The sequence below is a fragment of the Actinomycetospora sp. C-140 genome (assembly GCF_054796175.1).
The window spans coordinates 167,586-224,854 of sequence record NZ_JBTWNF010000008.1 but is presented as its reverse complement, the minus strand read 5'-3'; the positions used below and the strand labels follow the sequence as shown (position 1 = coordinate 224,854).

The 57,269-nt window shown below is 75.0% G+C and carries 54 protein-coding genes and 1 pseudogene (2 of these 55 cut by a window edge); 43 read left to right on the top strand and 12 right to left on the bottom strand.

The window, feature by feature from the left end; genetic code table 11:
• From ACR9E3_RS15690 to ACR9E3_RS15675, 4 genes are all read left to right on the top strand, one after another.
• Positions 1-545: the end of a YifB family Mg chelatase-like AAA ATPase gene (locus ACR9E3_RS15690; RefSeq protein WP_460381218.1), read on the top strand. 1,033 nt of this gene lie to the left of the window's left edge; 545 of the gene's 1,578 nt are visible here — the last part of the coding sequence; the start codon falls outside the window, past its left edge; it ends in the stop codon at positions 543-545.
• Positions 542-1,756, top strand: a complete 1,215-nt coding sequence (locus ACR9E3_RS15685; RefSeq protein WP_460381217.1) for a DNA-processing protein DprA — start codon at positions 542-544, stop codon at positions 1,754-1,756. Before ACR9E3_RS15690 ends, ACR9E3_RS15685 begins: the two co-directional genes overlap by 4 nt.
• A 390-nt stretch (positions 1,757-2,146) precedes the next feature.
• A complete protein-coding gene (locus tag ACR9E3_RS15680; RefSeq protein WP_460381216.1) occupies positions 2,147-3,115 on the top strand; it encodes a tyrosine-type recombinase/integrase in 969 nt (322 codons plus the stop codon).
• Between the two features lie 274 nt (positions 3,116-3,389).
• A complete protein-coding gene (locus tag ACR9E3_RS15675) occupies positions 3,390-4,226 on the top strand; it encodes a FliA/WhiG family RNA polymerase sigma factor (RefSeq protein ID WP_460381291.1) in 837 nt (278 codons plus the stop codon).
• Between the two features lie 5 nt (positions 4,227-4,231).
• Here the strand turns inward: ACR9E3_RS15675 and ACR9E3_RS15670 are convergent, their stop codons facing one another.
• Positions 4,232-4,780 (bottom strand): murein hydrolase activator EnvC family protein, encoded by a 549-nt coding sequence (locus tag ACR9E3_RS15670; protein ID WP_460381215.1) that lies wholly within the window; start codon positions 4,778-4,780, stop codon positions 4,232-4,234.
• 770 nt (positions 4,781-5,550) lie between these two features.
• Between ACR9E3_RS15670 and rpsB the strand changes: the two are divergent.
• The 15 genes and pseudogenes from rpsB to ACR9E3_RS15595 form a co-directional block, all read left to right on the top strand.
• Positions 5,551-6,411, top strand: a pseudogene (gene rpsB / locus ACR9E3_RS15665) (30S ribosomal protein S2); the annotation flags it as partial.
• A 221-nt stretch (positions 6,412-6,632) separates the two neighbouring features.
• The gene (gene tsf / locus ACR9E3_RS15660; RefSeq protein WP_460381214.1) at positions 6,633-7,457 is read left to right on the top strand and encodes a translation elongation factor Ts; all 825 of its coding nucleotides are present in this window, start codon (positions 6,633-6,635) and stop codon (positions 7,455-7,457) included.
• Positions 7,458-7,562: 105 nt separating this feature from the next.
• Entirely contained in the window at positions 7,563-8,309 is a 747-nt protein-coding gene (pyrH, locus tag ACR9E3_RS15655) for a UMP kinase (protein WP_460381290.1), read from the top strand.
• Between the two features lie 12 nt (positions 8,310-8,321).
• Entirely contained in the window at positions 8,322-8,879 is a 558-nt protein-coding gene (gene frr / locus ACR9E3_RS15650; protein ID WP_460381213.1) for a ribosome recycling factor, read from the top strand.
• Between the two features lie 15 nt (positions 8,880-8,894).
• Positions 8,895-9,860 carry a phosphatidate cytidylyltransferase gene (locus ACR9E3_RS15645; RefSeq protein ID WP_460381212.1) on the top strand — a complete coding sequence of 322 codons (966 nt, stop codon included), beginning with the start codon at positions 8,895-8,897 and terminating at the stop codon, positions 9,858-9,860.
• Positions 9,857-10,579: a class I SAM-dependent methyltransferase gene (locus ACR9E3_RS15640; RefSeq protein ID WP_460381211.1), complete on the top strand. Its 723-nt coding sequence runs from the start codon at positions 9,857-9,859 to the stop codon at positions 10,577-10,579. The genes ACR9E3_RS15645 and ACR9E3_RS15640 overlap by 4 nt, the downstream gene beginning before the upstream one ends.
• A gap of 161 nt (positions 10,580-10,740) precedes the next feature.
• Complete coding sequence (locus ACR9E3_RS15635) at positions 10,741-11,967, top strand: glycine cleavage T C-terminal barrel domain-containing protein (RefSeq protein WP_460381210.1); 1,227 nt, start codon at positions 10,741-10,743, stop codon at positions 11,965-11,967.
• Positions 11,968-11,973: 6 nt separating this feature from the next.
• Positions 11,974-12,822: a methylenetetrahydrofolate reductase gene (locus tag ACR9E3_RS15630; RefSeq protein ID WP_460381209.1), complete on the top strand. Its 849-nt coding sequence runs from the start codon at positions 11,974-11,976 to the stop codon at positions 12,820-12,822.
• Between the two features lie 19 nt (positions 12,823-12,841).
• Entirely contained in the window at positions 12,842-15,352 is a 2,511-nt protein-coding gene (locus ACR9E3_RS15625; RefSeq protein ID WP_460381208.1) for a GcvT family protein, read from the top strand.
• A gap of 1 nt (position 15,353) precedes the next feature.
• Positions 15,354-16,109 (top strand): electron transfer flavoprotein subunit beta/FixA family protein, encoded by a 756-nt coding sequence (locus tag ACR9E3_RS15620; protein ID WP_460381207.1) that lies wholly within the window; start codon positions 15,354-15,356, stop codon positions 16,107-16,109.
• A gap of 11 nt (positions 16,110-16,120) precedes the next feature.
• Positions 16,121-17,095 (top strand): electron transfer flavoprotein subunit alpha/FixB family protein, encoded by a 975-nt coding sequence (locus tag ACR9E3_RS15615; RefSeq protein WP_460381206.1) that lies wholly within the window; start codon positions 16,121-16,123, stop codon positions 17,093-17,095.
• A gap of 66 nt (positions 17,096-17,161) precedes the next feature.
• Positions 17,162-17,758 (top strand): hypothetical protein, encoded by a 597-nt coding sequence (locus ACR9E3_RS15610; RefSeq protein ID WP_460381205.1) that lies wholly within the window; start codon positions 17,162-17,164, stop codon positions 17,756-17,758.
• A complete protein-coding gene (rlmN, locus tag ACR9E3_RS15605) occupies positions 17,755-18,900 on the top strand; it encodes a dual-specificity RNA methyltransferase RlmN (RefSeq protein WP_460381204.1) in 1,146 nt (381 codons plus the stop codon). The genes ACR9E3_RS15610 and rlmN overlap by 4 nt, the downstream gene beginning before the upstream one ends.
• Positions 18,901-18,904: 4 nt before the next feature.
• Positions 18,905-20,158 carry a GNAT family N-acetyltransferase gene (locus tag ACR9E3_RS15600; protein ID WP_460381203.1) on the top strand — a complete coding sequence of 418 codons (1,254 nt, stop codon included), beginning with the start codon at positions 18,905-18,907 and terminating at the stop codon, positions 20,156-20,158.
• Positions 20,159-20,231: 73 nt separating this feature from the next.
• Positions 20,232-21,830: a serine/threonine-protein kinase gene (locus ACR9E3_RS15595; RefSeq protein ID WP_460381202.1), complete on the top strand. Its 1,599-nt coding sequence runs from the start codon at positions 20,232-20,234 to the stop codon at positions 21,828-21,830.
• A gap of 18 nt (positions 21,831-21,848) precedes the next feature.
• On the opposite strand, the gene ligD is transcribed toward ACR9E3_RS15595, so the two are convergent.
• Positions 21,849-22,793, bottom strand: a complete 945-nt coding sequence (gene ligD, locus ACR9E3_RS15590; RefSeq protein ID WP_460381201.1) for a non-homologous end-joining DNA ligase — start codon at positions 22,791-22,793, stop codon at positions 21,849-21,851.
• Between the two features lie 35 nt (positions 22,794-22,828).
• On the opposite strand from ligD, the gene ACR9E3_RS15585 reads away from it, so the two are divergent.
• The gene (locus ACR9E3_RS15585) at positions 22,829-24,211 is read left to right on the top strand and encodes an FAD-dependent oxidoreductase (protein ID WP_460381200.1); all 1,383 of its coding nucleotides are present in this window, start codon (positions 22,829-22,831) and stop codon (positions 24,209-24,211) included.
• Between the two features lie 57 nt (positions 24,212-24,268).
• Here ACR9E3_RS15585 and ACR9E3_RS15580 read toward each other — a convergent pair whose 3' ends face one another.
• Together ACR9E3_RS15580 and ACR9E3_RS15575 are read right to left on the bottom strand one after the other, a co-directional pair.
• Entirely contained in the window at positions 24,269-26,245 is a 1,977-nt protein-coding gene (locus ACR9E3_RS15580; protein WP_460381199.1) for an APC family permease, read from the bottom strand.
• On the bottom strand, positions 26,242-26,553 hold the full coding sequence (locus ACR9E3_RS15575) for a DUF2631 domain-containing protein (RefSeq protein WP_460381198.1): 312 nt from the start codon (positions 26,551-26,553) through the stop codon (positions 26,242-26,244). The genes ACR9E3_RS15580 and ACR9E3_RS15575 overlap by 4 nt, the downstream gene beginning before the upstream one ends.
• 95 nt (positions 26,554-26,648) lie before the next feature.
• On the opposite strand from ACR9E3_RS15575, the gene dxr reads away from it, so the two are divergent.
• The 3 genes from dxr to ispG all read left to right on the top strand — a co-directional run bounded on the left by dxr (position 26,649) and on the right by ispG (position 30,418).
• Entirely contained in the window at positions 26,649-27,815 is a 1,167-nt protein-coding gene (gene dxr / locus ACR9E3_RS15570) for a 1-deoxy-D-xylulose-5-phosphate reductoisomerase (protein ID WP_460381197.1), read from the top strand.
• Positions 27,816-27,879: 64 nt separating this feature from the next.
• On the top strand, positions 27,880-29,172 hold the full coding sequence (locus tag ACR9E3_RS15565) for a M50 family metallopeptidase (protein WP_460381289.1): 1,293 nt from the start codon (positions 27,880-27,882) through the stop codon (positions 29,170-29,172).
• Positions 29,173-29,254: 82 nt separating this feature from the next.
• A complete protein-coding gene (gene ispG, locus ACR9E3_RS15560) occupies positions 29,255-30,418 on the top strand; it encodes a flavodoxin-dependent (E)-4-hydroxy-3-methylbut-2-enyl-diphosphate synthase (protein ID WP_460381196.1) in 1,164 nt (387 codons plus the stop codon).
• Positions 30,419-30,488: 70 nt separating this feature from the next.
• On the opposite strand, the gene ACR9E3_RS15555 is transcribed toward ispG, so the two are convergent.
• Entirely contained in the window at positions 30,489-31,205 is a 717-nt protein-coding gene (locus ACR9E3_RS15555) for an SDR family oxidoreductase (protein WP_460381195.1), read from the bottom strand.
• A gap of 71 nt (positions 31,206-31,276) precedes the next feature.
• Between ACR9E3_RS15555 and ACR9E3_RS15550 the strand changes: the two genes are divergently transcribed.
• The 4 genes from ACR9E3_RS15550 to ACR9E3_RS15535 all read left to right on the top strand — a co-directional run bounded on the left by ACR9E3_RS15550 (position 31,277) and on the right by ACR9E3_RS15535 (position 35,213).
• The gene (locus ACR9E3_RS15550) at positions 31,277-31,870 is read left to right on the top strand and encodes a TetR/AcrR family transcriptional regulator (RefSeq protein WP_460381194.1); all 594 of its coding nucleotides are present in this window, start codon (positions 31,277-31,279) and stop codon (positions 31,868-31,870) included.
• A 52-nt stretch (positions 31,871-31,922) separates the two neighbouring features.
• The gene (locus ACR9E3_RS15545; protein WP_460381288.1) at positions 31,923-33,935 is read left to right on the top strand and encodes an alpha/beta fold hydrolase; all 2,013 of its coding nucleotides are present in this window, start codon (positions 31,923-31,925) and stop codon (positions 33,933-33,935) included.
• 79 nt (positions 33,936-34,014) lie between these two features.
• Positions 34,015-34,848, top strand: coding sequence for a GNAT family N-acetyltransferase (locus ACR9E3_RS15540; protein ID WP_460381193.1), 834 nt, complete (start codon positions 34,015-34,017; stop codon positions 34,846-34,848).
• A complete protein-coding gene (locus tag ACR9E3_RS15535; protein WP_460381192.1) occupies positions 34,848-35,213 on the top strand; it encodes a DUF3054 domain-containing protein in 366 nt (121 codons plus the stop codon). The genes ACR9E3_RS15540 and ACR9E3_RS15535 overlap by 1 nt, the downstream gene beginning before the upstream one ends.
• A gap of 92 nt (positions 35,214-35,305) precedes the next feature.
• Here ACR9E3_RS15535 and ACR9E3_RS15530 read toward each other — a convergent pair whose 3' ends face one another.
• Positions 35,306-35,740, bottom strand: a complete 435-nt coding sequence (locus tag ACR9E3_RS15530) for a L,D-transpeptidase (protein ID WP_460381191.1) — start codon at positions 35,738-35,740, stop codon at positions 35,306-35,308.
• A 153-nt stretch (positions 35,741-35,893) separates the two neighbouring features.
• Positions 35,894-36,790 carry a hypothetical protein gene (locus ACR9E3_RS15525; RefSeq protein WP_460381190.1) on the bottom strand — a complete coding sequence of 299 codons (897 nt, stop codon included), beginning with the start codon at positions 36,788-36,790 and terminating at the stop codon, positions 35,894-35,896.
• A 343-nt stretch (positions 36,791-37,133) separates the two neighbouring features.
• On the opposite strand from ACR9E3_RS15525, the gene map reads away from it, so the two are divergent.
• The 5 genes from map to ACR9E3_RS15500 all read left to right on the top strand — a co-directional run bounded on the left by map (position 37,134) and on the right by ACR9E3_RS15500 (position 41,835).
• Positions 37,134-37,991, top strand: coding sequence for a type I methionyl aminopeptidase (gene map / locus ACR9E3_RS15520; protein WP_460381189.1), 858 nt, complete (start codon positions 37,134-37,136; stop codon positions 37,989-37,991).
• A gap of 93 nt (positions 37,992-38,084) precedes the next feature.
• On the top strand, positions 38,085-39,095 hold the full coding sequence (locus tag ACR9E3_RS15515) for a dihydrofolate reductase family protein (protein ID WP_460381188.1): 1,011 nt from the start codon (positions 38,085-38,087) through the stop codon (positions 39,093-39,095).
• A 43-nt stretch (positions 39,096-39,138) separates the two neighbouring features.
• Positions 39,139-39,663: a hypothetical protein gene (locus ACR9E3_RS15510; protein ID WP_460381187.1), complete on the top strand. Its 525-nt coding sequence runs from the start codon at positions 39,139-39,141 to the stop codon at positions 39,661-39,663.
• Positions 39,664-39,706: 43 nt separating this feature from the next.
• Positions 39,707-40,282, top strand: coding sequence for a pyridoxamine 5'-phosphate oxidase family protein (locus ACR9E3_RS15505; protein ID WP_460381186.1), 576 nt, complete (start codon positions 39,707-39,709; stop codon positions 40,280-40,282).
• A gap of 32 nt (positions 40,283-40,314) precedes the next feature.
• Complete coding sequence (locus ACR9E3_RS15500) at positions 40,315-41,835, top strand: cobyric acid synthase (RefSeq protein ID WP_460381287.1); 1,521 nt, start codon at positions 40,315-40,317, stop codon at positions 41,833-41,835.
• Here ACR9E3_RS15500 and ACR9E3_RS15495 read toward each other — a convergent pair.
• On the bottom strand, positions 41,832-42,308 hold the full coding sequence (locus ACR9E3_RS15495; RefSeq protein WP_460381185.1) for a MarR family winged helix-turn-helix transcriptional regulator: 477 nt from the start codon (positions 42,306-42,308) through the stop codon (positions 41,832-41,834). The genes ACR9E3_RS15500 and ACR9E3_RS15495 overlap by 4 nt on opposite strands.
• Before the next feature lie 103 nt (positions 42,309-42,411).
• On the opposite strand from ACR9E3_RS15495, the gene ACR9E3_RS15490 reads away from it, so the two are divergent.
• Positions 42,412-42,840, top strand: coding sequence for a hypothetical protein (locus ACR9E3_RS15490; RefSeq protein ID WP_460381184.1), 429 nt, complete (start codon positions 42,412-42,414; stop codon positions 42,838-42,840).
• 3 nt (positions 42,841-42,843) lie between these two features.
• Here ACR9E3_RS15490 and ACR9E3_RS15485 read toward each other — a convergent pair whose 3' ends face one another.
• Together ACR9E3_RS15485 and ACR9E3_RS15480 are read right to left on the bottom strand one after the other, a co-directional pair.
• Positions 42,844-44,067 (bottom strand): saccharopine dehydrogenase family protein, encoded by a 1,224-nt coding sequence (locus tag ACR9E3_RS15485; RefSeq protein ID WP_460381183.1) that lies wholly within the window; start codon positions 44,065-44,067, stop codon positions 42,844-42,846.
• A 123-nt stretch (positions 44,068-44,190) separates the two neighbouring features.
• Entirely contained in the window at positions 44,191-44,640 is a 450-nt protein-coding gene (locus ACR9E3_RS15480) for a nitroreductase family deazaflavin-dependent oxidoreductase (protein ID WP_460381182.1), read from the bottom strand.
• 112 nt (positions 44,641-44,752) lie between these two features.
• On the opposite strand from ACR9E3_RS15480, the gene ACR9E3_RS15475 reads away from it, so the two are divergent.
• Positions 44,753-45,409, top strand: a complete 657-nt coding sequence (locus tag ACR9E3_RS15475; RefSeq protein WP_460381181.1) for a TetR/AcrR family transcriptional regulator — start codon at positions 44,753-44,755, stop codon at positions 45,407-45,409.
• An 84-nt stretch (positions 45,410-45,493) separates the two neighbouring features.
• Entirely contained in the window at positions 45,494-45,769 is a 276-nt protein-coding gene (locus ACR9E3_RS15470; RefSeq protein WP_460381180.1) for a hypothetical protein, read from the top strand.
• 3 nt (positions 45,770-45,772) lie between these two features.
• Here ACR9E3_RS15470 and ACR9E3_RS15465 read toward each other — a convergent pair whose 3' ends face one another.
• Positions 45,773-46,414: a TetR/AcrR family transcriptional regulator C-terminal domain-containing protein gene (locus ACR9E3_RS15465; protein WP_460381179.1), complete on the bottom strand. Its 642-nt coding sequence runs from the start codon at positions 46,412-46,414 to the stop codon at positions 45,773-45,775.
• A 69-nt stretch (positions 46,415-46,483) separates the two neighbouring features.
• Between ACR9E3_RS15465 and ACR9E3_RS15460 the strand changes: the two genes are divergently transcribed.
• From ACR9E3_RS15460 to ACR9E3_RS15450, 3 genes are all read left to right on the top strand, one after another.
• A complete protein-coding gene (locus tag ACR9E3_RS15460; RefSeq protein WP_460381178.1) occupies positions 46,484-47,488 on the top strand; it encodes an ATP-binding cassette domain-containing protein in 1,005 nt (334 codons plus the stop codon).
• Entirely contained in the window at positions 47,488-48,351 is an 864-nt protein-coding gene (locus ACR9E3_RS15455) for an ABC transporter permease (RefSeq protein ID WP_460381177.1), read from the top strand. Before ACR9E3_RS15460 ends, ACR9E3_RS15455 begins: the two co-directional genes overlap by 1 nt.
• Before the next feature lie 83 nt (positions 48,352-48,434).
• Entirely contained in the window at positions 48,435-50,051 is a 1,617-nt protein-coding gene (locus ACR9E3_RS15450) for an alpha/beta hydrolase (protein ID WP_460381176.1), read from the top strand.
• A gap of 9 nt (positions 50,052-50,060) precedes the next feature.
• Here the strand turns inward: ACR9E3_RS15450 and ACR9E3_RS15445 are convergent, their stop codons facing one another.
• On the bottom strand, positions 50,061-51,449 hold the full coding sequence (locus ACR9E3_RS15445; RefSeq protein ID WP_460381175.1) for a mycothione reductase: 1,389 nt from the start codon (positions 51,447-51,449) through the stop codon (positions 50,061-50,063).
• A 334-nt stretch (positions 51,450-51,783) separates the two neighbouring features.
• Here ACR9E3_RS15445 and ACR9E3_RS15440 point away from each other — a divergent pair, with 334 nt between their 5' ends.
• The 5 genes from ACR9E3_RS15440 to ACR9E3_RS15420 form a co-directional block, all read left to right on the top strand.
• Positions 51,784-52,644, top strand: a complete 861-nt coding sequence (locus tag ACR9E3_RS15440) for a S1 family peptidase (RefSeq protein WP_460381174.1) — start codon at positions 51,784-51,786, stop codon at positions 52,642-52,644.
• A 124-nt stretch (positions 52,645-52,768) separates the two neighbouring features.
• Positions 52,769-54,907, top strand: coding sequence for a VWA domain-containing protein (locus tag ACR9E3_RS15435; RefSeq protein WP_460381173.1), 2,139 nt, complete (start codon positions 52,769-52,771; stop codon positions 54,905-54,907).
• Positions 54,908-54,964: 57 nt separating this feature from the next.
• Entirely contained in the window at positions 54,965-55,579 is a 615-nt protein-coding gene (gene cobO / locus ACR9E3_RS15430; RefSeq protein WP_460381172.1) for a cob(I)yrinic acid a,c-diamide adenosyltransferase, read from the top strand.
• 13 nt (positions 55,580-55,592) lie between these two features.
• Entirely contained in the window at positions 55,593-56,975 is a 1,383-nt protein-coding gene (locus ACR9E3_RS15425; protein ID WP_460381286.1) for a cobyrinate a,c-diamide synthase, read from the top strand.
• Positions 56,972-57,269: the 5' portion of an alpha/beta fold hydrolase gene (locus ACR9E3_RS15420; protein WP_460381171.1), read on the top strand. It continues 569 nt past the right edge of the window; the window shows 298 of its 867 coding nt (coding positions 1-298); its start codon is at positions 56,972-56,974; the stop codon falls past the right edge of the window. Before ACR9E3_RS15425 ends, ACR9E3_RS15420 begins: the two co-directional genes overlap by 4 nt.

Below are 57,269 nucleotides of genomic sequence, written 5' to 3'. Positions count from 1 at the left end.
TGGTGATGGCGGCGAACCCCTGCCCCTGCGCCCCGCCGCGGCCCACCGACTGCGCCTGTTCGAGCCTCGAGAAGCGGCGCTACACGAACCGGCTGTCGGGGCCGATGCTCGACCGCGTCGACCTGCAGGTGTCGCTGCAGGCGGTCGAGGCGCTCTCGTGGGACGCCGGATCCGGCGAGAGCGTCGAGGAGGTCCCGGAGGACACGGCGTCGGTCCGGGCGCGTGTCCTCGCGGCGCGGGCGGCGGCGCGGGACCGCTGGCGCGAGGCGGGGTGGCGCACCAACGCCGAGGTCCCGGGCCCGGAGCTGCGCCGCCGGGGTCGCCTTCCCCGCGACGCCAGGGAGGTGCTCGAGCGCCAGCTGCGCACCGGGGCGATGACGGCCCGGGGTGCCGACCGCGCGCTGCGCGTCGCGTGGACCATCGCCGACCTCCGGGGCGCGGTCGGGCCCGAACGCGCCGACATCGTCGAGGCCGTCGGGTTCAAGGGATTCGTGTCCGCCGATGACCCCGACGGCTCCGGCGGTCCCGACGAGGAGGCGGCGTGAGCGCGGTCCGCCCACCCGTGGACGACTCGCCGGTCGACCCCGAGGTCCTGCTGGCCCGCGCCTACCTGTCGCGGGTCGCCGAGCCGCCCGCCGCGGCCCTCGCGGCCTGGGTCGCCGAGGTCGGGCCGGTCACCGCGGCACGGCGGGTGCGGGCGGGCGTGACGGCCGGGCCGGGTGCCCTCCCGCCGGCGGTCGCTCGCGAGACCGCGGCCCGGCGCGACACCGACCGCGCCGAGGCCGACCTGACGCTCCTCGGGGCCCGCGGCGGGCGGCTGATCGTCCCCGAAGGCCCGGAATGGCCCGTCGTCGCGCTCGCGGGCCTGGGGCTCGTCGCGGGGCCGGACGACGGGGGCGGGATGGAGGGCGCGCCGGCGCGTGAGGGCCCCGCCGAGCCGCTGGCGCTGTGGGCGCGCGGGCCGTTGCGGCTCGACGACGCCCCGCGCGGCCGGGTCGCGCTCGTCGGGGCCCGCGCGGCGAGCGAGTACGGGCTGTGGGTCGCCCGCGACTGGGCCGCGGACTTCGCCGACCGGGGACGGACGGTGGTGTCCGGCGCGGCGCTCGGGATCGACGGGGCCGCGCACCGGGGCGCGCTGGCGGTCGGCGGAGCCACCGTGGCCGTCCTGGCGTGCGGGATCGACCGTGCCTACCCGCCCACCCACGCGACGCTGCTCGACCACATCGCCCACCGGGGTCTCGTCGTCACCGAGTACCCGCCGGGCTCGACGCCCGCCCGCCACCGGTTCCTCGTCCGGAACCGGCTCATCGCCGCGCTCACCGCGGGCACGGTGGTGGTCGAGGCGGCCGCGCGCTCCGGGGCCATGCGCACGGCGCTGGTCGCGGGCGGTCTCGGGCGGGCGGTGATGGTGGTGCCCGGGCCGGTCACCTCGGCGCTCTCACTGGGCTGCCACGAGCTCGCCCGCCGCCCGTGGGTGTCGGTGGTCGGGCGGGTGGCGCACGTCCTCGAGGAGGTGGCACCTGTGGGGGACGACATCGCCACCCCACCGGGGACCCCGGACCGTCCGACGGACGGTCTTGACCCCGGGGCGCTCCGTGTGTTCGACGCCCTGCCCCTCCACGCGGCGCGCACAGAGGTACGTCTGGCCCACGACGCAGGTGTCGACCCGGCCGACCTGGCCACCCACCTGGGTGGACTCGAAGCGCGCGGGCTGGTCGAAGGCGCCGACGGGCGGTGGCGTCGCCGACCCGGGTGAACAGGCACAGAGCGACGAACGGTTGCAGAGCGCGACGAGTGGAACCGCTCCCCGACGGTGGCCCACGGTCACCGCACGAGTCGTGGCGGTGCTTGACCGAGGCCGGTCTGCCCGAGAGTCTTCACGGCGATGACCGGCACGTTTCCTACCGACGGGTCGACCGGACGCCCTCACGGGGCCTCCCGGTCACCCGGTCGAGGGCGCTCTCGTGAGTTCCCCTTCGACCCGGTCACGTCGTCACGCTCCGCGTTCACCGGGACGGACGATGCGAGCGGCCCCACCGCTGCTCACCAGCGGGTTCCGGCGGTCCCGACGCCCCGCGCGCCCCGGAGCGGGACGACGCCGGCGGAGGCCTCCTCGCCGGTCGTGGGGCCCGCCGGTCCGGCCTCCGTGGCGGCGCACCTCGACGCCTTCGCCGCCCACCTGCGCTACGAGCGGGCGCTTTCTCCGCACACGGTCCGCGCCTACCTCGGCGACGTCGCGTCGCTGCTCGACCACGTGCGCGGACGCGATGCCGATTCCGGCGCGGCAGCCGGCACCGACCCCGACGCGGCCACCGGCCCCGACGCGCGGAGCGAGGTGCCCGTCGACCTCGCCGATCTCGATCTCGCGGGCCTGCGCTCCTGGCTGGCCGAGGGCCGCGCGCGCGGCGCGAGCCGCACCACGCTGGCGCGCCGGGCCGCGGCCGCGCGCACGTTCACCGCGTGGGCGGCCCGCACCGGACGTGCCCCGACCGACGCGGGCGCCCGTCTCGCGTCGCCGAAGGCGCACCGGCGCCTGCCGGAGGTCCTGCGGGCCGACCAGGCCGCGGCCGCGCTGCAGGCGGCGGCCGCGGGCGCCGCCGAGGGCGACCCGGTGGCGCTGCGCGACCACCTGCTGCTCGAACTGCTCTACGCCACCGGCGTCCGGGTCTCGGAGCTCTGCGGCCTGGACGTCGACGACGTGGACGACGGCCGGCGCACCCTGCGGGTGCTCGGCAAGGGCGCCAAGGAGCGCACCGTCGTCTACGGACAGCCGGCGGCCGCGGCACTCGAGGCCTGGCGGCGTGAGGGCCGCCCGGCGCTCGCCGTCGCGACCTCGCCTCCGGCCCTGTTGCTCGGCGCCCGCGGCGGGCGCCTGGACCCCCGGATCGCCCGCGCGGTGGTGCACGACGCCGCCGGCGCCGTTCCGGGGGCGCCCGACATCGCGCCGCACGGCCTCCGACACTCGGCGGCCACACATTTGCTCGAGGGGGGAGCGGATCTGAGGAGCGTCCAGGAACTGCTGGGGCACGCGTCACCGGCGACGACCCAGCTGTACACGCACGTGTCCGCCGAGCGCCTGAGGGCCATCCATGACACCGCCCACCCCCGCGCCTGACCCGCGGCGCGAGGGCCCGCCGGTGGCCACCGTGTCACCGGACGCCCCGCCGACCGGTCCGCTGCCCGCCCTGCCGGGGCCCAACTCGGAGTCCGCCGTGCGCGCGGCCGGGGCCGCCGGTGCCGCCGACCGCGCCGCGCGCCGCCCGTCACCGACCCGCCGTGAGCCGTCGGGTCCGGCCACCGAGGGCGCCACCGCGCTCGCGGCCGTGCCGGCACCCACCGACGGGTCACGCGACACCGCGGCCCTCGGGGCCGAGGCCGGCACCCACGCCCTGCCGGCCACGCTCGGCGGGGCCGCGCCGGGCACCGTCGACGAGGAAGGTCTCGTCGAGGCCGGCATCGCCGAGCTCTGGGCCGCGTACACCGAGGACCCGCGCAAGTCCCGCAAGGACCGGCTGGTGCTGCACTACGCGCCGCTGGTCAAGTACGTGGCCGGCCGGGTGGGCACGGGCCTGCCCTCGCACGTCGACGTCGCCGACCTCATCCAGTGCGGCATCTTCGGGCTGGTCGACGCCATCGAGCGGTTCGAGCCCGACCGCGGGCGCAAGTTCGAGGTCTACGCGATGCAGCGCATCCGCGGGGCGATCCTCGACGAGCTGCGGTCTCAGGACTGGGTGCCGCGGTCGGTGCGTTCACGGGCCCGCGAGATCGAGCGTGCGATCGAGCGGCTCGAAGGGCGTGAGCAGCGCTCCTGCAGCGACGCCGAGCTGGCCAGCGAGCTCGACACCTCGACCGAGGACCTGCGCTCGACGTTCGGGCAGATCGCCATGACGAGCGTCGCCGCGCTCGACGAGCTCGTCGCCGCCGGGCGCGGCGGGGGTGCGGGCGACGGGGCGGCGGCGCCGTCGCTGGCGGACTCGCTGCCCGACACCGGCGCGGAGGACCCGCTCGCGGCCATGGAGGACCGCGAGACGCGGCGCCTGTTGGCCGAGGCGGTGGGTCAGCTCGCGGAGAGGGACCGCACGGTCGTCGGCCTGTACTACTTCGAGAACCTGACGCTCGCCGAGATCGGCCGGGTCCTCGGGGTCACGGAGTCGCGCGTGTGCCAGCTGCACACCCGTGCGGTCATGCGCCTGCGGGCGCGGCTGGCCGAGCTCCAGCACGCCTGAGGGGTTCACGGGTCGGTCGGCAGCAGCCGCACCGACCCCAGCCCCAGGAGCAGCAGCGGGTCGAGGTACTCGAGGCCGCCTGCGCCGGTCGCGGTCGCCGGCCGGCGCAGGCCCCAGTGCAGGCACGCCGCCACGGGACACCCGCGGTGCCCGGACGCGAGGGTGCCGAGGGCGTCGCCGCGGCGGACCCGCGCACCGGGTGCCACGCCGACCACCAGTGGCTCGTAGGTCGTGCGCAGCCCGCCCGCGTGCTCGACGGACACCACCCCGCGCCCGGCCAGCGCGCCCGCGAACACCACGACCCCGTCGCCGGCGGTCACGACCGCCAGGCCCGGCCGGCCCGCGAGGTCGGCGCCCCGGTGCCCGCGCCCGTAGAAGTGCGGCGGCGGGTCGAACGGTCGCGTCACCGCCCCGGGCTGGCCGGATCGCGCGGGTGCGCCGGCGGGGTCCACCCCGGCCAACGGCCACCCGTACGCCCCCACCGGGACCACCGGCGGGGGAGCGGGCGCCGTGCTCGCGGGAGCGGGGACGGCGAGCAGCACAGCGGCCAGCACGGCGGCCAGCACAGCGGTCAGGGCCGCGATCGGTCCGGAACACCTCACACCCGGTTGGACGCAGCAGGACCCCCGCCGGATCCATCGGCCGCCCACACAGAGATCAGGAGTGCACCACGCACCTCCGCAGCCCGCCGCGGGTGCGTGGTGCACTCCTGATCTCCACGACCGGCCCCGCGGCTCCGCCGTGTCGCTGCACTCCGCGAACGCGCGGGCGGCGCAGCCGTCCGACGCCGCCGCGCACCGCCGACGGGCGCCGTCGCCGCCCTGCCGACGTCGCTGCACTCCACGAGCTGGTGGCTTTCCTGTCGTCGAACGCCAGCCTGGACGCCAGGCTGACACACCCCGTGCCTCGCCAGGCCACCATCGGCGTGTCGCGAGGCGAGGCTGTGGCGATCCTGGCGTCACACGCCAGGAAAGCCGCATTGCTCGCACACCCCGTGTGCGCCACTCGCACTCCCGTGTGCGCCGCCCGTGTGCGCCGGGCGCCGGACCCCGAGGGCGCGGGGGAGGGCGCGGGGGTGCGCGGGTACACTCGTGACCAGCGGTCCGCCGTGTCCTCGCGCCGTCGGGGTCGGGCGGGCCGACTTCGCGTGCCCTCTCAAGCGCCGCCACGCGCAGCGCTGCCAGAGCCGCATCCGGGCGGTCCCGCGAGAGCGGGTTCCGGATCGGCCACGAGGGCACCAGGGCGGCGGCCCGACCGGGACCGTCGCGACAACCGCCAGGTCCGGCGCACGCGCCGGGCCGCAGAGAGAAGGTAGTTCCACCGCATGGCCGTCGTCACGATGCGCCAGCTGCTGGACTCCGGTGTCCACTTCGGCCACCAGACCCGCCGCTGGAACCCCAAGATGCGCCGCTTCATCTTCACCGAGCGCAACGGCATCTACATCATCGACCTGCAGCAGACGCTGTCCTACGTCGATCGCGCCTACGAGTTCGTCAAGCAGACCGTCGCCCACGGCGGCACGGTGCTCTTCGTCGGCACGAAGAAGCAGGCCCAGGAGGCCATCGACGAGCAGGCGCGCCGCGTCGGCATGCCGTTCGTGAACCAGCGCTGGCTGGGCGGCATGCTCACCAACTTCACCACCGTGCACAAGCGCCTCCAGCGCCTCAAGGAGCTGGAGGCCATGGAGCAGAGCGGGGGTTTCGAGGGTCGCACCAAGAAGGAGATCCTCATGCTCACCCGCGAGCACGACAAGCTCGAGAAGACGCTCGGCGGTATCCGCGACATGGGCCGCGTGCCCAGCGCGGTGTGGGTGGTCGACACCAAGAAGGAGCACATCGCGGTCGGCGAGGCCCGGAAGCTCAACATCCCGGTCGTCGCCATCCTCGACACCAACTGCGACCCGGACGAGGTCGACTACCCGATCCCGGGCAACGACGACGCGATCCGCTCCGCGGCCCTGCTGACCCGCGTGGTCGCGCAGGCGTGCGCCGACGGCCTGCAGGCCCGCGGCCAGCGCGGCGACGGCGAGCGCGGCGAGGACGAGCCGCTGGCCGAGTGGGAGCAGGAGCTCATGGCCCAGGGCGGGGACGGCGCGAGCGCGCCGACCGGCCTGGAGCAGGGCAGCACCAGCTCCGCCGTCGACGCGCCCGGCGACGCGCCGGTCGCGACGCCCGCGGCCGAGGAGACGACCAACGCGATCGGCGACGACACCACGCCGGTCAGCCGCCCGGAGCGCACCGGCGGCACCGTCGACACCGACTCGGAGGGCGACGACAACGCGATCGCCGCCGCGCCCGAGGCCGGCCAGAACAACGGTGCCCCGACCCCGCAGGGCGGGGCCGGCTGACGGTCGGTCACCCGACCGCCAGCACCGAAACGACGACGAGGACGGACGAGAGCCGCACCATGGCGAACTACACCGCTGCGGACGTGAAGAAGCTCCGGGACCTCACCGGGTCCGGGATGATGGACTGCAAGAAGGCCCTCGAGCAGAACGAGGGCGACATGGACAAGGCCGTCGAGGCCCTGCGCATCAAGGGTGCGAAGGACGTCGGCAAGCGGGCCGGCCGCACCACCGCCAACGGCGTGGTGGCCGCCCGCGACGGCGCGATGATCGAGCTCAACTCCGAGACCGACTTCGTCGCCAAGAACGCCGACTTCGTCCAGCTCGCCGAGGACATCCTCGGCGTCGCGCTGAGCAGCGGCACCAAGGACCTCGAGTCGCTCAAGGCCGCGACCCTCGGCGAGGGCACGGTCGAGGACAAGGTGCAGGAGCTCTCGGCGCGCATCGGCGAGAAGCTCGAGCTGCGCCGCGTCGCGCTGCTCGACGGCCCGACGGCGACGTACCTGCACCGTCGGTCCTCGGACCTGCCGCCGGCCATCGGCGTCGTCGTCGCCTACACCGGTGACGGCGACGACGCGGCGGACGCGGCGCGCGGCGCGGCCATGCAGGTCGCGGCGGCGCGCCCGCTGTACACGACGCGCGACGAGGTCCCCGCCGACGTGGTGGAGAACGAGAAGCGCATCGCCGAGGCCACCGCCCGCGAGGAGGGCAAGCCCGAGAAGATCCTCGAGAAGATCGTCGAGGGCCGCCTCAACGGCTACTACAAGGACACCGTGCTCGTCGAGCAGGACTCGGTGTCGGTCGACAAGAAGACGGTCGGCAAGGTGCTGGAGGAGGCGGGCGTCGGCGTCCGCACCTTCGCGCGCTTCGAGGTCGGCCAGCCCTGACCCCGAACCCGTGAGGCCGGGGCCCGATCCGGGCCCCGGCCCCACGGGCCGGACGTCGAGCACCCCGCCGAGCAGCTGGAGGAGAGCGTGGCCAGTCCCCAGACCGTGACCGACGCCGGTGCGGACACGCGGTCCGGCCACAAGCGGGTCCTGCTCAAGCTCGGCGGCGAGATGTTCGGCGGCGGCGGCGTCGGTGTCGACCCCGTGGTCGTCCAGACCGTCGCGCGCCAGATCGCCGACGTCGTCAACTCCGGCATCCAGATCGCCGTCGTCATCGGCGGCGGCAACTTCTTCCGCGGCGAGGAGCTGCACCGCTACGGCATGCAGCGCCAGCGGGCGGACTACATGGGGATGCTCGGCACGGTCATGAACTGCCTGGCCCTGCAGGACTTCCTCGAGCGCGAGCACCACATCGACACCCGGGTGCAGACCGCGATCACCATGGGCCAGGTCGCCGAGTCGTACATCCCGCGCCGCGCCATGCGCCACCTCGAGAAGGGCCGCGTGGTCATCTTCGGCGCGGGCGTCGGCATGCCGTACTTCTCCACCGACACCACCGCCGCACAGCGCGCGCTGGAGATCGAGTGCGAGGTCGTGCTGCTCGCGAAGGGCGTCGACGGCGTCTACACCGCCGATCCCAAGCTCGACCCGACGGCGACCATGTACCACGAGATCTCCCACCGCGAGGTGCTGGAGAAGGGCCTCAAGGTCGCCGACGCGACGGCGTTCAGCCTCTGTATGGACAACAAGATGCCGATCATGGTGTTCAACCTGCTCGTCGAGGGGAACATCGCCCGCGCGGTGCGGGGTGAGAGGATCGGCACGCTGGTCCACACCCCTTCCGGCCCCTGAGGAGAGGCGACCATGATCGACGAAACGCTCCTCGACGCCGAGGAGAAGATGGAGAAGGCCGTCAGCGTCGCCAAGGAGGATCTCGGCGGCGTGCGCACCGGCCGTGCCAGCCCGGCGATGTTCAACCGCATCCAGGTCGAGTACTACGGCGCCTGGACCCCGCTCAACCAGCTCGCCGCCGTGCAGGTGCCCGAGGCCCGCATGGCCGTCATCAAGCCCTACGACGCGAGCCAGCTCCAGAGCATGGAGCGCGCGATCCGCGACTCCGACCTCGGCGTCAACCCCAGCAACGACGGCCAGATCATCCGCGTCGTGTTCCCGCAGCTCTCCGAGGAGCGCCGCAAGGACATGGTCAAGGTCGCGCGCGGCAAGGGCGAGGACGCCAAGGTGTCCATCCGCAGCGTGCGCCGCGGCGCGATGTCCGAGCTGCAGCGCATCGTCAAGGACGGTGAGGCCGGCGAGGACGAGACCGGGCGCGCCGAGAAGGAGCTCGAGAGCGTCACGGCCAGGTACGTGGCCCAGGTCGAGGAGCTCGTGAAGAACAAGGAAGCCGAGCTCCTCGAGGTCTGAGGCAGCCCACGTCCCATGCCCTCCTCCGCGTCGCGGCCCCGGCGGCCCGCCCCGACCGAGTCCCCGGCGTCCGCGCCGGGGGCGAACGCCGGCACGGGCGGGGGCACGAGCGAGGGCACGGAGGAGACCGCGGAGCCCGGCGCGGACCCGCCGAAGCGCACCTCCCGCGCCGGCCGCAACCTGCCGGTCGCCATCGGCGTCGGGCTCGCGATGGGCGCGGTCATCCTCGTCGCGCTGCTGACCGTCCGGCAGGCCTGGATCGGCATCGTGGCGATCTCCGCGGTGATCGGGACGTGGGAGCTGTTCGGCGCGCTGCACCGCGGCGCCGGCATCCGCCTGTCGCGTGTCCCGGTGCTGGTGGGCGGGCAGGCGATGATCTGGCTGGCCTGGCCGTTCGGCACCGAGGGCATCCTCGGCGCCCTGCTGGTGACGGTGCTCGGCTGCTTCCTGTGGCGCATGCGGCTCGGCGCCGCCGGGTTCGTGCGCGACGTCGGCGCCTCGATGCTCGTGCTGTGCTGGGTGCCGCTGTGCATGGCGTTCGGCTCGATGCTCGTCGTCCCGGCCGACGGCACGGCGCGCGTCCTGACGTTCCTCATCGTCGTCATCTGCTCCGACACCGGCGGGTACGCGCTGGGCGCGCTGTTCGGGAAGCACCCGATGGCGCCGAAGGTCAGCCCCAAGAAGTCGTGGGAAGGCCTCGCCGGGTCGCTCATCGCCGGGTCGACCGGCGCCTGCCTGTGCGTCGCGCTGCTGCTCGACGACCACTGGTGGTACGGCCTGATCATCGGGCCGCTGCTGGTGGCGACGGCCGTCACCGGTGACCTCGTCGAGTCGCTGATCAAGCGTGACCTCGGCATCAAGGACATGGGCAGCACCATCCCCGGCCACGGCGGGCTCATGGAGCGCCTCGACTCCCTGGTGACGTCGGCGCCGATGGCCTGGCTCCTGCTGCTCGTCCTCGTCCCGGTGCACGGCGTGTGACCCGCTCCCAGAAGGGGGACGTCGTCGAGTCCCCCAACATCTGGCGCTGGCCCGAGGTCTACGAGCGCGAGAACGAGGCCCAGGACGCCACCGGCGCGCTGTGGGACACGCTGGTCGAGCTCGCCCCGCACGACGGCCTCGACGTGGTCGACGTCGGGTGCGGCGACGGCTACCACCTGCCGTGGTTCGCGCGGCGGGCCCGCTCCGTGGTCGGCGTGGAGCCCCACGGACCGCTGGTGGCGCGGGCCCGCGAGCGGGTCGCCGGGCACCCCACCTGCCGGGTCGTCCCGGGCAGCGCGGCCGACCTGCCGCTGGACGACGACAGCGTCGACGTCGTCCACGCCCGCACCGCCTACTTCTTCGGCCCCGGCTGCGAACCCGGGCTCGCCGAGGCGTCGCGGGTCCTGCGGCCGGGCGGGATCGTCGTGATCGTCGACCTGGACGCCACCCGCCACTCCTACGGCGCCTGGATGCGGGCGTCCGCGCCGCGCTACGACCCGGGGGCCGCCGAGCGCTTCTTCGCCGACCGGGGTTTCGTGGTGCGCCGCGTCGACACGCTCTGGCGCTTCGCGGACCGCACGACGCTCGGCGACGTGCTGCGCATCGAGTTCACCCCGGCCGTCGCGCAGCGGGCGATCGACGGCACCCCCGGTCTCACGCTGTCGGTGGGCTACCGCGTGCACACCCGTCGTGAGCCCACCGGACTCGTACGCGTCTGACCCCGCACCGGATATATCAGTCCGCCTCGTCGGATCTCTTGACGTGATCTCGGTCACGGACGCATGCTCGTTGCGTCAAGGGAAACCGGTTGCGATCAACGCAACGCTCGTCCGATTGCCGGCTCGGGGGGCCGCCGGACGCACGATGAGGTGAGGTGCTGATGACGGACGTCCTGCCCACCCGGGCCGCGGTGGACCTCGTGCCGGAGCCGTCGTCGACGGTCGTGACGAACCCGGGGGTGCTGCTCTACCCGCGACTGCGCAAGTCGCCGTACTTCTGGAAGTCGCGGGCGCACGGCGTGGCGATGTACAGCGTCTACAACCACACGTACCACCCGCGGCACTACGGCGACCCGGTCGCCGAGTACTGGGCGCTGCTGGAGGACGTGACCCTCTGGGACGTCGGCGTCGAGCGCCAGATCGAGATCTCGGGCCCGGACGCCTTCGCGTTCACCAATTACCTGATCCCGCGCGACCTGACCAAGTGCGCGGTCGGGCAGTGCAAGTACGTCTTCGTCACCGCCCCCGACGGCGGGATCATCAACGACCCGGTGCTGCTGCGGGTCGAGGCGGACCGGTTCTGGCTCTCGCTGGCCGACTCCGACGTGGGGCTGTGGGCGACCGGCCTGGCGCACGCCGGCGGCTGGGACGTGCGGGTCCGCGAGATCGACGTGGCCCCGGTGCAGGTCCAGGGCCCGAAGGCCAAGGCCGTCGTCACCGACCTGTTCGGCACCGACGTCGCCGAGATGCCCTACTACCACCTGCGCCACGCGGTGATCGACGACATGGAGGTCGTCGTGAGCCGCACCGGCTACAGCGCGGAGATCGGCTATGAGATCTACCTGCGCGACGCCGTCCGGAACGCGGGCCGGCTCTGGGACCGGGTCTGGGAGGCGGGCCGGCCGCACGGCATGCGGCCCATCGGCCCGTGCCACATCCGGCGCATCGAGGGCGGCATGCTCGCCTACGGCTGCGACATCACCCTCGACACGAACCCGCTCGAGGTCGGCTACGACTACACGTGGATGGTCGACCTCGCCCAGGAGGCCGACTTCGTCGGCAAGGACGCCCTGATCCGGGCCAAGGAGCGGGGGCTCACGCGCTCGCTCGTCGGGCTCGAGATGGACGGCGCCCCGCTCGGCTCGTTCAACGACGGGTCGATGATCGAGCCGTTCACGGTCCGCGACGACAGCGGACGGGTCGTCGGCTCGGTGACCAGCGCGTGCTGGTCGCCGCGGCTCGAGCGCAACATCGGGCTGGCCATGGTCGCCGCCGAGCACACGTCCCTGGGGACCGAGCTGCACGTCGCCACCCTGGACGACGCGCGGGGCGCGGTGGTCGTGGAGAAGCCGTTCGTCGACCCGAGCAAGCAGACCCCCAAGGGCTGAGCGGTCATGGAAGGGCTGGACGCCGCCGGCGGTCCGGATGTCCGCGCCGCCGTCGCCGCGCTGCTCACCGACCCGCGCTTCGAGGTGGCGCCGACGGCCGGCGTGCTCGACGCGGTCGCGGACCTCCCGCCCGGGGCCACGGTGACCGTCACCGCCACCCCGAGCCGGGGGCCGGCCGCCACCGTTGCCGTGGCGGTGGAGCTGGCCGCGCGCGGCTTCGCGGCCGTGCCCCACCTCGCGGCGCGCAGCGTGCGCGGCCGCGGCGAGCTGACCGAGCACCTCGACCGTCTCGCCGAGGCCGGGGTGCGCGACGTGTTCGTCGTCGGCGGCGACGCGCGCGAGCCCGCCGGGGACCTGCCCGACGGGCTCGCGCTGCTGCGGGCGATGGAGGATCTCGGCCGGCGCCCGCCCCGGGTCGGCGTCCCGTCCTACCCGGACGGCCACCACCACATCGGCGACGACGTGCTGTGGGCCGACCTGCGGGTCAAGCAGTTCCACGCCGACTACACCGTCACGCAGCTCTGCTTCGACGCCGACCTCGTCCGCCGGTTCCCCGGCGAGGCGCGGGCGCGGGGGATCGACCTCCCGGTGGTCGCCGGCGTGCCCGGCGTCGTCGACGCCGCGCGGCTGCTGCGCCTGTCGGTGCGGATCGGGGTCGCCGACGCGGCCCGGTTCGCCCGCTCCCACCGCGCGACCGCCCGCTCGCTCCTGCGGCCCGGCCGCCACACCCCCGACGACCTCGTCCGGGGCCTCGCCGCGGGCGCCGGCGACCTCGCCGGGCTGCACCTCTTCACCTTCAACCAGATCGAGCCGACCGTGCGCTGGCTGTCGCAGGCCCGCCGCACGGCCGCCTGAGGAACCCCGAGGAGAAGCCGTGACACCGTTCCCCGACCGGGCCCAGGTCGTCGTCATCGGGGCCGGCATCGTCGGCAACGCCGTCGTGCACCACCTCGCGCGGCTGGGCTGGCGCGACATCGTGCTGGTGGACAAGGGCCCGCTGCCCGACCCCGGCGGCTCGACCGGCCACGCCTCGAACTTCATCTTCCCGGTCGACCACTCCCGCGAGATCACGCAGCTGACCGCGGACGCGGCGCGCCAGTACACCGAGCTGGGGACGCTGACGACGTGCGGCGGCATCGAGGTGGCCCGCACCCCCGAGCGGGTGCAGGAGCTGCACCGGCGGATGTCGTCGGCGCGGGCGTGGGGCATCGACGCCGAGCTGATCACCCCGGCGGAGGTGGTCGACAAGGTCCCGTTCCTCGACCCCGCGCCGGTGCTCGCCGGGTTCTGGACGCCGTCGGTGGCGGTCGTCGACCCGCTGCGGGCCGGCGAGCTGATGCGCGAGCGGGCCTCGGCCGCGGGCGCGCTGACCGTGTCGGCGATGACCGAGGTGCTCGGCATCGACACCGACGGCGGCCGGGTGCGGCGGGTGCGCACCGACCGCGGCGACGTCGAGACCGAGTACGTCGTCGTCGCGTGCGGCGTGTGGAGCCCGCGCATCGCGGCGCTGGCGGGCGCGACGATCCCGCTGACCCCCGCGGTCCACCAGATGATCGACGTCGGCCCGATCCCCGAGCTCGCGGCGACCGGGCGCGAGATCGCGTTCCCGATCATCCGCGACATGGACCCGCTGATGTACGAGCGGCAGAGCGGGGCGGACCTCGAGGTGGGCTCGTACGCCCACCGCCCGATCCTGGTCGACCCCGACGACATCCCGTCGCTGGCCGCGGCGGCGCTCTCGCCGACCCAGCTGCCGTTCACCCCCGACGACTTCGACCCGCAGATGGAGGCGGCGCTCGAGCTCTTCGCGAGCGTCCTCGACCGTCCCGACGCCGGCATCCGGCACGCGATCAACGGCCTGCTCTCGCTGACGCCCGACGGCCATCCGCTGCTCGGCGAGACCCCCGAGGTGCGGGGACTCTGGTCCGCGGCCGCGGTGTGGATCAAGGAGGGTCCCGGGGTCGGCCGCCTCATCGCCGAGTGGATGACCGAGGGCGCGCCGGAGATCGACCCGCAGCACTCGGACATCGCGCGGTTCGCCCCGCACGAGCGCACCCGGGCCCACGTCCGCGCCCGCGCCGCCGAGGGCTTCAACAAGACCTACGGGATCGTGCACCCCCGCGAGCAGTGGGGGTCCGACCGCGGCGCCCGCCGGTCGCCGTTCTTCGAGCGCGAGCAGGCTCTCGGCGCCGAGTTCTTCGAGGTGGCGGGCTGGGAGCGCCCGCAGTGGTACCGGTCGAACGCCCCCCTCGTCGAGGAGCTCGGCGTCGCCGACCGGCCGCACGAGTGGGACGCGCGCTGGTGGTCGCCGATCATCAACGCCGAGCACCTCGCGATGCGCCGCGGGGTCGCGATGATCGACCTGAGCGCGTTCACGTCGTTCGACGTGCGCGGGCCGGGCGCCCTCCCGTACCTCCAGCACCTCACGGTCGCCCAGATGGACCGGCCGGTCGGCCGCGTGATCTACACGCCGCTGCTGGGCCCCGACGGCGGCTTCCGCAGCGACCTGACCGTGGTCCGGCTCGGCGAGGAGCACTTCCGGGTGGTCACCGGGGGCGCGGACGGTGCCCGCGACCGGCACTGGTTCACCACCCACCTCCCGGCCGACGGGTCGGTGGCGCTGCACGACGTGACGTCGGCCGTGTGCACGCTCGGGCTGTGGGGGCCGCGGGCGCGCGACGTCCTCGCGGCGGTGACCGACGACGACGTCAGCGACGCCGCGTTCCCGTTCGGCACCGCCCGGACCGTCCACGTGGGCTCGACGCCGGTCCTCGCGCTGCGGCTGTCCTACGTCGGGGAGCTGGGCTGGGAGCTGCACGCGCCGACCGAGTCCGGCCCGCGGCTCTGGGACGCGCTGGTCGAGGCCGGCGCGCCGCACGGGCTCGTGCCCGCCGGCATCGGTGTCTACGGCACCACGGCCCGGATGGAGAAGGGCTACCGGCTCATGGGCCACGAGCTCGACGCCGAGCACGGGCCGGTGGAGGCGGGCCTCGCGCTGCCCGGGCTCAAGGCGGCGGACTTCGTCGGCAAGGCCGCGTACACCAAGGCGCGCGAGGGCGAGCCGGAGGCGACGCTGTGCACGCTCACGCTCGACGGCGCACGGGACAGCGCCGGCCTGCGGCGCTACCCGCAGGGCGGCGAGCCCGTCCTCACCCTCGACGGGGAGCGGATCGCCGACCGCCGCGGCCGGCCGTCGTCCGTCACGAGCGCGGGCGCGGCCCCGTCGCTCGGGACGCACCTGCTGATGGCCTACCTCCCGCCGTGGCACGCGGTCGAGGGCACCGGCCTGCTCGTCGAGTACCTGGGGGAGCGGTACCGGGTGACGGTGGCCCGGGCCGGGCGCCGGCCGCTGTTCGACCCCGACGACGCGCGGATGCGGGGCTGACGTGGACGTCCTGGTGTGCGTCAAGCGCGTCCCCGCGGTGGGCGCGGAGATCCTGCTGACCGCGGACGCGACGGCCGTCGACACCCGCCACCTCGGCTTCACGATCGGACCGCACGAGGAGTGCGCGGTCGAGGAGGCGGTCCGGATCGCGGGGCGCACCGGCGGCTCCGCCGGGGTGCTGACCGTCGGGCCGTCCGAGACCGAGGAACAGCTGCGGTACGCGCTGTCGATGGGCGCCGACCACGCGGTCCGGGTCGACGCGCCGGTCGCCGACCCGGAGCCGGAGATCACCGCCGCCGCGATCGCGCGCGCGCTGCAGGACCTGCCGCCCTACGACCTCGTGCTGTTCGGGGAGGCCTCCGCCGACGCGGGCCACGCCCAGGTCGCCTTCCGGGTGGCCTGCGCGCTGGGCCGCCCCGTGGTCGGCGGGGTGAAGGGCATCGAGCCCGGCTCCGGCACCGTCGCGGTGTGTCGCGAGGTCGGCGACGGGGTCGAGGTCCACGACGCGCCGCTGCCCGCCGTCGTCGCCGTGCTGGAGGGGCTCAACCTCCCGCGCTACCCGACGATCAAGGGCCGGTTGCGGGCGAAGAAGGCCCCGGTGCGGGTGCTGGACGCCCCGCCCGCGGCCGGTGGGCTGCGGACCCTGCGGCTGCGCCACCGCCCGGACGCCCGCGCGCAGACCGTCGTGCTGGGCCGCGGGGCCGCGGCGGCGCCCGCGGTGGTGGACGTCCTCGCCGACCTGGGGGTGGTGCGCTGATGGTGCTGGCCGTGATCGAGAGGGAGACCGACGGGACGCCGAGCGCCGCGTCGGCGGAGGTGCTCGCGGCCGCGCGGGACCTCGCCCACCGGCTGGACGTCCCCGTCGCCGCGGTGGCCGTCGGCGAGGCCGGCGACCTCCCGGAGGACCTCGTCAAGCAGGGGGTCTCGCGCCTGCACCTGCTCCGGCACGAGCTGCTGGCCGACGGCGGGCCGGCGTGCGCGGGGGAGGCCCTCGCGCAGCTGGTCGCGGCGCGGCGACCCGCCGCCGTGCTCGCCGCGAGCACCGCGGAGAGCACCGAGGCGATGGCGTGGGCCGCCGCCGCGCTGGAGGTGCCGCTCGCGACGGCGTGCACGGACATCCGGCCGAGGCCCGAGGGATGTGACGAGCTGTGGGAGGTCACCCGGGAACGCTCGGGCGGCATCCTGCTCGAGGACGCCGCGCTCGACGCCCCGGTGCGCCTCTGCACGCTGAGCGCGGGAGGTCGCCCCACCGGCGAGAGCGCCGCGGCCGCCGAGGTGACCGTCGACGTGTTCGTCCCCGATCTCGACGCGTCGGTGCCGCGCGCCCGCCGCGTCGAGCGGGCACCGCGGGCGGCCGGCATGACGCTGGCCACGGCGCCGGTGGTGGTCTCCGGCGGGCGGGGCGTGGGCAGCGCCGAGGGCTACGCCGTGCTCGAGGAGCTGGCCGGGCTCGTCGGCGGGGCGGTCGGCTGCTCGCGGGTCGCCACCAACAACGGGTGGCGCCCGCACGCCGACCAGGTCGGGCTCACCGGCACCCGCGTGCACCCCGACCTCTACGTCGCGTGCGGCATCAGCGGCGCCACGCAGCACTGGGTCGGGTGCATGGGCGCGCGGTCGATCCTCGCGGTCAACACCGATCCGGAGGCGCCGATGATGCGGCGCGCGACGTGGTCGGTGGTCGGCGACGTCCACGAGGTCCTCCCGGCGGTCATCGACGAGATCCGGCGCCGGTCCGGACGCTGACGAGCCGCCGGGCGGCCCCGGGGCTGGCGTCCCGGCCCGGTGACCGGCCGCGTTACCGTGGACGTCGTGTCCGCGTACCCGCCTCCCCGCCCACCCGGGCGTGGCTTCCAGGGCTCCCCGCCGCCGCGGCGCGGGCGGGCCGTCCGCGTCGACCCCGTGCTCGTCGAGCTGGGCGCCGGGCTGGTGTGGCTCGCGGCGGGCACCCTCGGCCTCGGGGCCGACGGCGTGGGCACGCTGATCCTCGCGGTGGGCATCGCGATCGCCATCGGCATCGGGGTGGAGAACCGCCGGCGCGGGCCGCGTCCGTTCGACACCTCGCGGTCCGCGGAGATGCTGCGCCTCGGCGGCGGCGTGATCGCGATCGTGATCATCGCGTCGATCGTGCTCGGCCTCATCAGCGCGTCGGCGTTCCTGCCGGGTCTCGCGCTGGTGCTCACCGGCGGAGCGTTCGTGCTGCTCAGCCGCTCGACGGGCCAGCAGCCGACCCGCTGGCTCGGCCTGGTCGTCGTGGCCGCCGGGGTGCTGTCGGCGCTGATCACCACCGCCACCGCGGGCGGGTTCGTCTCGCAGGGCCTGCTCGGGCTGCTCGCCGGGGTGCTCCTGCTGCTCTCGGCCGCCGACCGCGTCGGGCTCGTGGAGATGCTGCGGGACCGCGCGCGATGACCGAGCCCGCCCTCGATCCCGACGACGCCGCAGGACCCGTCCTCTCCCTCTCGCCGAAGGGCAGCCGGCGCACGAAGCCCGCGCGCCACCTGGCCGACCTCGACCCCGCCGCGCGTCGCGAGGCCGTGACCGAGCTGGGGCTGCCCGGCTTCCGTGCCGACCAGCTCTCGCGGCACTACTTCACGCGGCTGGAGAGCGACCCGGCGGCGATGACCGACCTGCCCGCGGCCGCCCGCGAGACGCTCGCGCCGGCGCTGCTGCCCGAGCTGCTCACGCCCACCTCGGTGCTCGACTGCGACGGCGGCGCCACCCGCAAGACGCTGTGGAAGGCGAACGACGGCGCGCTGGTCGAGAGCGTCCTCATGGGCTACCCGGACCGCGCGACGGTGTGCATCTCCAGCCAGGCGGGCTGCGGGATGGCGTGCCCGTTCTGCGCGACCGGGCAGAACGGCCTCGAGCGCAACCTGTCGACCGCCGAGATCGTCGAGCAGGTCCGCGTCGCGGCCGCCGCGGTGCGCGACGGCGAGCTCGGCGCCGACCTGTCCCGGCTGTCCAACGTCGTGTTCATGGGCATGGGCGAGCCGCTGGCCAACTACCGCCGCGTCGTCGACGCCGTGCACCGGCTCTGCGACGCGCCGCCCGCGGGGCTGGGGCTCTCGCAGCGCTCGGTGACGGTGTCGACGGTCGGTCTCGTGCCCGCCATCCACCGCCTCGCCGACGAGGACCTGCAGGTGACACTCGCGGTCTCGCTGCACACCCCCGACGACGAGCTGCGGAACAGCCTCGTGCCCGTCAACCAGCGCTGGCCGGTCGCCGAGGTCTTCGCCGCGGCCCGGCACTACGCCGACGTCACCGGACGCCGCGTCTCGATCGAGTACGCGCTGATCCGCGACGTCAACGACCAGCCGTGGCGCGCCGACCTGCTCGCGAAGCTGGCGTCGAAGCACCTCGGGCGCCTGGCGCACGTCAACCTCATCCCGCTGAACCCGACGCCGGGCAGCAAGTGGGACGCGAGCCCCGCGCCGGTGCAGGCCGAGTTCGTGGCGCGGGTGCGCGACGGCGGTGTCGCGTGCACCGTCCGCGACACCCGGGGCCGGGAGATCGCGGCCGCGTGCGGGCAGCTCGCGGCGACCGCCCGCTAGCGCGATGCCCGAGGTCCGCCGGCTCGTCCCGCACGTGGCCGAGGGCGTCGCCGACGCCGACACCGTCACCTGGGCCCGCGCGATGGCCGCGGCGTTCCTGCGCCCGCGCATGGACCCCGCCGACCTCGCCCGCGCCGCCGCCGACTACGCGGGCCAGCGGCTGCGCGGGGTGTACGAGACCGGCGACCCCGCACCCGTCGCGACGTTGCGGTCGTGGGACTCGCTGATGACGGTGCCCGGCGGGGAGGTGGCGGTCGACGCGATCACCTCGATCGGGGTCCGCAGCACCCACCGTCGCCGCGGCCTGCTGCGCGCCGTGCTCGTCGACGACCTCGCCGAGGCCGCCCGCGCCGGCACGCCGATGGCGGCGCTGACCTCCACCCAGGGCTCGCTCTACGAGCGGTTCGGGTTCGGCCTCGCGTTCTCGACGCGGTCGCTGCGGCTCGACACGCGCGCCGCGGTGTTCCGGGACCCCGGGCCCACCGGACGGCTGCGCACCCTCGACGTCGCGACGCTCCCGTCCGCGGCCGCGCCGGTGCACGACCGCGCCCGGCGCCGGCACCCGGGCTCGATGGCCCGGTCGACGCGGTCGTGGACCACGCTGATGACCGGGGAGAACCTCTTCTCCGGCATGCGGCCCGACCGCGAGCGACACGCGGTGCTGTGGTCGGACGCCACCGGCCGGCCGGGCGGCTACGTCGTCTACCGCGTGGCGCAGGACTGGCTGGGAGACAGCGCCGAGATCGCCGTGCTCGACCTGCAGGCCACGACGCCGGAGTCCTACCGCGAGCTGTGGCGCCACCTCGCCTCGCTCGACCTCGTCGGGGCCGTGAGCTGGTCCGACGCGTCGGTGGACGAGCCGCTGCCCTGGCTGCTCACCGACCTGCGCCCGGTCACCGCGGGGACGTCCCGCGAGATGCTCTGGCTGCGCGTGCTCGACGTCCCGGCCGCCCTGACCGCGCGGCGCTACCCGGTGACCGACCGGGTCGTCCTGCGCGTGCAGGACCCCGCCGGTCACGCTGCGGGCACGTGGCTGGTCGACACGAGCGACCCCACCGCCCCCGAGGTGGCGACCACGACCCGCGACGCCGACGTCGCCCTCGACGCCGCGACCCTCGGCTCGCTCTACCTCGGCGGGATCGATCCCCGGGTGCTGGCCCGCTGCGGGCGCCTCGAGGAGCTCACCCCCGGTGCGGCGGGCCGGCTGGCCCGGATGTTCGCCCCGCCGTCGGTGCCGTGGAACGGCACGCGGTTCTGAGTGGTCGGTCGCGGCGGCCGGGCTGGCTACGATCCCCTTCCGACGGCGATGACGAGGACACCGAGGGGGGCGCGTGGCGGAGGAACGCTTCGGGCCCTACCGCATCGAGGGCCTGATCGGCGCGGGGGCCATGGGCGAGGTGCACCGGGCCACCGACCTGCGCAAGGACCGCGCGGTGGCGCTCAAACGGCTCTCGTCGGCGCACAGCGGTGACGAGGGCTTCGCGACCCGGTTCCGGCGCGAGGCGGAGATGACCGCGCGGCTCAGCGAGCCGCACGTCATCCCGATCCACGACTACGGCGAGATCGACGGCCGGCTGTTCCTGGACATGCGGCTGGTGGAGGGCATCGACCTCGGGACCGCCCTCGGCAGCCAGGGCCCGATGGACCCGCTGCGGGCGGTCGCGATCGTCGAGCAGGTCGCGGCCGCGCTCGACGCCGCCCACCGCGCGCAGCTGATCCACCGGGACGTCAAGCCGTCGAACATCCTGCTCGCGGACCCCGAGTCACCCGAGACCGGTGCGCCCGGGTTCGCGTACCTCATCGACTTCGGGATCGCCTCGAGCCTGCGCGACTCCCGGCTCACGTCGCAGAGCACGCTGATCGGCACCGCCGGCTACATGGCCCCCGAGCGCTTCAAGCCCGGCCCGGGCGGCGACCACCGGGTCGACGTCTACGCCCTGGGCTGCGTGCTGCACGAGGCCGTCACCGGCGCCGCCCCGTTCCGCGGGACCATCGAGCAGCTGATGCACGCCCACCTCCACGCGGCGCCGCCCCGCCCGGGCGCGCTGCGCCACGACCTCCCGCACCAGCTCGACGACGTCGTGGCCACCGCCCTGGAGAAGGAGCCCGAGCACCGCTACCAGCGGGCCGGGGAGCTCGCCGCGGCCGCGCGGGCGGCGGTCTCGCGCGTCGCGCCGCCGGGCGCGAACGGCGCGGAGTCGGGGCGGACCGGGGTGCTGCCGTCCTCGTCCCGGGTGACGGGGCCGACCGGACAGCACGCACCGCCGCGACCGCCCGGCCCGACCGGGTCCCGCTCCAACGCGATGTGGGGGCCCGTCGCACCGCCCCCCACCAGGGCGCACGACGCCGGCGAGGCCGCCACGTCGACGACCCCGACCCACCCCGGTGCCACCAGCCCCGGGGCGACCGTCCCGCCCGGCTCGGGCACCCTGCCCGGGTCGACCGACGACCTGAAGCGACCTCCGTCGCCGACCCTCGGTGACGCCCCGACCCCGCCGCGCCGGCGCCGGGGGCTGCTGATCGGCGCCGTGGTGATCGTCCTGCTCGCCCTGCTCGCGGCCGGGGGCACGTACTGGTGGCGCACGCAGAACGCGGGCCCCGCACCGGCGGCCCTGCCCGCGGACCTCGTCGGCGGGTGGGCCGGCGAGCAGACCGAGCCCGGCACCGGGCGCACCTTCCCGATCCGCATCGACCTGCAGGCCGGGCAGGTCGGCGCGAAGGTCGGGCAGATGGCGTTCTCCGTCTACGACTGCCGCTTCGACCTCTACCTCACCGCCGTCGCGGAGACCACCGACCTCGACGCGCGGCCGGTGTCCGGGCCGTGCACCGAGGGCCTGGTGCGGATCAACCCGGAGGGGACGGACCGCTTCTCCTACGAGACGTCGGCGGCCGGAACCGTCGTCGCGCGGGGCACGATGAACCGGGCCTGAGGGCTCCGGCCCGGGGTGTCAGACCTCCGGCGGCTCGTCGGGGACGCCGTCGTCCCGGTCGGCCCACTCCAGCAGCGGGCGCAGGTCGAAGACCTCGTCGTCGATGGTCGCGTGGAGGTCGCCGATCTCGGCGTAGCGGGCGGGCATCGTCGCGATGGTGAAGTCGCCGGGCTCGGCGTCGTCGATCTCGGCCCAGCGCAGCGGGGCGGAGACCCGCCCTTCGGGTGTCCCGCGCACCGAGTAGGCCGAGGCGATCGTGTGGTCGCGGGTGTTCTGGTTCCAGTCGAGGAAGACGGTGCCGGGCTCGCGGTCCTTGCGCCACCAGGCGGTGGTGACGAGGTCGGGCGCACGCCGCTCGACCTCGCGGGCGAACGCCAGCGCCGCGCGCCGCACCTCGGTGAAGGAGTGCTCGGGGCGGATGCGGACGTAGACGTGCAGTCCCTTGCCGCCCGAGGTCTTCGGGAACCCGACGGCGCCCAGCTCGTCGAGCACCTCGTGCGCGACGGCCGCCACGCGCCGGATCGTCGGGAACTCGACCCCGGGCATCGGGTCGAAGTCGATGCGCCACTCGTCGGGGGTCTCGACGTCGGCGGCGCGGGTGTTCCACGGGTGGAACTCCACGGTCGACATCTGCACGGCCCAGACGACGTCGGCGGGGCTGGTGACGCACAGCTCGTCGGCGGTGCGGTTGAAGCGCGGGAAGGTGACGCGCACCGTGCGGACCCAGTCCGGCGCGCCCTTGGGCAGCCGCTTCTGGTGGACCTTCTCGCCGTCGACCCCGGTGGGGAAGCGGTGCATCATGCAGGGCCGCTCGTAGAGCGCCCGGACGATGCCGTCGGCGACCGACAGGTAGTAGCGGGCGAGATCGAGTTTGGTTTCTCCCCGGGCCGAGAAGTACACCCTGTCGGGATTCGTGAGCCGCACGGTCCGCCCGTCGACCTCGATCTCCGCGGCCTCGGTCACGGCGGCACGATACTCCCGGGAGGGACTCCAGACTCATGACCAAGCGCATCGTCGTCGTCGGTGGCGACGCCACCGGCATGTCCGCGGCGTCGACGGCCCTGCGCCACGCGCCGGACGGCGACCTCGAGGTCGTCGTCCTCGAGCGCGGGCACTACACGTCGTACTCCGCCTGCGGCATCCCCTACTGGATCGCGGGGGACGTCGGCGACCGCGACGAGCTCATCGCCCGGTCGCCCGAGCAGCACCGCGAGGCCGGGATCGACGTGCGGATGCGCACCGAGGCCACCGCGATCGACGTCGAGAAGCGCACGGTCAGCGTCCGGGGCGTCGACGACGGCGAGACCGACGAGCTCGGCTACGACGAGCTGGTCATCGCCACCGGCGCGGTCCCGACCGTGCCCCCGCTGGAGGGCGCGGACGCCGAGGGGATCTTCGGCGTGCAGTCGCTCGAGCAGGGCGAGGAGATCGTCAAGGACCTGGGAGCGGGCGACCGGCGGAAGGCCGTCGTCGTGGGTGCGGGCTACATCGGCGTCGAGATGGCCGAGGCGATGGTCTCGCGCGGGCTCGAAACCACCATCCTCGACATGGCGCCCGAACCCTTCACCCAGGTCGACCCCGACATGGGCGCGCTGATCCGCGAGGCCATGGAGGGCATGGGCATCACGGTGCGGACCGGGACGTCGGTGGACGGGTTCGACGTCGGCGAGGACGGGCGCGTCCGGGCCGTGCGCGCGGGCGACACGGTCCTGCCCGCCGACATCGTGATCATGGGGCTGGGCGTGAAGCCCAACGTGGCGCTCGCGGCCGAGGCGGGGCTGACGATCGGGGAGTCCGGCGGCATCGCCACCGACGTGCGCATGCAGGCCGCCCCGGGCGTCTGGGCCGGCGGCGACTGCGTCGAGGTCCGGCACCGCCTGTCCGGCAGGGGCGTGCACATCGCGCTGGGCACCCACGCGAACAAGCACGGCCGGATCATCGGCACCAACATCGCCGGCGGCTACGGCGCGTTCCCCGGCGTCATCGGCACGGCGATCAGCAAGGTGTGCTCGCTGGAGATCGCCCGCACCGGGCTGGGGGAGCGGGAGGCGTCCGCGGCCGGCCTCGGCTACGTGACCGCCTCGGTGGAGTCGACCACGACCGCCGGCTACTGGCCGGGCGCGGAGCTGATGACGGTGAAGCTCCTCGCCGAGCAGCGCACCGGCCGCCTGCTGGGCGCCCAGATCGTCGGCCGCGCGGGCTCGGCCAAGCGCATCGACGTGTTCGCCACGGCGATCTGGAACGCGATGACCGTGGAGCAGATGACGTTCATGGACCTCTCCTACGCCCCGCCGTTCTCCCCGGTCTGGGACGCCGTCCTCGTCGCCGCCCGCAAGGCCGCCAAGGAGGTCCAGGCGGCCGTCCCCGCCTCCCCCGTCTGACCGGTACGTGAGCGAACTTTGGGGCTATGGCCCCAAAGTTCGCTCACATGGGGAAGGTCAGCCCACGTGCACGGCCGGGCGGCGGGTGCGGTCGGGTTCCGCTTCGCGGAGCACCTCGCGGGTCACCGGGGCGACCTCGCCGACGCCGAAGAGCAGGTAGCGCGCGATGTTCGTGGCGGGGCTGCCCTCGTCCCACTCGAAGTAGACGTGCGGCACGTGGCCGGTGACGTCGCGCAGGTGCAGGAGCAGCGCGGCGATGGCGTTGGGCACCGTCGCGCTGCGGGCGCGCAGGACGCGGTAGCCGTGGCGCTCCTCGCCGAGGACGTGCAGGTCCTCCTCGAAGTTCGAGGGGTCGTCGACCGTGATCTCGATGAAGACGATCACGTCTCCGGACGGGATGTGGTGGTCGTAGCGCTCCTCGAGCTCCTTGTCCTCGTACTCCCGGCGGTCGCGGCGGTCCGGCTCGTTGGCGACCAGGCGGATCGCGGCGTGCGGGTCCTTCTCGTGGGCCTCGCGCACGATGCGCCGCGCGGTCTTGTCCAGGTGCACCGCCGAGACCCGCAGCTCGGTGCTGCGCAGCGCGCGCGAGGCGAACGACACGACGAAGATCGCCGCCACGAACAGCAGGCCGATCCGCAGGCCTTCCGGGCGCTCGATCATGTTGGCGACAGTCGTGTACACGAAGACGACGGCGATGATCCCGAAGCCGACGGTCGCCCCGCGCTGGCCCTTCTTGCGCGCCGAGAGCGTCACCGAGATCGCGGCCGACGTGATGAGCACGAGCACGCCGGTGGCGTACGCGCCGCTCTGGGCGTCGACGCTCGCGTCGAAGACGATCGTGATGACGATCGCGCAGGCCGTGAACACCAGCACCATCGGCCGCACGGCGCGCGCCCAGTTCGGTGCCATGCCGTAGCGGGGCAGGTAGCGCGGCACGAGGTTGAGCAGCCCGGCCATCGCCGAGGCGCCGGCGAACCAGAGGATCGTGATCGTCGAGAGGTCGTAGACGGTGCCGAGGACCGCGCCGAACTGCTCGTGCGCGAGGTAGGCGAGCGCGCGACCGTTGGCCTGGCCGGTCGGCCCGAACTGGTCGAGCGGGATGAGCAGCGTCGTGGCGAAGCTCGAGGTCACCAGGAAGACGCTCATGATCAGCGCCGCGGTGGTGAGCAGCTTGCGGGCCCCGGCGATCCGCCCGGCCGGGTCGCGGTGGGTGTCGCCCGGCGCGCCCCGCACCAGCGGCATGACGGCCACGCCGGTCTCGAAGCCGGACAGGCCCAGCGCCAGCTTCGGGAACACGACGAGGGCGATCGCCACGATGATCACGGGATTGCCGTGCTGGGTGGTCAGCGCCTCGCCCCAGTCGGCGATCCGGACGGGCTCGGTGGCGATGCGGTAGAGCGCCCCGGCGACCACCACGAGGTTGAGCGCCAGGAACACCCCGACCACGACGACGGCGATGCCGACCGCCTCGGCGAACCCCATGAGGAACACCACGCCGAGCAGCACCACCAGCGCGCACGTCAGCGGCACCTCCCAGCCGTGCAGCGCCCCGCCGACCAGTGGGTTCTCGACGATGTGGGCGGTGGCGTCGGCCGTGGAGAGCGTGATCGTGATGAGGAAGTCGGTGACCGCGAAGCCCAGCAGGACCAGCACCAGCAGCTTCGCCCACCAGTACGAGAGCAGCCGTTCGAGCATCGCGACCGAGCCCTCGCCGTGCGGGCTCTCGCGGGCGACGCGGCGGTAGATCGGCAGGGCGCCCGCCAGCGTCACCACGACGAGGACGAGCGTCGCGATCGGGGAGATCACCCCGGCGGCGACGACCGCGACGGCGGGCTGGTAGCCCAGCGTCGAGAAGTAGTCGACGCCGGTGAGGCACATGACGCGCCACCACGGCTTGCCCTCGTTCTCCGGTCGGGGCTTCGCGTGCGGGCCCGAGTACTGGGCGCCGCGGGTGGTCAGGCCGTCGAGCAGCCAGCGCCGCATCGCCGACGACCGCGGATGCCGGTCGGGCGGCGCGGCGGGCGGTGCGCTCACCGCCGCCAGGACGTCCGCGAACGGATGATCGCGCCGAGCGAGAGAGCGAAGAAGCCGATCGCGAGGGCGATCAGCCAGATGTCCTCCTGCTTGCCCACGTGGTTGCCCCACAGCATGATCAGCAGGACCGCGGCCACGACGAAGCCGGCCAGGCGGGCGACCTTCGGGTAGTGGCCGTGCCAGCCCCACTCGACCGAGGGCTCGTCGTCGGACGACACGCCGTTGACGACCACCGCGGGCGCGTGGTGATCGTCGTGGTGCGCGACTCCGGCGCCGTGCTCCTGCCGGGCCGGGCTGTTCGAGGCCACGAGGGGGCTCCTGGGGTCGGTGGTTCCGGGGGCGCGCCCAACCTACCGTGCGCCTCACTACCGCGCGTGGCAGCCGCCGGTGATGATGAGGCGCGATGAGCACACCGCGCCGGATCGTCGTCCTCGGCTCGACCGGGTCGATCGGCACCCAGGCCCTCGACCTCGTCCGCGCCCACCCGGACCGCTTCGTCGTCACCGGCCTCGCCGCGGGGGGCGGGCGGCCCGACCTGCTCGCCGCCCAGGCCGCCGAGTTCGGCGTGCCCGCCGTCGCGGTCGCCGAGCCGGCCGCCGCCGAGGACCTCCGGGCGCGGGTCGGGGCGGGTGTCACCGTCACGGCCGGCCCCGACGCCGCCACCGAGCTGGCCGGCGGCGGCGCGGACACGGTGCTCAACGCGATGGACGGCTCGCGGGGCCTGGCGCCGACCTTGGCCGCGCTGGCCGCGGGCTCGACGCTGGCGCTGGCCAACAAGGAGTCGCTGGTGGCCGGCGGCCCGCTCGTCACGCGGGCCGCCGCACCCGGGCAGATCGTCCCGGTCGACTCCGAGCACTCGGCGCTCGCGCAGTGCCTGCGCGGGGGCGCGCCGGACGAGGTCGCGCGGCTCGTGCTCACCGCGTCGGGCGGCCCGTTCCGCGGCCGGACACGCGACGAGCTCCGCGGCGTCACCGTCGACCAGGCGCTGGCCCACCCGACCTGGGCGATGGGCCCGGTGGTGACGCTGAACTCGTCGACGCTGGTCAACAAGGGTCTGGAGCTCATCGAGGCGCACCTGCTCTTCGGGGTGCCCTACGCGCGGATCGACGTCGTGGTGCACCCCCAGTCGATGATCCACTCGATGGTCACGTTCACCGACGGCGCCACGATCGCCCAGGTCAGCCCGCCCGACATGCACATGCCCATCGCGCTCGCCCTGGCGTGGCCCGACCGGCTGGCCGGCGCGAGCCGCCCCGAGACGTTCGCCGACCCGACGAGCTGGACCTTCGAGCCCGTCGACACCGCGGCGTTCCCCGCGCTCGACCTGGCGCGGGCGGCCGGCGACGCCGGCGGCTGTCAGCCGGCGGTGTTCAACGCCGCCAACGAGGAGGCCGTGGCGGCCTTCCTCGCCGGGCGCTGCGCGTGGACGGGCATCGACGAGACCCTCGCCGCGGTCCTCGCCGACGCCGGGGAGTGGGCCGCCGAGCCCCGCGACGTCGACGACGTGCACGCCGCCGAGGCCTGGGCGCGCCGCCGGGCGGGGGAGCTGCTGGCCGTCGCGGTGGCGTGACGAGACCGCAGGAGGCCACCCCACGCAGGGCACACCACCGGCGCGTCTACCGTGGGCCGCCGTGATGCTCGTCCTCGGGATCGTGCTCTTCGCGCTGGGACTGTTGCTCTCCATCGCGTGGCACGAGCTCGGCCACTACTCCACCGCCCGCCTCTTCGGCATCCGCGTGCCCGAGTTCATGGTCGGCTTCGGCCCGACGCTGGTCTCGGTCAAGAAGGGCGAGACGCGGTTCGGGTTCAAGGCGGTCCCGCTCGGCGGCTACATCCGCATGATCGGGATGATCCCGCCGGCGCCCGGCGAGCGGATCGGGCGCAGCCGCCGGTCGGGCCCGTTCCAGGGCATGGTCGACGACGTCCGCGCCGACTCCGTGCGCGACTTCGAGCCCGGCGACGAGGACCGCCAGTTCTGGACCCGCAAGCCCTGGCAGCGGATCATCGTCATGCTCGCGGGCCCGTTCATGAACCTGGTCCTCGCGGTGGTCCTCTTCGCCGTCGTGCTCATGGGCTTCGGCATCGCCACCCCGCAGCCGGTGGTCAACGCCGTCAGCGAGTGCGTGGTCCCCGCCTCGCAGGCCGGGCCCGGCTGCCCGCCGGGGGCGCCGCGTACGCCGGCCGCCGAGGCCGGCTTCCTCCCCGGCGACCGCATCGTGAGCTTCGACGGGCAGAGCTACCCGGACTGGGAGAGCCTCCAGCGCGCCATCCGGGACGCCCGCGGCACCGTGCCGGTCGTCGTCGAGCGCGGCGGCCAGCAGCTGACGCTGTACCCGACGCTGATCGAGAACCAGGTGCCCGACCTGGACCGGCCGCTCGGCGCCGACACCCGGTTCGTGACCGCCTCGTTCCTCGGCCTCGAGCCGATCCAGCCCGTGACGCGGCAGAGCGTGGGCCAGGTCACCGACCGCATCGGGGAGATGCTCGAGGGCTCGGTGTACGCGATCGCCCGGCTGCCCCAGAAGGTGCCGGCGCTGTTCGGGGCGGTGTTCCTGGGCGAGGAGCGCGAGGCCAACGGGCCGGTGAGCCTCGTCGGCGTGTCGGTCATGGGCGGCCAGGTGCTCGAGCAGGAACGCCCCGTGGCGGTCGAGGTCTCGATCTTCCTCAACCTGCTCGCCGCGGTGAACCTGTCGTTGTGCCTGCTCAACCTGCTGCCGATCCTGCCGCTGGACGGCGGGCACGTGCTGCCGGCGCTGTGGGAGGCGGTCAAGAAGCGGATCGCCCGTCTGCGCGGTCGCCCCGACCCCGGGCCGGTGGACCTGGCCCGCCTCATGCCGATCGGCGTCGGGTTCGCGGCGGTGATCATGGCCTACGGCCTGCTGGTGATCTTGGCGGACATCGTCAACCCGATCGACCTGGGCCTTTAGCCCCGCTGTAAGACTCGCCACCGGCGAGCGTCGCGACGCTGTAGGACACTGGAGACGTCAGGTCCTCCAGTACGGGAGAGAGATGACCATCGATCTCGGGCTGCCCGAAGCACCCGCCGTGCTCGCGCCGCGCCGCCGGACCCGCCAGCTCGACGTGGGCGGTGTCGGTGTCGGCAGCGACCACCCCGTGTCCGTGCAGTCGATGACCACCACGCTGACCGCGGACATCAACTCCACGCTCCAGCAGATCGCGGAGCTCACCGCGGCCGGCTGCGACATCGTGCGCGTCGCGGTCCCGTCCGCCGACGACGCCGAGGCGCTGCCGGCGATCGCGACGAAGTCCGGCATCCCCGTGATCGCCGACATCCACTTCCAGCCGAAGTACGTGTTCGCCGCGATCGACGCGGGGTGCGCCGCGGTGCGCGTGAACCCCGGCAACATCAAGAAGTTCGACGACAAGGTCGGCGAGATCGCCCGGGCCGCGAAGGACGCGGGGACGCCGATCCGGATCGGGGTCAACGCGGGCTCGCTGGAGCCGGGGATCATGGCCAAGCACGGCAAGGCCACGCCCGAGGCGCTGGTCGAGTCGGCGCTGTGGGAGGCCTCGCTCTTCGCCGAGCACGACTTCCACGACATCAAGATCTCGGTGAAGCACCACGACCCGGTGACGATGGTGCGCGCCTACGAGCTGCTCGCCGAGCAGTGCGACTACCCGCTGCACCTCGGCGTCACCGAGGCCGGGCCGACGTTCCAGGGCACGATCAAGTCGGCGACCGCCTTCGGGGCCCTCCTGAGCCGCGGCATCGGCGACACCATCCGCGTGTCGCTCTCGGCGCCGCCGATCGAGGAGGTCCGCGTCGGGCTCTCGATCCTCGAGTCGCTGAACCTGCGCCCGCGCAAGCTCGAGATCGTGTCCTGCCCGTCCTGCGGGCGCGCCCAGGTCGACGTCTACAAGCTCGCCGACGAGGTGACCGCCGGGCTCGAGGGCATGGAGGTCCCGCTGCGCGTGGCCGTCATGGGCTGCGTCGTCAACGGCCCGGGCGAGGCGCGCGACGCCGACCTCGGCGTCGCCTCCGGCAACGGCAAGGGCCAGATCTTCGTCAAGGGCGAGGTCATCAAGACCGTGCCCGAGGCGCAGATCGTGGAGACGCTCATCGAGGAGGCCCTGCGCCTCGCCGAGGAGTCCGGCGACGACGAGCTCGCCGGCGGCCAGGCCGGCGGCGCCCCGACGGTGACCGTCGGCTGAGGTTTGTCAGCGAAGTGCCGTCACAGACGCTCAGCGTCCGTATCGGTACTTCGATCACCCTGGGATCCGGTCACGCCTGGGCGGTCGGGCGCACGACGATCTCGCCGACGTCGACGCCGGCCGGCTGCTCGATCGCGTAGGCGACGGCCCGCGCCACGGCGTCCGGCGGCATGGCCATCGCCCGGTACCGCGCGGTCGTCTCGGCGTCGCCGCCGGTGACGAAGTCCGTGTCGGTCACCCCCGGCGAGACGGCGGTGACGCGCAGGTCCGCGCCGGCCTCCTGGCGCAGCCCCTCGGACACGGTGCGCACCGCGTTCTTCGTCGCGGCGTAGACGGCCTGGCCGGGCACGATCCGCAGCCCGGCGGTCGACACGACGGTCACGAAGTGGCCGCTGCCCTGCGCCCGGAAGACGGGCAGGGCGGCCGCGACACCGTGCAGGAACCCGCGCAGGTTGACGTCGACCATCGCGTCCCAGTCGTCGACCGCGAGGTCGTCCAGCGGGGCGACGTGGCCCACGCCGGCGTTCGCGACCAGCACGTCGAGGCGCCCGAACCGCTCCCGGGCGAGCGCGACCAGCTCCGCGAGGTCCTCGCGACGGCGCACGTCGGTGGCCCGGGTGACGACGTCCCCGCCGATCTCCGCGGCGACGGCCCCGAGCTGCTCCGTGCGCCGTGCCGCGAGCACCAGCCGCGCGCCGCGCCCCGCGAGCACCCGTGCGGTGGCGGCGCCGATCCCGGCGCTCGCCCCGGTGATCGCGACGACCTTGCCCGCCACGCCGTCGTCCATCGCGGCACCTCCGATGTGACAACCCTCTGACACGCTACGGTAAGAGGTCTATCACATCGAGGGGGAGGGCGATGGCGGCGACCCGACGGGCGGCCTACCACCACGGTGACCTGCCGGCGGCCCTGGTCGAGGCGGGCCTGGCGCTGCTGGCCGAGTCCGGTCCGGCGCGGTTCTCCGTCGCCGAGCTCGCGCGGCGGGTCGGGGTGAGCACGGCGGCGCCCTACCGGCACTTCGGCGACCGCGACCGTCTCCTCGCCGCGATCGCCACCCGCGCGGCGGGAGAGCTCGCCGACGACCTGCGGCGCGCGGCGGACGCCGCCGGCGACCCCGCCTCGCGGCTCGCGGCCGCGACGGGCGGCTACGCCGCGTTCGTCGTGCGGCGGGGGATCGGCCTCGACGTGCTCTTCGCCCCGGACCTCCGGCTCGGCGACGAGGATCTCGCCCGCGCCGGCCGCACGGTCATGGACGTGCTCATCGGGCTGGCCCGCGAGGTCCGGACCTCACCGGACGAGGCGCTGCGGCTGGTCGAGCAGGTGGTGGCGCTGGCCCACGGTTACGCGACGCTCGACCGCGACGGGTTCCTCAGCGCCGACCGGGTCACCGACGAGGACACCCCGACCCGGGCGACGCGGGCCGCGCGGGCGCTGTGCGCGGCGCGCGCGTGAGCAGTTCGGAGTGCCCTGGCACCCCGAACTGCTCACGTGCCCGCAGGGCACCATGGAGGGCGTGAGCACGTTCGACGACCTCGACGCCTTCGCCGCCGCCCGCCGCTGCGCCGGGCTCGCGCTGTCCCCGGACGGGACGCGCCTCGTCACGACCGTCTCGGAGCTCTCCGCGGACGGCAAGTCCTACGGCACGTCGCTCTGGGAGATCGACCCCGGCGGCAAGCAGGCACCGCGGCGGCTGACCCGCTCGTCGGCGGGGGAGTCGTCCGCGGCCTTCACCCCGGCCGGCGACCTCCTCTTCACCTCGCGGCGCCCCGACACCACGGCCGAGAAGCCCACCGAGGACACGGCGGCCCTGTGGCTCCTACCCGCCGGCGGGGGCGAGGCGCGCCCGGTCGCCGAGCGGCCGGGCGGGATCAGCGGGTTCGCGGTCGCGCGCGACGCCGGCACGCTGACGCTCGTCACCCCGAAGCCGGTCGATGGTGACGCGGCCGAGCAGAAGGAGGCGCGCGAGTCGGCGGGGGTGTCGGCGCGGCTGCACACCGAGTTCCCGGTCCGCTTCTGGGACCACGACCTCGGCCCGGGCCGCGCCCACCTGCAGCGCTGCGCCCCGCCCGACCCCGACGACCCGGACGCGACCTACGGCGAGCCCGAGCACGTCGCGCCGCACGCCGGCGAGCGGTTCGGCGGCAGCGCGATCAGCCCCGACGGGCGCACGGTCGCCGTGGTCGGCGACGTCCCGGACCCGGCCGACCCGGCCTCCTGGCGGCGCCGGCTCACGCTCCACGGGCCCGACGGGACGACGATGGTCGGTGACGAGCCCGGTGCCGACCACGAGTCCCCGCTGATCACGCCGGACGGGCGCTGGCTGCTCTGGGTCCGCGAGCGCCACCCGCGGCCCGGGCGGGGCATGGCGCACACGCTGCGGGCGCGGTCGCTGGACGACGGCCACGAGGTCGACGTGCTGCCCGAGGGCGACCGTCAGGTCCGCGGCCTGACGGCCGCCCCCGCCGGTGACGCCGTCCACGTCGTCGTCGACGAGGCGGGGCACGGGCCGGTGCTTCGGGTCTCGATCACCGACGGCACCGTGACCCGTCTGACCCGCAGCGGGACCTACACCGACGTCGTGGCCGCCGCCGACGGGACGGCGCTCTACGCGCTGCGCGCCGCGGTGGACGCGCCGCCGACGCCGGTGCGTCTCGACCCCGAGGCGCCCGACCAGGAGCCCGCGCCGCTGCGGGGCGTCACCGAGATCGACCCGCTCCCGGGCGCCCTCACCGAGATGCACGCCACCGCCGCGGACGGCACCCCGCTGCGCGCGTGGCTCGTCCTGCCCGGCGGGGCGTCGGCATCGTCCCCCGCGCCGCTCGTGCTCTGGATCCACGGCGGGCCGCTGTCCAGCTGGAACGCGTGGTCGTGGCGGTGGAACCCGTGGCTCATGGCCGCCCGCGGCTGGGCGGTCCTGTTGCCCGATCCGCGGCTGTCCACCGGGTACGGGCAGGAGTTCCTCGACCCCGCCACGGGCGCCTGGGGCGAGCTGCCCTACACCGACCTGATGACGGTCACCGACGCGACGACCGCCCGCGACGACATCGACGCGACGAAGGTCGCGGCGATGGGCGGCTCGTTCGGCGGCTACATGGCCAACTGGGTCGCCGGGCACACCGACCGCTTCGACGCGATCGTGACCCACGCCAGCATCTGGCACCTCGACGGCTTCGTCGGCACCACGGACGCCTCGTTCCACTGGCGCCGCGAGTGGGGCGACCCGCTCGACGACCGCGAGCGCTACGACGCCCACTCGCCCCACCGGCACGTGCGCGCCGTCCGCACGCCGATGCTCGTGATCCACGGCGACAAGGACTACCGCGTCCCGATCTCGGAGGGCCTGCGGCTCTGGTACGACCTGCAGCGCTGCGGCGTGCCGTCGCAGTTCCTCTACTTCCCCGACGAGAACCACTGGGTGCTCGCCCCCGGTGACGCGAAGCTCTGGTACCGCACGGTCTGGGCCTTCCTCGATCACCACGTCCTCGGTCAGGCCTACGAACGGCCCGCGCTCGTGTGACGCGCCGACGGGGGGACACGGGTCGGCGGGCGGGCGACCGGACTGGGTGTTCCTGCCCCGGACGTGGCAGGCTGATGGAGTGCTCCGTACCGCCGGTGCGCGGCTGCTCGACGACCGGGACCGGTCCAAGGTGCGGAGCGCCCTCGACGCCGATCCCGTCGCCACGTGCATGGTCGCCTCGCGGGTCGAGACGGTCGGGGTCGAGCCCTGGCGCCTCGGCGGTGAGCTGTGGGGCGTGGGCGGACGTCTCGACGGTCTGTGCTTCTCCGGGGCCAATCTGGTGCCCCTGCGCGGCGACCGGGCGGAGGTGCGCCAGTTCGCCGAACGCGCCCGTCGCCAGCGCCGGGCGTGCTCGTCGCTGGTCGGTCGGCGCGAGCTCGTGCTCCCGCTGTGGGAGGAGCTGCGGGAGCACTGGGACACCGCGCGGGAGGTCCGTCCCGACCAGCCGCTGATGGCCACGGCGGGGACGCCGCTGGTCACCCCTGACCCGGCGGTGCGCCAGACCCGCCCCGACGAGCTCGAGCGCTACCTGCCGGCGGCGATCGCGATGTTCCTCGAGGAGGTCGGCGTCGACCCGCGCCTCGGCGACGGCGGCGCCGGCTACCGGGCCCGCGTCGCCGAACTGATCGGCGCCGGGCGGGCGTTCGTGCGCTTCGAGCAGGGCGAGGTCGTGTTCAAGGCCGAGATCGGCGCCCTCTCCTCGCGGGTCGGCCAGATCCAGGGCGTGTGGGTGCACCCCGAGTGGCGCGGCCGGGGCCTCGGCCAGGCCGGCACCGCCGCGGTCGTCGCGCACCTCGTGCGCGCCCGGCGCGTCGCGAGCCTCTACGTCAACGCGTTCAACACCCCGGCCCGCCGCGCCTACGAGCGCATCGGGTTCGAACAGGTCGGGGCGTTCGCGACGGTCCTCTTCTAGTGACCACCACGGCACCGCCCACCCGGCGGGCGTGGATCGCCCTCGACGCCGTCGCGGTCGTCGCCTTCGCGGCGCTCGGCCGGGCCAGCCACGCCGAGGACCTCACCGGCACCCTGCTCACCGCCGCGCCCTTCGTCGCCGGCGCCGCGGTCGCGACGCTCGCCGGGCGCACGTGGCGCGACCCGCTCGCCTGGGGTTCGGGCCTCGCGGTCTGGGCCGGCGCGGTCGTCGTCGGCCTGCCCCTGCGTGCCGCGTTCACCGGCCGGCTGCCGGTGTCCTTCGCTGTCGTGGCGACCGTCTCGCTCGGGGTGCTGGTCCTCGGGTGGCGGGCGGTCGCACGCTTCGTGCGCTCCCGACGGGCCTGAGCGGGCGCCGCACGGCCGTCCGTGCCGGCGCGCGTCGTCCGCGCGTGCGTGATCCGGACAGTCGGTGACCCGGCGTCACCGGTGGCCGACACTCACGGCTGAATCTCCACCGGTTCGCCGACATCGAGCGAATCGTAGAAAGCGACGGCATCGTCGTGGGAGAGGTGGATACAGCCCAGCGACGGATTCTGCAGGCTGCCCTCGTGAAAAGCGCGGCCGCGATGGTCGAAGAACACGGAATAGGGCATCGGCGTATTCGTGATGCCACTGACGTGGTCGATGTCCTTGCTCGTCACCGAGAACTGCCCGGCCGGTGTGGGCTCCGAGAGAATCCCGGACGTGATCGGCACCGGGCCGCGCAGGACCCCGCCCTCGCCGTCGAGCAGCCAGGCCTTCTGGTCGGAGAGGTCGACGCACGCCCGGGCGGGCTGGGCGCAGGGAACGCCGTCCTCCGCGACCGCGGTCGCCGGCAGCAGCGCCGCCGCCCCGAGATCGCCCAGCGACAGCAGGACCGCGAGCACGGCCACGCGCCCCCGACCGTGCCGCCGCCGTCGTCGTCCGAGCACCACGCCGTCCACCCCGATCCCGTCCGATCCGACCTGCCTGCGCGGTGACCGGCTGGGCGGGACGCCGTGGGTCGGCGCCCCACCCGGACCGGCCGGTCGACCACCCGCGGACGATCAGCCCGCCGCTCCGGCCGGGGCAGGGACGGTCGTCGCGTCCACCCCGACGCCGGCGGTGCCGCCGGCACCCGTCCCGGCCTGGGCGCCTGCGGAGGTCCCGGCGTCCGCCGCGCCCCCCGCCGTCGATCCGGCGCCCGCGTCCGCCGTTCCCCCGCCTGCGCCCCCGTCCCCGGTGTCGGCGCCGGTGCCCGCTCCGGCGTTCGCGGCGGCGGTGCCCCCGGCGCCGCCGTCCGCGTTTCCGCTGGTCCCGGCGTCGGCGCTCGCGCTGCCGCCGGTCCCGGACGCGGCCCCGGCATCACCGGACGCCGCGTCGTCAGCCGGTGGCGTCACGTTGATGTTGATGTCCGTGCCGGACCCGGTGTCGGCGTCCGCGCCGCTCCCGGCGTCCGCGTTCGCGCCGGCGGAGGCGCTGCCGCCGGCCCCGGCTCCGCCGCCGGTGTCGGCCCCGCCGCCGGTGTTCGCGCCGGCGCTCGCCGACGCCCCGCCGCCGGCGTCGACGTCGCTGCCGGCCCCGGCCTGACCGCCGGCCTGCCCGCCGGCGACGGCGTCGGCACCGTCGGCACCGCCGGCGCCGACCGGGCCCGTCTCGCCGAGCGGTCCCTGGGGGCCCTCGTCGCCCTGCGGTCCCTGCGGACCGGCCGGACCGGCCGGACCGATCGCGCCGGCCGCCCCGACGGCGCCCGTCGCCCCGGGCGGCCCGGCCGGGCCGGCGGGCCCGATCTCCCCGGGCGGCCCCGCAGGACCGGCCGGACCGGCCGGACCCGGGGGACCCGCCGGACCGGCCGGGCCCGGGACCGGCGGGGGGACCTCGCCCGCGAGGGCGGTCGCCGGGATGATCGAGATCGCCCCGGCCGCGAACGTCGAGACGACGATCGCAGCAATTCTCCGGTCCACGGTTCTGTCCCCCTCGAATGATCATTGTCGTCAGCCGTCCGGACCGACGGGGAGAAATGATGGGACCGGCTCACGGAAAGTCGCCAGAGCGTCACGATCCGTCTCACTCCATCGTGTACGAACCCTTTCGCGATCCGGATCGTGCCGGGGCGCGCACCGGTGATCACCTGCGTCGATCGTCACCGATTCGCCTGGCCACTGATTTCGCTCGTCGGACAGTTGCGTGCGCGGCGCCACCGCTGCCCGCCACGGACGGGTGGCAGGGCGCTGCGGGGGTGGCGCGTGGACGTGATCGCCTGCCGGGCCCGCCCCGGCCCCGGCACGGGCGCCTACGCTGGGATGCATGCCGGTCCGCGCTCCGCTGCGGCCGGGGCAGCAGACGCCGCTGCGCCCGGTCCCTTCCCCGATCCCCCGCCCCGAGTACGTCGGCAGACCGGCGCCCGCGCGCAGCACCGACCCGTGGGTGCAGCCGCCCGAGATCATCGAAGCGATGCGGGTGGCCGGGAAGGTCGGCGCGCAGGCGCTGCAGGTCGGCGGCGAGGCGGTGAAGCCCGGCGTCACCACCGACGAGGTCGACCGCGCGGTGCACGAGTTCCTCGTCGACCAGGGCGCCTACCCCTCGACGCTGGAGTACCGCGGCTTCCCGAAGTCGTGCTGCGTCTCGCTGAACGAGGTCATCTGCCACGGCATCCCGGACTCGACCGTGATCGAGGACGGCGACATCGTGAACATCGACGTCACCGCCTTCATCGGCGGCGTCCACGGCGACACCAACGCCACGTTCCTCGCCGGTGACGTCGACGAGGAGGACCGCCTGCTCGTCGAGCGCACCCACGAGGCGACCCTGCGGGCGATCAGGGCGGTGAAGCCCGGCCGTGAGCTCAACGTCGTCGGCCGGGTCATCGAGTCCTACGCCAACCGCTTCGGCTACGGCGTCGCGCGCGACTTCACCGGGCACGGGATCGGGCGCGCGTTCCACTCCGGGCTCGTCGTGGTGCACTACGACGACCCCTCGCGCCAGGAGATGCTCGAGCCCGGGATGACGTTCACGATCGAGCCGATGATCACGCGCGGCGCGATCGACTACGACATCTGGGACGACGGGTGGACGGTGACGACCAAGGACAAGTCGCACACCGCCCAGTTCGAGCACACGATCCTCGTCACCGACACCGGCAGCGAGATCCTCACGCTCCCGTGAGGCGCGCCCGGCGGTGCGAGCGATGCGGCTTTCCTGGCGTGAGAGGCCAGGATCGCCACATGCTCGCGACGACGACACGCCGATGACGCGGCGATGACGCGCCCGCACGTGCTCGCCTCGGCGGCGGTGTCGGTCGACGGCTTCCTCGACGACGCCTCGCCGCGGCGGCTCGTGCTGTCGGGTGCCGCCGACCTCGACCGGGTCGACGCCGAGCGGGCCGGGGTGGACGCGATCCTCGTCGGCGCCGGCACGGTGCGCGCCGACGACCCCCGGCTGCTCGTCCGCTCGCCCGCGCGGCGCGCCGACCGCGTCGACCGGGGACTCGGTCCCTCGCCGCTGCGGGTGGTGCTCTCGTCGAGGCCCGTCGACCCCGGGGCCCGCGTCCTCACCGAGGGCCGCGACCTCGCCGACACCGTCGTGCTCGCGGGCGACCCCGGCCACGTGCTCGGCGAGCTCGCCGCCCACGGCGTCCTGCGCCTCATGGTCGAGGGCGGCGCCGCGGTGCACCGGGAGTTCTTCGCCGCCGGCGTCGTCGACGAGCTCCAGCTGGTGGTGGCCCCGCAGCTGGTCGGCGACGGTCCGCGCTTCACCGGGGCGCCGACCGCGGCGCACCTCGTCGAGACCCGCCCCGTTGGGCAGGACGTGCTGCTGCGCTACCGCTTCGGCGACACCGACGCCCGCTGGCTGGCCGAGGCCTGCACGCTCGCGGAGCGCTGCCCGCCGTCGGCGTCGGCGTTCTCGGTGGGCTGCGTCGTGGTCGCCGCCGACGGCACGGTGCTGGCGACGGGCCACAGCCGTCGCGACGACGTCCTCGACCATGCCGAGGAGGTCGCGCTGCGCGACGTCGACCGCGACGACCCGCGGCTGCCCGGCGCCACGATCTACACGTCGCTGGAACCCTGCGGGCAGCGCGCCTCCCGCCCGGTCACGTGCGCCCAGCACATCCTCGACGCGGGCATCGGCCGGGTCGTCATGGCCTGGCGCGAGCCGCCGCTGTTCGTCGGGACGCCGTCGGGTGCGGCGCGGCTGGCGGCGGCCGGCGTCGAGGTGGTCGAGTGCCCGGCGTTCGAGGCCCTCGCCCGCCGGCCCAACCGGCACCGCTGAGCCCGGCAGGACGATCACCGCGCCGTCGGTCATCGTGGGGGACGTGCGCTCGCTGCCGATCCTGCTGCCCGCCGCGGTGATCCGTGCCCGCGCCTGTCCGCTCGCGTCCATCCGGCAGGTCCGGACGTGGCGCCTGCGCTTCGTCGAGCACGACGCCCCGGACGTCGCCCGGCCCGCGGGCTGGTCCGACGTCGTCGACGCCCACGCCGCGCCCCGGCCCGGACCCGGCGGGTCCACCGACCTCACGGGCGAGGACTTCCGCGCCGTGTGGGACGCCCCGCGCCGCGTCGAGGGGCCCGTGCGGCTGCGCGGCGACCTCGTCGTCGACCCCCTCGACGGCCACCCCACGACCGGCCGCATCCACCGACTCCGCCTGCTGACCGAGACGGTGCGGGAGGACGCGGCGGGGGAGCGGGTCGTCGCCCTGACCGCCCGCGACCTGTCCGCGGTCCCGAAGGACGTCGACGCCGGGAGCCCCGGCGGCGGTGCCACGGCCCTCGACGTCCGTACCCGCGACCGGGGCGTGCTGGTCGACCTCGAGGTCGGCGGCGAGCTCGGGGTCACCTGAATCACCCGTGCACCCCGCGGCGGGGCGTGCGAGATTGCCGGGCATGGCGAAGGTCTACGAGCGCATCGAGCCGCGCCTGGCCCGGTGGATCGGCGAGCAGCCGGTGTTCTTCGTCGGCACCGCCCCGCTGGCGGGCGACGGGCTGGTCAACGTCTCGCCCAAGGGGCTGCGGGGGACGTTCGGGGTGCTCGACGACCACACGTTCGCCTACGTCGACATGACCGCCAGCGGCATCGAGACCACGGCCCACCTGCGCGAGAACGGCCGCATCTGCGTCATGTTCTGCTCCTTCGACGGCACGCCGAACGTCGTGCGCCTGCACGGGCACGGCCGCGTCGTGACCCACGGGGAGCCCGGGTTCGACGCGGCCCTGGAGCCGTTCGCGATGGGCCTCGCGTCGCGGCGCACGGAGGCGCGCGGCGTCGTCACCGTCGACGTCACCCGCGTCGCCGACGCCTGCGGGTACGCCGTGCCGCGCATGACCCTGGAGAGCGACCGCGAGCTGCTCGACTCCTGGGCCGAGCGACGCAGCCCGGAGTGGCTGCGGAACTACCGGGCGGAGAAGAACGAGCACTCCCTCGACGGCCTGCCCGGCCTCGCCGGCCTCCCCGAGTGGTGACCGGACGCGAGGCGCAGCGGAGCCGGGCCACGGTGAAGGGCTCGCTGCTCGTCGCCGGGACGACGTCCGACGCGGGCAAGAGCGTCCTCGTCGCCGGCATCTGCCGGTGGCTGCACCGCCGCGGCGTCGACGTGGCGCCGTTCAAGGCGCAGAACATGTCGAACAACAGCGTGGTGTGCGCCGACGGCGGGGAGATCGGGCGCGCGCAGGCGCTGCAGGCCGCGGCGTGCGGGCTGGAGCCCAGCGTCCGGTTCAACCCGGTCCTGCTCAAGCCGGGCAGCGACCGCAGCTCGCAGGTCGTCGTGCGCGGGGTCGTCGACGGCACCGTGTCGGCGGCGAGCTACCGGGAGCGCAAGGCCGCGCTGCTCGAGGTGGTCACCGGGACCCTCGCCGACCTGCGCCGCGACCACGACGTCGTGATCTGCGAGGGCGCCGGGTCCCCGGCCGAGATCAACCTGCGCGCCACCGACATCGCCAACATGGGCCTCGCGCGCGCCGCCGACTTGCCCGTGATCGTGGTCGGTGACATCGACCGTGGCGGCGTGCTGGCGCACCTGTTCGGCACGCTCGCGGTGCTCGAGCCCGCCGACCAGGCGCTCGTCGCGGGCTGGGTGGTCAACAAGTTCCGCGGCGACCCGGCCCTGCTCGCACCCGGCCTCGACCAGCTGCGGGACCTCACCGGGCGCCCGACGCTCGGCGTGCTCCCCTGGAGCCCCGAGCTCTGGATCGACGCCGAGGACTCGCTCGGCCACGTCGCCGACGGCGTCGTCGGACGGCCCGCGCCGCCCGCCGGCCGGGACTGGCTGCGGGTCGCCGTCGTGCGCCTGCCGCGGGTGTCCAACGGCACCGACGTGGACGCCCTGAGCTCCGAGCCCGGGGTGGCCGTCCGCTGGGTCACCGAGCCCTCGCGCCTGGCCGACGCCGACCTCGTCGTCCTGCCCGGCTCGAAGACGACGGTCGCGGACCTGGCCTGGCTGCGCTCCACCGGCCTCGCCGACGCGGTGGTGGCGCACGCCCGCGAGGGCAAGCCCGTCCTCGGTGTCTGCGGCGGCTACCAGATGCTGGGCCGGCGCATCCACGATCCGCACGGCGTCGAGACCGCGCCCGGCACCGTCGACGGGCTGGGCCTGCTCGACCTCGAGGTCACCTTCGACGTCGCCAAGCACCTCGGCACCCCGAAGGGCACGGCGCTCGGCGAGCCCGTGGCGTTCTACGAGATCCACCACGGGCGCGAGCTGCGGTCCGATGCGGCCGCCCCGCTGGTGACGCTCGCCGACGGCGCGCCCGAGGGCGTCGACGCCGGGCACGTGCTCGGCACCCACGCCCACGGGCTGCTCGAGAACGACGCCCTGCGCCGCCGCCTGCTCGCCCGCGTCGCCGCCGCGGCCGGGCGGGACTTCGCCCCGGCGCCGGACACGTCCTACGCGGCCGTCCGCGCCGCCCAGCTCGACCTGCTCGGCGACCTCGTCGCCGAGCACCTCGACACCGCCGCCCTCGAGCGGCTGATCAGCGTGGGAGCCCCGCCCGGCCTGCGGGTCGTCCGAGCGTCCTAGGCCAGCGGCTCGGTCGGGAGCCCGAGGGTCTCGGCGATCGTCGCGCAGGCGGCCCCGAGCGCGACCGTCCGCTCGGGGCCCAGCGGGTCGACGACGAGGCGCCGCACCGTCTCGACGTGCCCCGGCGCCGCCGCGGTGAGCGTCGCGCGGCCCTCCTCGGTGAGGGTGGCGACGGTGTAGCGCCGCCCGGTGCCCGGACACACGGTGCGCCGGATCCAGCCGCGCTGCTCGAGCCGGGTCACCGCGTGGGACGTGCGCGAGAGCGAGCCGTTCGCCATCTCGGCGAGCGCGGAGATCGGCAGCGTCTCCTCCGGGCTCACGGACAGCCGCGCCAGGATCATGTAGCCGAACAGGGTCAGGTCGGCGTCGCGCACCAGCTGGCTCTCCAGCGCGCCGGGCAGCACGAGCAGCACCTTGCACAGCAGCACCCAGGCCGCGCGCTCGTCGTCGTCGAGCCACCGCGTCTCCGTCACGGCGGCCATCGTGCCACGAGATGCTTGACGTGAACACGCAACCCAGAGGAGAGTCGAAGTCGTTGGGTTGAACACGCAACCCAGGACCCGGGAAGGCTCCACCATGACCTCCATCGCCACCCCGCCGGCGGGCGCCGTCCCCGCCGCCGCCCCGACACCACGCCTCGCCGGCGGGATCGCCGTCGCCGCCCTCGGGGCGGTCGTCGTCAACGCGCTGCTCGCGCTGGCGCTCTCCGCGCTGGTCACGGGACCGGCCGTCGGGCTCGAGCCCGCCATGGCCTGGATCAGCATGAGCATCGTCGGCGTGCTGATCGGCACGGCCGGGTGGGCCGCGGTCCGTCGCCTCGCCGCGCGGCCGGCGGCGCTGCTGCGGGTGCTGGTCCCCGTCGCGCTCGTGGTCTCGTGGATCCCCGACGCCGTCGTGCTCGCCGGCGGCGCGGGCGTGCTCAACCTCGTCGGGCTCGCCCTGATGCACGCCGTCGTCGCGGCGGCCTGCGTCGCGGTCCTGCCGCGCGTGCTCCCCGTGCGGTGAGGATCAGGCCGGCGCGACGTCGTACACGTGCCCGGCCGTGCGCAGACGCTCGACCAGCGCCGGGCCCATCGCCGTGGCCGGGGTCAGCGAGCCGGTGCGGTTCGGCAGGCGGTCGCCGTCGAGGGCGAGGCACAGCGCGCTCTCGCCGAGCATCACCGCGGTCGCGGCGTAGCCCGGGTCGCCCGAGCCGGAGACGCGGGCGGTGTAGCGGGCGCCGGTCGTGGTGGTCGCGTCCACGTCGTGGCGGAACCAGCCGCTCTCCTGCGTCTTCTCGCTCGGGCCCGTGCCCGGCTTCGGCAGCACGCGGTCGAGCAGCTGGCGCACGCCCGGCGTCGAGAGCCCCGCGAGCAGGCCGCCGAGTCCCGCGGTCACCGCGCCCGCGGCGACGGCACCGGCCGGGCCGCTGCCGACACCCATGACCTCGCCGTAGCGCAGCCCCTTGCCGTACGAGTAGCCGGCGATCGCGTTCGAGCGGCGCACGATGCGGGTGTTGTACGAGGCCATGACGAACGGGGCCACCCAGCGGCCGTGCAGCCGGTGCGGCGTGGGCGTGTCGCTGGGCTGGCGGGTGTCGGGCTCGGCGTCGCGCTCGGGGCTCAGGCCGAAGGGGTCGCGCATCAGCCGGAACACCGAGCGGTCGGCCTTCGCCGCGTCGGCGAGCCCGCGCATCGAGTCCACGGTGCCGCCCGAGACGCCGCCGCGGATGCGGGCGACGGCGGTGACGTCGGTGAGCTCGCCCTCGCCGTCGGCCTGCACACGGCTGTGCAGCAGGAGGACCGCGAGGTCGGAGGGGATCGAGTCGTAGCCGCAGGAGTGGACGATCCGGGCGCCGTTGCCGCGGGCGACCTCGTCGAAGCGGTCGATCGCCTCGCGGGCGAACTGCACCTCGCCGGTGAGGTCGGCGTAGTGGGTGCCCGCGGTGGCGCAGGCCTCGACCACCGGCATCCCGTACTTCGCGTAGGGCCCGACGGTCGTGGCGACGACGTCGGTGGCGGCGGCCATCCGGGCCAGCGCCCCGGTGTCGGAGGTGTCGGCGACGACCAGCGGCCAGTCGCCGCCCGGGGCGGGCAGCCGGTCGCGGACGGCCTCGAGGCGCTGCCGGGAGCGGCCGGCCAGCGCGATCCGTGTGCCGGCCGGGGCGTGGCGGGCCAGGTAGGCGGCGGTCAGCTCCCCGACGAAGCTCGTCGCGCCGAACAGGACCAGCTCGTGCTCACGATCACCGGACATGGCGGAACGATAGCGGCGGGCTCGGTGTGGGGCAGGTCGCGGCGGGGTGGCGCGCGCCTCGGTTACTGGCTGGTATCCCTCGCCTGGCGAGCGATACCAGCCAGTAACCCAACGACGGCGGGCTCACACCGTCGTGATCGCGAAGACCGGGTGCCGGTCCGCGATCGCCGCGAGCTCGGCGTCGCTCGCGTCGGCGCCGACGCCCTCGAAGAACGCGCCGACCTCCCACGCCCAGGCGCGCAGGTACGCGCGCAGCACCGGCACCTTCTCGGCGTCGGCGAGCTCGACGGCGCGCACGGTCTCGGTGCGGCGCCCGACGTGCAGCTCGGCCTCGCCGGCGACGCGCAGGTTGCGCACCCACTGGGTGTGGCCGCGCGCGGCGACGAGGTAGCGGCGGCCCTCGTACGTCAGCGGGTTGACCGGCGTGGTGCGCACCTCGCCGCTGGTGCGCCCGCGGACCCCGAGCACGGCGGAGCCCGCCAGCGGGAGGCCGAGGCGGGTCAGGCCGGCCACGAGGGGGTTCATCAGGCGGCGGGTGATGCGGCCGGGGGCCTGGTAGTGGCTGGTGTTCACGGTGTCTCCTCGGGACGTCTGACGAGAGCAATGCTCTCGTTATAGAGCAGTGTTCTCGAAAAGTCGCTCCTCGTCAAGAGCACTGCTCTCGATCCGTGGCAGGATGCTGGTCATGCCCCCCGGAGCCCGTGCGCGGGCGCGAGCCGAGACGAGCCGCGCGATCCTCGACGAGGCGCGCCGCCAGCTCGCCGAGCAGGGCGCGGCGGCGCTCTCGCTGCGCTCGGTGGCGCGCGAGGTCGGGATGGTGTCGTCGGCGGTCTACCGCTACGTGGCCAGCCGCGACGAGCTCCTCACGCGCCTGATCGTCGAGGCCTACGACGCGATCGGGGAGGCCGCCGAGGCCGCGCGCGACGCCGACGCCGACCCGCGGGCGCAGTGGCGGGCGGTGTGGCGGGCCGTGCGCGCCTGGGCGCACGAGCACCCGGCCGAGTACGGCCTGATCTACGGCACGCCCGTCCCCGGCTACGCCGCCCCGACCGAGACGATCCCGGCCGCCGGGCGCGTCGGCGTCGTGCTCGCGGACATCGTCGTGGAGCACGGCGACCCCGGCGCGGTCGGCGGCTGGCCCCCGGTGGTGCGGGACGACGTCCTGCCGGAGCTCTCCCGCCCGGTGGTGGTGCCGGCCGTCGTCGCGTGGACCCAGCTCTTCGGCACGGTGGGCTTCGAGCTCTTCGGCCAGTACGAGAACGTCGTGACCGACCGCGACGCCTACTTCGACGCGGTCGCCGACGCCGCCGCGACGTCCGTGGGGCTCCCCGCGGGCAGGTGACGCCGTCCGGACGCTTGACGCCGTCGTCGCGGCGCCGGACGGTGGCGTCTCCTGGTATCGGCAGGGACGTCGAGAGGGGATCCGATGGCTGAGCACGACCGGTCCGGCGATGAGGAGCGTCCGCCGCCCATCCCCGAGGCGATCCGGCGCGAGCGCGAGGCGGAGGAGGCGGCCGACGCCGACAGCGCGACCTCGATCGCGAGCACCGAGCAGCGCGGGCGCCACGCGCGGACCGACGACGACTCGCTGCCCGGCTCGGAGCAGCGGGAGCGCCGCGCCGAGGCGTCCGCCGACGCCGAGCAGGCGCACTCGGACAACCCGTCGATCCCGGGCACCGAGCAGCGCCGCCGCACGGACTGAGGCTCAGCCCCCCGCCCGCGCCGCGGCCCCGGCGCGCAGCCCCGCGATCATGAGATCGAGACCGTGCCGGAACGGGGCTTCGTGGTCGGCGGCCGTGCCCGTGCGCGCCGCGAGCACAGGCGCGAGCGCCTCGAGGTGCGGGTAGGCGCCCGGGGGACGCGCCGGCGCGCCGGTCTCGCGGTCGCGCTCGGCGTGGTACTCGATCGCCGAGCCGATGACGAGGTTGCCGACGGCCTGGACGGTCGCGAACGCGTCGGCGGGGGAGAAGCCCGCCCGGACGAGGGTGCCGAGCGTCAGCTCCACCGCCGGCAGCGAGGCCTCCGTCGGGCGGTTGCCCGCGACCACCAGGGCCGCGTCACGGTGGGCGACCAGGGCGCGGAACTGGCGCACGGCGCGCTCGCGCAGCCAGTCCGCCCAGTCCTCGCCCGGCGCGAGCGGCGTGACCTGCCACTGGTCGGCGAGCAGGCGCTCGGCGACGTGGTCGAGCAGCGTGCGTTTGTCGGCGACGTGCCAGTACAGCGTCGGTGCGCTGACCCCGAGCTCGCGCGCGAGCCGGCGCAGCGAGAGCCCCTCGAGACCGACCTCGGCCAGGAGATCCACCGCGGCGTCGACGACGTCGTCGCGGGTGAGGGTCTGGCGCGCCACCGCGGAAACCTCCTTGCCGTCTCTAACAGCGTCAGAGTAGCGTCTCTAACACTGTTAGGGGGAGGACGCATGGACACCACCACGGGGCCGAGCGGCCCGGCCGTCTCCGTCCGCGGCCTCGTCAAGCGCTACGGCAGCGGCGAGAAGCAGGTCGAGGCGGTCCGGGGTATCGACCTCGAGGTCGCCCGCGGCGAGACCTTCGGCTTCCTCGGTCCCAACGGGGCGGGGAAGTCCACCACGATCAACATCCTGTGCACGCTCGTCGAGCCGAGCGCCGGCGAGGCCGAGGTCGTCGGGCTCGACGTCGTGCGCGACCGTGCGGCGGTGCGCCGCCGCATCGGGCTGGTCTTCCAGGACCCGACGCTCGACGGCCCGATGTCCGGCGAGCAGAACCTGCGGTTCCACCAGGAGCTCTACGGGGTCGACCGCCGCCGCGCGCCCGGCCGGCGCGAGGAGGTCCTGCGGATGGTGGGGCTGTGGGACCGGCGGGCCGACGAGGTGCGGACCTACTCCGGCGGCATGCGGCGCCGCCTCGAGATCGCGCGCGGCCTGCTGCACTCGCCGCAGGTGCTCTTCCTCGACGAGCCGACCATCGGGCTCGACCCGCAGACCCGCGGGTCGATCTGGGACTACGTCGCGGAGCTGCACCGCAGCGAGGAGATCACGGTCTTCGTCACCACCCACTACATGGACGAGGCCGAGCACTGCGACCGGATCGCGATCATGAACGAGGGACGGATCGTCGCCCTCGACACCCCGGACGCGCTGAAGGCCCAGGTCGGGGCCGACCGGGTCACCGTCACCACCGACGACGACGAGGCCGCGCTGCGGGCGCTGCGCACGGAGTTCGGGCTCGAGGGCGCGGTGCGCGAGGGGGCGGTGACGATCGCGGTGCCCGACGGCGCGGGCTTCGTGCCGCGGTTGTTCGACCGCCTGGGCGTCGGCATCCGCTCGGTGACCGTCACCCGGCCGAGCCTGGACGACGTGTTCCTCGCCTACACCGGCACGACGATCCGCGACGCCGAGGCCGGGCCGAGCATGCACCCGATGGCGCAACGCATGAGAGGGCGCTGATGACCACCACCCTGACCCCCGAGGCTCTCCACATCCCCGAGAGCAGCCTCGCCACCGAGGCGCGCGCCGCCACGGTCGTCTGGCAGCGCGAGATGATCCGCTTCGTCAAGGACCGGTCGCGCATCTTCTCGTCGCTGGCCCAGCCGTTGCTGTTCCTCTTCGTGCTCGGCAGCGGCCTGGGCTCGCTGCTGAACAGCAGCGCCGGCGGGTCCGTGCAGTTCACGACGTTCCTGTTCCCCGGCGTCATGGCGATCTCGGTGCTGTTCACCGCGGCGTTCGCGGGCATCTCGATCGTCTGGGACCGCGAGTTCGGGTTCCTGCGCGAGATGCTCGTCGCTCCGGTGTCGACGGCGTCGATCCTCGTCGGCAAGGCCCTGGGCGGCGCGTCGGTCGCCACCCTGCAGTGCCTGGTGCTGCTGGCGCTGGCCGGGCTCGTCGGCGTGCCCTACGACCCGCTGATGCTCCTCGGCATGATCGGCCTGATCTTCCTGATGGCCTTCATGATCACGGCGTTGGGGCTGGTGCTCGCCGCCCGCGTGCGCCAGGTGCAGACGGCGATGCCGCTGGTCCAGCTCGTGATCACGCCGCTGATGTTCCTGTCCGGCGCGCTCTTCCCGCTCTCGAACCTGCCGACGTGGCTCACGGTGCTCACGCACGTCAACCCGATGACCTACGCCGTCGAACCGCTGCGCTCGCTCGTGTTCGACCACCTCGACGTCGACGCCGCCACCCGCGCGCGTTTCGACCCGGGCATCGTCTGGGGCAGCTGGGTCGTGCCGGTGGGCGTGCAGATCCTCATGACGATCGGTTTCTGCGTGCTGCTGCTCGCGCTGGCGGTGTGGCGGTTCCGGCGGACCGAGTGAGCGCCACGGCAGATCAAGTGTCGCGCAGGGTAGTGATGTTCGGTTAACGTCGCCCTCTCCGTCACTCGATGGGGTGGTTCGCGATGGCTGAGCGTGGTTCCCTGCGTCGGCGCCGGGTGGCGTCGACGCTCGCTGTGGTGTGCGCGGTCCTGGTGGCCACCGCGTGCGGCTCGCCGACGCCGTCGGCGGGCGCGGCACCGGCGGGGCCGGCGGGGCCGGCGGGGCCGGCGGGGCCGGCGGGGCCGGCGGGGCCGGCGGGGCCGGCGCCCGGCATCGCGTGGGGACCCTGTGCGCCCCCGCACGACCAGGACCCCGCGCTCCAGTGCGCCACGGTGCCGGTGCCGCTCGACCGGAGCGCGCCCGGCGGCCGGCAGATCGACCTGGCCGTCATCCGGCACCTCGCGAGCCGGCCACAGGAGCGGATCGGGTCGATGCTGGTCAACCCGGGTGGGCCCGGTCAGAGCGGCGTGGAGCTGGTCGAGGGCGGGGGATCCGACTTCGACCAGTGGGGCGGCGGCCGATTCGACGTCGTGGGCTGGGACCCCCGTGGCACGAACGCGAGCTCGCCGGTGGAGTGCTTCACCGACCCCGCGGCCGAGGCCGCCTTCTGGAACGGCGTGACCGTGCCGACGACCGGGCCGGAGTCCGTGGCCTACCAGCAGCGGACCGTCGATCTCGCGCCACGGTGCGGCGCCGTGAGCGGGGAGCTGCTCGACCACATCTCCACCGCGGACACCGCCCGCGACCTCGAGGCGCTGCGCGTCGCCGTCGGGGACGAACGGCTGACCTATGTCGGCCTGTCCTACGGGACGCTGATCGGGCAGACCTACGCCAACCTGTTCCCGGACAAGGTGCGGGCGATGTTGCTCGACGGCCTGATCGACGCCGTCGACGACACCGCCGGCGCCGAGGCCCGGACGGCGGCGAGCGTGGCCCACACCGACGAGGTGTTCGCGGCGTTCCGCGCCGCCTGTCAGACCGCGGGTCCCGCCCGGTGCGCCCTGGCGCGCCACCCCGAATCGGTCGACCAGCGTGTCGCGCGCGTGTTCGACGCGGCACGGCGGGCGCCGATCCCGGCGCCGCACGCGAGTCCGCCGGGCGAGCTGACGTACGGCGAGCTGCTCACCTCGACCTTCAACCCGTTGCGGGTCCCCGAGCAGTACCCGCAGTTCGCCGCCGACCTCGACGCCGCCGCGGACGGGGACGCCTCCGGCCTGGAGAGCGCGGCCCGGCAGATGGCGACGCCCGAGGCCTACCGTTCGGCCACCACGTCCTCGGCGATCTCCTGCCTCGACGGGCCCGCCACCCGGCCGTCCGCCGACTGGCCCACGGTGCTCCCCGACCTCACCCGCAGCAGCACCCTGTGGGGACCGGTCCTCGGCTGGTGGCTGTGGGCCCCGTGCGCCTCCGGGTGGCCGGGCCGGCCCGCCGACCGCTATGCCGGGCCGTGGAACGCGCGGACCACGACGCCGATCCTGCTCGTCAACAACCGGCACGACCCGGCGACCGGGTACCGCAACGCGCAGGCCGCCGAGCGGTTGCTGGGCAACGCCGTCCTCCTGACCTCGGAGGGGTACGGGCACCCGACCTATCAGGACCCGAGCGCGTGCGTCGACGCCGCCCGTGTGCGCTATCTCGTCGAGCTCGCGACACCGCCGCCGGGGACCGTCTGCCAGCCCGACGCTCCGTTGTTCCCCTGAGCCCGTCCCTCAGGTCTCCGGGTCGAGCGGGAGGCCGAGCAGGGCGTTCTCGATGACCTCGGGCAGCGCCGGGTGGATCCAGTACTGGTGCTCGGCCATGGTGCGCGCGTCGAGCCCGAACGTGATCGCCTGGATCAACGGCTGGATGAGCGACGAGGCCTCGGGACCCATGAGGTGGGCGCCGAGCAGCGTGCCGTCGGTCGGGTCGGCGATGAGCTTGACGACCCCGGTGGTGTCCTCCATCGCCCAGCCGAAGGCGACGTCGCCGTAGCGCTGGACCTTGGTGACGTAGCGCAGGCCCCGCTCGCGGCAGTCCTGCTCGCGCAGCCCGATCGTGGCGATCTGCGGATCGGTGAACACGGCCGACGGGACGTGCGCGTTGTTCGTGATCCGCGGGTCGTCCGGGTACAGCAGGTTGTGCCGCACGACGGCGGCCTCGTGGTTGGCGACGTGCTTGAGCTGGAACGGCGAGCTGACGTCGCCCAGCGCCCACACCCCGGGCACGGAGGTGCGCTGCTGGTCGTCGACGACGATCCGCCCGTCGGGGTGCAGGTCGAGCCCGCCGGCCGTGGCGTCCAGGCGGTCGCCGTTGGGGATGCGCCCGGTGGCGACGAGCAGGGCGTCGGACTCGATCGGCCCGTGCTGTCCGTGCACCACGATCGTGCCGTCCGCCCGCTGCTCGGGCGGGGCGGTCGGGGCGGCGTCGACCAGCACGTTCCAGCGCGTCGCCGCCAGCTCGGTGAACCGCGCGGAGATCTCCTCGTCCTGTTCGCGCAGCAGCGCGGGACCGCGCGTCGCGATCGTGACCTCGCTGCCGAGGGCGGAGAACACGTGCGCGAACTCGGCCGCGATGTAGCCGCCGCCGATGATCGTCAGGCGGCGCGGGACCTCGTCGATGCGCATGACGTCGTCGGAGGTGTAATACGGCACGCCGCTGGCCGCGATCTTGTCCGGGATCGCCGGGCGCGCCCCGGCCGCCACGACGAACCGGTCGCCGGTGACGGCCACCGGCTCGCCGCCGTCGGTCGGGGCCACCTCGAGCGCGCGCTCACCGGTGAAGCGGGCGTGACCGAGGTAGACCGTCGTGTCGGTCTGCTCCTGGCGGTAGCGCCGGCCGCCCGCCGAGATCGGGTCGATGCGGGAGAACACGCGGTCGCGGATGTCGGTCCAGCGGACCTTGTCGATCGACGCGTCGATGCCGTAGGTGCCGGACCGGCGGATGATCTCGGCGACGTCGGCGGCGTAGACGAACATCTTCGTCGGGATGCACCCCACGTTGAGGCACGTCCCGCCGTAGACCCCGTGCTCGACGATCGCGACGTCCAGGCCGGCGAAGCGCTCGTCCGGGATCGAGTTGCCCGAGCCGGTGCCGATGATGACGAGATCGTGGTGAGGCACGGGCACCACGGTAGTGCGCGACCGGACCGGCTGTGGTCCTGGGCGACCGCCGGTGTGGGTGGCGGGGCCCCGCGACGAACGGTCACGGAGGCGTCCGCTCGGCGATCACCGACAACCGCTTGCCGCCGCAGCGCCACCCGTCGGTGTCGTTTACCGACGTAAATCGACCGTTCGTCGTCGCTCGGCGGAGCGAACCTGCCCTGTTCCGTCTTGTCGCCCGCCCTCGGCGGCTGCTGTCGTCTGCGGCCGACGGCGGATGACCGCTCGGCTGATCGGCCCACATGGCCAGAGCCGAACGGACGCGAGCGGAGGGGCGGGACGGATGATGAACGGCGTGCGCGACGGGGTCACCGCGGTCGGACGGACCCTCGTGCTCGTCGGGATATCCCTCCTGCTCGCGCTGGCCGCGGTCGGGACGGCGGCGGCCGCGCCCTCCATCGTGACCACTGACGACCCGGGCACCGACCCGGGGACGGGCGGTGGCTCCGGCTCCGGTCTCACCGTCGACGCCGGGACGCGGGTCGTCGGCGGGGCGCAGACGACCACCACCGAGGTCCCGTGGGCGGTGTTCCTCACCGACGCCGGCGGCTTCCAGTTCTGCGGCGCGACGCTCGTCGCGCCGACCAAGGTCCTCACCGCGGCGCACTGCATGGCGAGCACCGCCGCCGACCAGGTGCGGGTGGTCGCCGGCCGCGACGACAAGCAGTCGACCGCGGGGGAGACGCTGACGGTGGCGTCGGCCTGGGTCAGCCCCGAGTTCGAGGGCGTCGGGAAGGGCACCGACCTCGCGGTGCTCACCCTCGCCACCCCGAGCACCCGCACGCCGCTGCCGCTGGCGGGCCCCGGCGACGAGGCGCTCTACTCCGACGGCCGCGCCGCGCAGGTCTACGGCTGGGGCGCGACCGCCGAGAACGCGCCGCCCTCGCGCTACCTGCTCACGGCGACGGTGCCGATGCGCGGGGACACCTACTGCCGCGCCGGCGACGGGACGTTCGACGGGCGCAAGCTGACCTGCGCCGGGTTCGACGCGGGCGGCGTCGACTCCTGCCAGGGCGACTCCGGCGGCCCGCTCGTCGCCGGCGGCAAGCTCATCGGGGTCACGTCCTTCGGCGACGGGTGCGCCCGCGCCGGGCGGCCCGGCTACTACGTGCGCGTCGCGGCCGTGAGCGCCGCGCTGGCACCGCAGCTCGCCTGAGCTGCGCACCCAGGACGTGCGGACCGGAGGGCAGACCGGTCCGGCGAGACGGGTGCGGGACCCGGACCACCGGCCCCCGGTCCGGGTCCCGCCCCGCGGGCCCGTCATCTGAGCGGACGCTCAGATGTCGTGGGTTAGGGTCGGCCGTCACCCTCTCCGCTCCAGAGAAGGACGTTCCTTGGCCTTCCCGTTCTCGGCCGTGGTCGGCCACGAGGACCTGCGCCTGGCCCTCATGCTCACCGCGGTCGACCCGGGCATCGGCGGCGTGCTGGTGCGCGGCGAGAAGGGCACCGCGAAGACGACGATCGTGCGCGCGCTGGCCACCCTGCTGCCGCCGGTCCAGGTCGTCGCCGGCGACCGCTTCTCCGTCGACCCCGACGCCGGCGAGGAGAGCCCCGACGGCCCGTTCCCCGCGGACGCTCCTCGCGAGCGGCGGGGGGTGCGTCTCGTCGAGCTCCCGGTGGGGGCGTCCGAGGACCGCGTCATCGGCTCGCTCGACCTCGAGGAGGTCCTCGCCCACGGACGCGCGACCGTGCGGCCCGGGCTGCTGGCGGCCGCGCACCGGGGCGTGCTCTACGTCGACGAGGTCAACCTCCTGCACGACCACCTCGTCGACCTCCTGCTCGACGCCGCAGCCACCGGCCGCGCGCACGTCGAGCGCGACGGGGTCTCGCTGACGCACCCCGCGGCGTTCCTGCTCGTCGGGACGATGAACCCCGAGGAGGGCGAGCTGCGCCCGCAGCTGCTCGACCGCTTCGGGCTCACCGTGGCGGTCAGCGCCTCGCGCGAGGTCGGCGAGCGCACCGAGGTGGTCCGGCGGCGGTTGGCGCACGACGCCGACCCCGACGCCTTCGCCGCCCGCTTCGCCGGGGACGAGGACGCCCTGCGCGCGCGGCTGGTCGAGGCCCGCGCGCGGTTGACGTCCGTGGTGCTGCCGGACGCCGAGCTGGTGCGGATCGCCGCGCTGTGCGCCGAGGTCGAGGTGGACGGGATGCGTGCCGACGTGGTGCTCGCGCGCACCGCGGTGGCCCACGCCGCCTGGCGGGGCGCCGAGGCGGTGGACGCGTCCGACGTCCGCGCCGCGGCACGGCTCGCCCTGCCGCACCGGCGGCGCCGCGACCCGTTCGACGAGCCCCACCTCGGCGACGACGAGCTGGACGAGGCGATGGAGCGCGCGGACGAGGCGACCTCCGAGGCCGAGCCGCCGGAGCCGCCGGAGCCACCCGAGCCGCCCGAGCCCCCGGAGGGCGGGCCGGACGACGGGGGGCCGGACGACGGCGGGCCCGACGACTCCGGTCCCGGCGGCGGGCCCGGTGGGGGTGCGCCGCCGCCGGCGAACGGTCAGACCGCGCCGGGGGAGCAGCAGTCACCGGAGGAGGAGCAGTCGTCGTCGGCAGAGCCGTCATCGGAGCCGTCCTCGGAACCACGGACCGAGCCCGCCGGGGTCCCGGTGGGCGCGCCCGCCCGGACGCGGCTGCGGGCGCGCCGGTTCGAGGTGCGGGGCACCGGCGAGGGCGCCCCCGGGCGGCGCTCGCGGGCCCGGGGCCGCCAGGGACGCACGGTCCGGGCCGTGCCCGAGCGCCGCGAGGACACGACGCTGCACGTGCCGGCCACCGTCCTCGCCGCCGCCGGACGCGGGGCCCGGGTGGGGGCCGAGGACCTGCGCCACGCCGTCCGCGAGGGCCGCGAGGGCAACCTCGTGCTGTTCTGCGTCGACGCCTCCGGCTCGATGGCCGCGCGCCGGCGGATGTCCGCGGTGACGGGGGCCGTCGCCGCGCTGCTCCGCGACGCCTACCAGCGCCGCGACCGGGTGGGCGTGGTGACGTTCCGGGGCACCGCGGCGAGCGTGACGCTGCCGCCGACGACGTCGGTGCACACCGCCCACGCCCGCCTGCACGACCTGCGGACCGGCGGGCGCACCCCGCTCGCCGACGGTCTGCGGACGGCGCGGGCGGTCCTGCGCACCGAGCGCACCCGCGACCCCCGGCGGCGCGGCCTGCTCGTCGTGCTCACCGACGGGCGGGCGACGGCGTCGGGCGGGCTCGACGCCGCCCTCGACGCCGCCCGCGGTCTCGCGCGCGACGCCGGGGCGTCCGGGCGGGGGGCGAGCATGAGCACCGTCGTCGTCGACTGCGAGTCCGGGCCGGTGCGCCTCGGGCTCGCCGGGCGCGTGGCCCGCGTCGCCGGCGGCACCGTCGTCACCCTCGACGAGCTGACCGGCGAGTCGGTCGCGGGCGTCGTGGAGCAGTTCCGGGCCTCGTGAGCAGTTGGCGCCCCTGCCGGGGCGCCAACTGCTCACGTACCGACGAAGGAGGCAAGCGTGCCGCAGGGGGTTCCCGCGACGGTGCCGCAGGACGGGCTGACGACGCGGCAGCGTCGCCGGCGGCCGCTGCTCGTCGTGCACACCGGGGTCAACAAGGGCAAGTCCACGGCGGCGTTCGGGCTCGCGCTGCGCCAGTGGACCGCCGGCTCGTCGATCGCGGTGTTCCAGTTCGTCAAGTCCGCGAAGTGGCGCGTGGGCGAGGAGACGGCGCTGCGCGCCCTCGGCGACGTGCACCGCGACACCGGGCAGGGCGGGCCGGTGGAGTGGCACAAGATGGGCGAGGGCTGGTCGTGGTCGCGCAAGCAGGGGTCCGAGGAGGACCACGCCGGGGCCGCCCGCGAGGGCTGGGCGGAGATCCGGCGCCGTCTCGAGGCCGGCGCGCACGACTTCTACGTGCTCGACGAGTTCACCTATCCGCTGAAGTGGGGCTGGATCGACACCGACGAGGTCGTCGCGGTGCTGCGTGACCGCCCCGGCTACCAGCACGTGGTCGTCACCGGGCGCGACGCGCCGCCCGCGCTGGTCGAGGCCGCCGACCTCGTCACCGAGATGACGAAGATCAAGCACCCGATGGACGCGGGGCAGAAGGGGCAGAAGGGGATCGAGTGGTGACGTGGTGACCGTCCTGCCGTCGCGGGTCGTCGTCGCGGCCCCGTCCTCCGGCAGCGGCAAGACCACCGTCGCCACCGGCCTGCTCGGCGCCCTGGCCGCCCGGGGCACCGCCGTCGCCCCCTTCAAGATCGGTCCGGACTACGTCGACCCCGGCTACCACGCCCTCGCCGCCGGCCGGCCCGGGCGCAACCTCGACCCGGTGCTCGTCGGCCCCGCGGCGCTGCCCGGCCTCGTCGTGCACGGGGCGCGGGACGCGGGGCTGGCCGTCGTCGAGGGCGTGATGGGCCTGTTCGACGGGCGGATCGGCGCCGACCGCGAGGCCGACGGGTCGACCGCGCACGTCGCCCGCCTGCTGGACGCTCCCGTCGTGCTCGTGGTCGACGCCCGCGGGCAGTCCCGCTCGGTCGCCGCGCTGCTCGCCGGGTTCCGCGACTTCGACCCGCGCCTGCGGCTCGCCGGGGTGATCCTCAACCGGGTCGGGTCGCCGCGGCACGAGGAGGTGCTGCGGTCGGCGTGCCTCGAGGTGGGCCTCACGGTGCTCGGGGTGCTGCCGCGCCACGCCGAGCTGGCCGTGCCGTCACGGCACCTGGGGTTGGTCACCGCCGCCGAGCACGGCGGCGCCGCGCGGTCGGCGGTCGACGCCATGGCGGGGCTCGTCGCGGCGCACGTCGACCTCGACGCGGTGACCGCCCTCGCCCGTTCGGCACCGGCGACGGCGGCGGAGTCCTGGGACCCGGGCACGGCGATCGGGAGTCCCGTGGAGGGCCGGCCCGTGGTCGCGGTCGCCGGCGGGGCGGCGTTCACCTTCGGCTACCCCGAGCACGCCGAGCTGCTCGCGGCGGGCGGGGCGCAGGTCGTCACGGTCGACCCGGCCCGCGACGAGTCGCTGCCCGCGGGGACCGCCGGCCTGGTCCTGCCCGGCGGTTTCCCCGAGGAGCACGCCGAGGCCCTCAGCAGCAACACCGCGCTGCGCGGGGACGTGCGCGCGTTCGCGGCGTCCGGCGCGCCGGTGCACGCCGAGTGCGGGGGGCTGCTCTACCTGTCGCGGACGCTCGACGGCCTGCCGATGTGCGGGGTGCTGGACGCCGACGCCGTGATGGGCCCGCGCCTGGCACTGGGCTACCGGACCGCCACCGCCGGCGCCGACTCCCCGCTCGCGGCCGCCGGGGAGACGGTGACCGGCCACGAGTTCCACCGCACGGTCACCACGCCCCGCGCGGGCGCCGCCCCGGCCTGGCGCTGGGACGGCGCCGAGCCCGAGGGTTTCGTCGCGGGCGGGGTGCACGCGTCCTACCTGCACACGCACCCGGTGGGCCGTCCGGGGGGCGTCGCACGATGGCTTCGCCACGTCAGTGGTAGGGCTCGTGGCGACACCGACTCCCGGAGGCCCTCGTGACCGATCGTCGCGTCACCGTCCACGGACGCGCCGTCGCCGTCGCCGAGCACGGGGACCCGGCCGGCGCCCCGGTGTTCCTCTTCCACGGCACGCCCGACAGCCGGCTCGGCAAGGACTTCACCGACGGCCCGGCCCGCGAGCGCGGGCTGCGGATCCTCTGCCCCGACCGCGGCGGCATCGGCGGCTCCGACCCCGTCCCGGGCCGCTCGATCGCCGGGTACGCGGCCGAGATCCTCGCGCTCGCCGACGCGCTGGGCCTCGACCGCTTCGCGACGGTCGGCTACTCCGCGGGCG

Bases quoted from the DNA above. Each gene is read 5' to 3' on its own strand.
- tsf (WP_460381214.1), top strand. From the start codon at position 6,633: ATGGCGAACTACACCGCTGCGGACGTGAAGAAGCTCCGGGACCTCACC.
- frr (WP_460381213.1), top strand. From the start codon at position 8,322: ATGATCGACGAAACGCTCCTCGACGCCGAGGAGAAGATGGAGAAGGCC.
- ACR9E3_RS15645 (WP_460381212.1), top strand. From the start codon at position 8,895: ATGCCCTCCTCCGCGTCGCGGCCCCGGCGGCCCGCCCCGACCGAGTCC.
- ACR9E3_RS15635 (WP_460381210.1), top strand. From the start codon at position 10,741: ATGACGGACGTCCTGCCCACCCGGGCCGCGGTGGACCTCGTGCCGGAG.
- ACR9E3_RS15630 (WP_460381209.1), top strand. From the start codon at position 11,974: ATGGAAGGGCTGGACGCCGCCGGCGGTCCGGATGTCCGCGCCGCCGTC.
- rlmN (WP_460381204.1), top strand. From the start codon at position 17,755: ATGACCGAGCCCGCCCTCGATCCCGACGACGCCGCAGGACCCGTCCTC.
- ACR9E3_RS15600 (WP_460381203.1), top strand. From the start codon at position 18,905: ATGCCCGAGGTCCGCCGGCTCGTCCCGCACGTGGCCGAGGGCGTCGCC.
- ACR9E3_RS15585 (WP_460381200.1), top strand. From the start codon at position 22,829: ATGACCAAGCGCATCGTCGTCGTCGGTGGCGACGCCACCGGCATGTCC.
- dxr (WP_460381197.1), top strand. From the start codon at position 26,649: ATGAGCACACCGCGCCGGATCGTCGTCCTCGGCTCGACCGGGTCGATC.
- ACR9E3_RS15565 (WP_460381289.1), top strand. From the start codon at position 27,880: ATGCTCGTCCTCGGGATCGTGCTCTTCGCGCTGGGACTGTTGCTCTCC.
- ispG (WP_460381196.1), top strand. From the start codon at position 29,255: ATGACCATCGATCTCGGGCTGCCCGAAGCACCCGCCGTGCTCGCGCCG.
- ACR9E3_RS15555 (WP_460381195.1), bottom strand. From the start codon at position 31,205: ATGGACGACGGCGTGGCGGGCAAGGTCGTCGCGATCACCGGGGCGAGC.
- ACR9E3_RS15550 (WP_460381194.1), top strand. From the start codon at position 31,277: ATGGCGGCGACCCGACGGGCGGCCTACCACCACGGTGACCTGCCGGCG.
- ACR9E3_RS15545 (WP_460381288.1), top strand. From the start codon at position 31,923: ATGGAGGGCGTGAGCACGTTCGACGACCTCGACGCCTTCGCCGCCGCC.
- map (WP_460381189.1), top strand. From the start codon at position 37,134: ATGCCGGTCCGCGCTCCGCTGCGGCCGGGGCAGCAGACGCCGCTGCGC.
- ACR9E3_RS15515 (WP_460381188.1), top strand. From the start codon at position 38,085: ATGACGCGCCCGCACGTGCTCGCCTCGGCGGCGGTGTCGGTCGACGGC.
- ACR9E3_RS15505 (WP_460381186.1), top strand. From the start codon at position 39,707: ATGGCGAAGGTCTACGAGCGCATCGAGCCGCGCCTGGCCCGGTGGATC.
- ACR9E3_RS15490 (WP_460381184.1), top strand. From the start codon at position 42,412: ATGACCTCCATCGCCACCCCGCCGGCGGGCGCCGTCCCCGCCGCCGCC.
- ACR9E3_RS15485 (WP_460381183.1), bottom strand. From the start codon at position 44,067: ATGTCCGGTGATCGTGAGCACGAGCTGGTCCTGTTCGGCGCGACGAGC.
- ACR9E3_RS15475 (WP_460381181.1), top strand. From the start codon at position 44,753: ATGCCCCCCGGAGCCCGTGCGCGGGCGCGAGCCGAGACGAGCCGCGCG.
- ACR9E3_RS15470 (WP_460381180.1), top strand. From the start codon at position 45,494: ATGGCTGAGCACGACCGGTCCGGCGATGAGGAGCGTCCGCCGCCCATC.
- ACR9E3_RS15460 (WP_460381178.1), top strand. From the start codon at position 46,484: ATGGACACCACCACGGGGCCGAGCGGCCCGGCCGTCTCCGTCCGCGGC.
- ACR9E3_RS15455 (WP_460381177.1), top strand. From the start codon at position 47,488: ATGACCACCACCCTGACCCCCGAGGCTCTCCACATCCCCGAGAGCAGC.
- ACR9E3_RS15450 (WP_460381176.1), top strand. From the start codon at position 48,435: ATGGCTGAGCGTGGTTCCCTGCGTCGGCGCCGGGTGGCGTCGACGCTC.
- ACR9E3_RS15435 (WP_460381173.1), top strand. From the start codon at position 52,769: ATGTCGTGGGTTAGGGTCGGCCGTCACCCTCTCCGCTCCAGAGAAGGA.